The organism is Streptomyces calvus (assembly GCF_006782915.1).
Taxonomy (GTDB): domain Bacteria; phylum Actinomycetota; class Actinomycetes; order Streptomycetales; family Streptomycetaceae; genus Streptomyces; species Streptomyces calvus.
On sequence record NZ_VCNP01000045.1, the window covers coordinates 115,344 to 173,014 of the forward strand.

The window sequence follows — 57,671 nt, forward strand, 5'->3', positions numbered from 1 at the left end:
AGGTTCCGCATGAGCACGCTCACCGAGCGGAACGAACCCGCCGAACCGGCCGGAACCACCGGAACCGGGACCTCCGGGACCGGGGGAAGCGCCGGGCCCGGCGCCGGACCCGCCGAGGTCGCCGACGGCTACCGCGCCGGCCGCACGCTGCCGCTGCGCGTCGAACTGGTCCGCCAGCTCAAGCGCCGCCGCACCCTCGTCATGGGCGCGATCCTCGCCGTCCTGCCGTTCGTCCTGGTGGTCGCCTTCGCCATCGGCGGCGAGCCGGACGGCCGCGGCAACCGGATCAACCTGATGGACACGGCCACCGCGTCCGGCGCCAACTTCGCCGCCGTCAACCTGTTCGTCTCCGCCGGCTTCCTGCTGGTCATCCCCGTCGCCCTGTTCTGCGGTGACACGGTCGCCTCCGAGGCCGGCTGGTCCTCCCTGCGCTATCTGCTCGCCGCGCCGGTGCCCCGGATGCGGCTGCTGTGGTCCAAGCTGGTCGTCGGCCTCGGACTCAGCCTCGCCGCGATGGTGCTGCTGCCGGTCGTGGCGCTCGCCGTCGGCACGGCCGCCTACGGCTGGGGCCCGCTGCGGATCCCCACCGGCGGCGCCCTGGACCCCGGCACGGCGGCGCAGCGACTGGTGATCGTGGTGGCGTACCTCTTCGTGTCGCAACTGGTCACCGCCGGGCTCGCGTTCTGGCTGTCCACCCGCACCGACGCGCCGTTGGGCGCGGTCGGCGGCGCCGTCGGACTGACCATCGTCGGCAATGTGCTGGACGCCGTCACCGCCCTCGGCGACTGGCGTCACTTCCTGCCCGCGCACTGGCAGTTCGCCTGGGCGGACGCCGTCCAGACCACTCCGGAGTGGTCCGGCATGATCCAGGGCGCGGCGGTGTCCGTGACGTACGCGCTCGTGCTGTTCGCGCTGGCCTTCCGGGGGTTCGTGCGCAAGGACGTGGTGTCCTGACGCCCCGCCCGGGGCGTCCTCCCACCCCGGCCCGCGCGCGCCTGCCGCGCGGGCCAACCGGGTGAACCTGCGCAACCGATTCCCACGAGTCGGGTTGATGAGGACGTAGGCCACTCTCCACGCCGGGGCCGGCCACTCCCATTCTTCAAGCAGGAAGACAACCACATTGCGACAGACCCTGAGCAGGGGAGTGTTCGCGGCGGCAGCCGCCACGGGCATTCTGTCCCTGTACGGAACCCCCGCCCTCGCCGACTCGTTCGCGGGGGGCGGTGCCGAGGATTCTCCCGGTGTGCTGTCCGGGAACAACGTCCAGGTGCCGGTCCACGTGCCGGTCAACGCCTGCGGCAACACCGTCACCGTGGTCGGCGCGCTCACCGGCGCGCACGACAACACCTGCGTCAACGCCTCCAAGTCCGAGCACGGCGGGGCCGGGCACGGCGGGTCCGAGCACGGCAGGTCCGTGCACGGCGGGTCCGGTGGCGCGCACGCGGAGGGCGGAACGAAGGGCTCACCGGGTGTGGGCGCCGGGAACAACGTGCAGGCACCGGTCCACGTGCCGGTGAACGTGTGCGGCAACAGCATCAGCGGGGTCGCGCTGTTCCAAAAGGTGTCCGGCAACGTCTGCGCCAACGTCTCGGACCACGGTGCGCACAAGGCCGGTGACCACTCGTCCGACTCCTCCTACGGTGACTCCCACGGCGGCTCCGGTGGCGCGTACGCGGACGACGGCGCGAAGGGCTCGCCGGGTGTGGGCGCCGGGAACAACGTGCAGGCACCGGTCCACGTGCCGGTGAACGTGTGCGGCAACACCATCGGCCTGATCACCGCGCTCAACGCCGCCTACGGCAACACCTGCGTCAACGAGACCGGTTACGGCGAGGACGACGCGCCCGGTTACGGCGGCGAGGACGGGCCCGGTTACGGCGAGGAGGACGTGCCCGAGAAGCAGACGCCCGAGCCGCCGGTCAAGGTCAAGACGCCTCCGGCGCCGGGCGCCGAGGAGCCGCCGGCCGAGGCGGAGCCCGGCAACCCGCCGCACCTGGCCGAGACCGGCAGCGCGGGCGTGCTCGCCGCTTCGGCGGCCGGCGCCGTGATGATCACGGGCGGGGCGATGCTGTACCGCCGCGGCCGTCTCGCCGCCCGCCGGTAGAGCGCCGCGGGGGCCGGGCCCGCCCCACCCGGCACCCGCACCCACCGCATACACACCTCGTCCCCCGGACCGACCCTCATGGGCCGGTCCGGGGGACGAGGTGTTGTACGCCACCGGTCGGCGGCCCGCCGGCCGACGCCTCACCACCGACTCGACGGCCCGGCGACCTCAGGCCTCACCGACTTCACCGGTTCACGCCTCGGCGACCGCACCGGCTGACCGGCTCACCGACGAGGCCGCTCACCGAACTCACCGAACTCACCGAACTCACCGAACACACTGAACACACCGGCTCACTGGCTCACCGCCTCGGCGACCGCACTGGCTCACCGGCTCGCCGATGAGGCCGCTCACCGAACTCACCGAACTCACCGAACACACCGAACGCACTGAACACACCGGCTCACTGGCTCACCGCCTCGGCGACCGCACCGGCTGACCGGCTCACCGCCTCGGCGGCTCAGCGGCTCACCGGCGCCGGCGCCCCGCTGCGGCTGCTCCCTCCCGGGCCGACCGGCACCGGCACCGTCCCGTGCACCGGCGTCCCCCTGAGCCGTCGGCGCACCCCCTGGACCAGCGTCGACGCCGTGAACGTGGCGCCGTGCACGAAGCGCATCGCCGGGCCGAAGCCGGACGCCGTCACCAGGCCCGCCAGGAACAGCCCGGGGTGCGAGGACTCGAAGCCGCGGTCCACCGCCGGCGAGCCGTCGGGCAGCGCCGCAAGCGTGCCGCGCAGCTCCGCGGAGAGCAGCCCGAGCCGGTCCCGGTGCGCCTTGAACCCCGTGGCCGCGATGACGTGTTCGGTCTCCAGTGCGCGCCGCGCGCCGGTCCGGTCGGTCAGGTCGAGGCGCAGCCCGCCCGGTACCGCGGCGGCCGCCGTGACCTCGAGACCCGGCAGCAGGTCCACCGCCCGCTCCACCCGCTCCCGCACCCACCAGGCGCCCGCCGGGCCCAGCGCCGTGGCCGCGATGCGCGACCGGGTCGCCTCCGGCAGCCGCCGGAACAGGCCGGGACGCTCGGAGTAGAACCAGTTCCGCCAGCCGGGGCCGAGCCCGCTGTGCGGTGAGCGGACCGACTGCCACCAGGGACGCTCCCACGGCGGCGGCACGTCGTTCCACCGCAGCCGCTCCGCCCGCGCCAGCACCCGTACCCGCGTGCCCTGTTCGGCGAGGAGCGCCGCGGTCTCCAGGGCGGCCTGGCCGCCGCCGATCACCGTGACGTCCTTGCCCTGGAAGCGGCCCAGGTCGTTGTGGTGGCTGCTGTGCGTGACGAGCGCCGGGTGCAGGCCGCGCAGCGCCGGCGGCACCTCGATGAACGGCATCACCCCGACCGCCAGCGCCACCGTCCGCGCGTACAGCGCCTCACCGTCCTCGGTCACCACGGTGAAGCCGCCGGGCCCCGACGACACCCGCGTCACCGTGCGCTCGTCCACCTCCGGCACGGCGTTGCGGGCGAACCACAGGCCGTAGGAGGCGAACGCCTCCACCGGGATCGGGTGCGCGTGACGCGCCGTCAGGCCCTGTTCGGTGCAGTACGCGTCGAGGCGCCAGCGTCCGGCAGGGTCGGACAGGTTGGACGCCCACGGCTCGGACTTCAGGAACATGCCGCCGGGCATGTTGTCCCGCCAGGACGCCATGGGCCGGCCGAACACCCGCAGGGTCAGTCCGGCGGCCGCGGCGTGGGAGGCGATCGACAGACCGTACGGACCGGCGCCCACCACCAGGAGGTCGTACATCATCAACTGCTCGCTTTCTCGTTGTCGGTCAGCAAGGGCGTGGCCGCCCGGGGAGCCGGTACGGGAACCGCCGGGACCAGCCGCTGCCGCAGCCGGCCGGACACATGGCGGGCCCACAGCGCCCACATCACCCATCCGGGAACACGGTCGTCACCGGCGTACCAGGCCAGTTCGCGTCCGCCGGGTGCCGTGCGCAGCGCGGCGAACGGCGCGTAGTTCTCCACCACGAACGACCGCCCGGCCACCGGCTCACCCTCCGGCAGCGGACGCCCGGTCAGATCCAGGTGCAGCGCGCGTACGACGTCCAGTCCCGCGCTGTCCGCGAAGAGCCGGAACTGGGCGCCGGGGCGGGGGTTGAAGTCGAGGAGGTGGTAGCGGCCCGTGCTGCCGCTGCGGCGGAAGTCCAGGTCGAGGACGCCGCGGTAGCCCAGCGCGCCGACGAGCCGTCCGGCGAGCGCGCACACCTCGGGGTTGGGGGTCCAGTGGCCGACCGCGGTCAGTCCCGCGCCGCGCGGCCAGGCCAGCTGCTTGCGGCCCGGGCCGCCCGCGCGGACGGTGCCCGAGCGGTCGGCGTAGCCGTGGAAGAACCAGTCCAGGTCCGCTCCCGGCGCCAGATACGCCTGGAGCAGCAGCGGACTGCCCGCCTCCGCGGTCCGCAGGTACAGCTCCCGGGCCTGCCGCGGGGAGTGCACCAGCTGTGTGCTGCGCAGACCGCTGCCGGGCGGCAGCAGCCAGGGCCGGCTCCACTTCGCCACCACGGGCAGGCCCAGGCGCAGCGCGTCGTCGGCGGCCCGCTGCGGGCTGTCCGGGATCAGCGTCGTCGGGTGTGGGAGGCCGGCGGAGGCGCACACGGCGGCCAGTTCGGCCTTGTCGGCGACGCGTTCCGGCAGCCCGGCCGGGACGTCGGGCAGCAGATAGGACGGGGTGAGCTCCGCGCGCAGCCGTCCCGCGGCGATCGCGGTCGCGTCGTCCATCGGGACCAGTACCGCCGGCCGTCCCACGCGGGCGGCCACCTCGCGCAGCGCCGCGAGGATCTCCGCGTCGGACGCCCCCGGGCGCGGCGGGGGATGCAGGCGGCGCACATAGCGCGAGCGGCGGACGGGACTGTTGTCGGCGTCGGCGACGACGTGCACCTCCACCCCGGCCCGGCCGAGCGACCGTACGGCCCCGAGCGTTCCGTGGTGAAAGGGATTCCGGTCGATCCGCAGCAGTACGGCGGGGACGCGGGTGTCGAGCTGCGACACGCGTTCTCACTTCCTTCCGGCGTTCGGCTCACCCGCACGGGGGAGCCCGGCACTCGAAAGCCGCAGTGACATTGGCACCGCCGGATCTCCTGTGCCTGACTTCATATGACTGTCCGTCAATAGCGAGGACTTCGGGCAAGAGGCGGACGAGAGCGAGAAGAGGAGCAGCCGATGGCCGCACAGCACAGACGGGTCCGGGCCCGCGGGACGGCCGTGGGGGTGGTCGCGGCCTTCGTGTCGGCCGCTCTGGCGGCCGGTCCGGCGGCGGGGGCGGTGCGCGCCGACGACTCCGCCCCGGCGGTGCCGTCCCCACCGCGGCCCACGGCCGCGCCCACCGCCCCCGCCGCACCGTCGGTCCCGACGCCGTCCGTCCCGACGCCGTCGGTCACCGTGCCGTCGATCAAGCCGCCGTCCGTCACCGTCCCGTCCGTCCCGGTGCCGGGACGCGGAGTCCCGGCCTTCGGCGCGTTCCTCGCCTCCGACGGCCGGGGCGTGGCCCGGATGGAGCAGCTCAGCCGCTGGCTCGGCGACGCCGAACTCCGCGTCGGGCACACCTACCTGCCCGGCAACCACTGGAGCGACATCGAGGGCGACATCGGGTTCCTGGAGTCGTGGGCGCAGTGGCGCAACGCCCGCAAGGACCGGATGCTCGTCCTCAACGTCCCCATGCAGGAGCGCAACGAGGCCGGAGTCTCCGACGACGAGGTCCGCCGACTGCTGCGGCGGGGGGCGTCCGGGGAGTTCGACCACCACTTCCGCGCCCTCGCCGAGCGGCTGGTCGAGCTGAAGGTGCCGGACACCGTCCTGGTCCTCGGCTGGGAGATGAACGGCGTCACCTACACCCACCGGTGCGGCCCCGACCCCGAGTCCTGGAAGAAGTACTGGAACCGGATCGTCACCACCATGCGCGCGGTGCCCGGCCAGAAGTTCCGCTTCGACTTCACGCCGAGCCGCGGCCGGGACGCCGTTCCCTGGACGGAGTGCTACCCGGGCGACGACACGGTCGACATCATCGGCATGGACTCCTACGACCAGCCGGCCGGCCGCTCCTTCGACGAACAGGTCTCGGAGCCGTACGGGCTGCAGGCGCACGTCGACTTCGCCAGGGCCCACGGAAAGCCGATCTCCTACCCCGAGTGGGGCCTGTTCCGCAACGGCGACAACCCCGAGTACATGCGGCGCATGCTCGCCTGGATGGACAAGCACCGCCCGCTGTACAACACGGTGACCGACTACTGCCCGCACGGCGTGTGGCAGTGCGGAGCCAACCCGGAGTCCTCCCGCGTCTACCGCTCCGTCCTGTCCGGCCGCACCCACGACGCGGACCCGCAGACCACCCCGGAGCCGACGCCGGAGACCACCCCGGACGCAACGCCCGTACCGGCCACGCCCGCCGAGCCGACGCCCCCGCAGAACTGCTCGCCGCTGGACCTCGGCCCGGTGGTGGAACACTGGCTTGGCGGACGGCTCTGCCTGCGCATCGACTGGTGGTCGCGCACCCGCTAGCGGCACCGCCGCCCCGGCCGCCGTCACCGCTGCACGTCGGCGGCGGCGGCCGGACCAGGCACCGAGGCGGCCGGCACCGGGTCCTCGTCCCGGCCCGGCCGTCCGGGCCGCACGAGCAGGGCCAGACCGCCCAGCAGCCCGCCGGCACCGGCCCCCACCAGCGCGGTCGTCGTCGACGAGGCGGACGCCGGTTCGCCCGGCTTCACCGCACGCGAGAACTGCACCAGCCGCACCTGTGTGCTGCCCCGGGTGTCCTCCGCGTGCCGGGTCAGCGCGCGGGTCACGGCGTTCGCCATGTCGACGGCCAGCTCCGGATCCGTGGAGGTGGCGGTGACGGAGACCATCGGCGCGTCCGGCGAGGTCGCCGTGCGCACGCTGTCCCGCAGCGTGCGCACCGGCACACCGGCCCACACCTGCGCGTCGCCGAGCACCGCGAGCTGCGTGGCGACCCGGCCGTACGCCTGCGCGAAACCGCGCGCCGCCTCCGGGGTGGCGTTCTCGGCCGGTACGGCGACGACGTAACTGGTGGCCGCGTACTGCGCGGGCGTGAGCAGGCCGTACGCGCCGCCGCACAGACCGCCGGCGAGCGTGCCTGCCACCAGCGCGGACCAGGCCGGCAGCGTGCGGACGCGGTCCAGCGTCGTACGCAGCCGACGGGTCGGGGTGTCGGTCATGACGGGCTTGCTCCCTGAAGACGTCGAGGTGCGGGGGACGATGACGAGCCGGTGACGGCTGCCGCGTACACGTCCATGAGGCGGGCCGTGCTGCGGGTGATGCTGTAGTGGTGGGCGGCCTCGCCGGCCGTGCGCGGTCGCGGGCCGGCCGCGCGGACCTCGGCGATCGCGCGCGCGTACGCCGCAGGGCCGCCGCGCACCCGCCGGGCGCCGGCCGCGGCCGCCGGCGGCAGGTCCTCGATCGCCGGGCAGGAGGCGTAGAGCACGGGCAGGCCGGACGCCAGCGCCTCCACGGCCGCCAGGCCGAAGGCCTCCTCGGCGGACGGGGAGGCGAACAGGTCCATCGCCGCGGTGAGCGAGGGCAGGTCGGGGCCGGGGGAGCCGTCGGGGACGCAGGGGCGTTCACCGGTGAACAGGACCCGCCCGGCGACGCCGGCCTCGTGGGCCGTGCGGCGCAGCAGGTGCTCCTCGGGCCCGCCGCCCACCAGCAGCAGCCAGTGGTCCGGCGGAAGCAGGGCGAGCGCCCGGACCAGGACGTCGAACCGCTTGCCCCGGGCGAGCCGGCCGACCCCGCCGACGACGAACGCCTCCTGCGGCAGACCGAGCCGCCGGCGGGTGCGCTCCCGGCGCCCGGCGTCGAAGCGGAAGCGGTCGATGTCGATGCCGTTGGGGACGACCTCGATGCGCGGCGCGGGCACGCCCCAGCGCTTCAGCCGCTCGGCGACCGTCGGGGAGACGGCGACGGTCGCCGAGCCGAGCCGCTCGCTCGCCAGGTACAGCGCCCGCACCCCCGGCGTCAGCCTGCGACCCTCCATCTGGGTGTCGCCAAGGGAGTGTTCGGTGGCGACGACCGCGCGGACCCCGGCGGCCCGGGCGGCGAGCCGGCCGTACACGCAGGCCCGGTACAGGTGCGTGTGCACCAGGTCGTAGCGGCCGGTACGGATGAGCCGCACCAGCCGGGGCAGCACGGCCAGGTCGCGGTTGCCGCCCATGCCGAGGTGCACCACGCGGACACCGTCGGCATCGAGCCCCGCGGCGACCGCGCCGGGGTTGGTGAGCGTCACCACGTCGCAGTCGACGGGCAGATGACGCAGCAGCAGCCGCAACTGCTGCTCCGCCCCGCCGACGCCGAGACCGGTGATGATGTGCAGCGCCCTCATCTCAGACCCCCTCCACGGGTCGCCGGCGCAGCCGGTGCAGCCGGAGCTTGAGGTGCAGGCGCCACGCCGTGTCGTTCTGGCCGACGTGCGCGCGCGGCAGGGCGTGCGGGCCGGTCAGCGGGCCCGGGTCGATGGCGCACGCGTAGCCGTAGCCGGCCTTGCGCACGGCCTCGACGGCGCGCGCGTCGACCGTGCCGTACGGGTAGCAGAAGCCGTCGACCGGGGCGCCGGTCAGTTCGGTGAGCCGGGCGCGGCTCTCGGCGACCTCGGCGGTGAGGGCGGCGTCGTCGGCGCGGGTGAGGTCGACGTGGGTGAGTCCGTGCGAGCCGATCTCGATGCCCTCGGCGGCGGCCCGCCGGATGCCGTCGGCGGTCAGCAGCGGCTTGCGCGGACCGAGCGGGTCCCAGGCGTTGTCGCCGCCGAGCCGCCCCGGCAGGACGAAGAGGGTGGCGCCGCAGTCGTACCGCCGCAGCAGTGGCAGCGCGCCGGTGAGGAAGTCGGTGTACCCGTCGTCGAAGGTGAGGCCGACCAGGCCCCGGCCCTCGCCCCGGGCGCGGGCGGCGAGCAGAGCGGCCACGGACACGCCGCGCAGCCCGCGCCGGCGCAGCCAGGCCAGCTGCCGCCCGAGCCGCTCCGGTGTGACCGTGATGCGGTACGGGTCGTCCGAGCAGTCGCCCACCGAGTGGTACATCGCCACCCACGGGACGGGCCCCGGGCGGGGCGCGGGGAGCCTGCCGGTGCCGACGGAATCAACGGAAGCGGCCATGTGTGAGCCTTCGTGTGACGGCGCGTACGGAGCGCGCGGCGGATGCGGGGCCCCGGCCGCCGACGACGGACAGGGCGAACGGGGCGAAGACGGCGGTGACGGCCAGGCAGCCGGCCGCCAGGCCTGCCGCCGGGGAGGCGAACCGGCTCGCGGCGAGGAGTCCGGCGGTCACGGCGAGCGCCGAGGCGAGCACGGGCCGGGCCAGCTCGGCCAGGACCCGGCGGGCGCCGACCGTCACGCCGGGACGGTCGCCGGAGCGGGCCGCGCGCAGGCCGGTCAGCAGCAGGGCGGCGGTGACGGTGATGCCGAAGGCGTTGGCGGCGGCGATCCCCGCCACGCCCCAGCGGCCCACGGTGAGCGCGCCGATCACGGATGTGGCGACGATGCCCGCCGCCATCACACCGACCGGGTACCAGCGGGGCCGGCCCGCCGAGAAGTAGCAGCGGACCAGCGCGCCCACCAGCGTCTGGCCCAGCAGGCCGAGCGCGTACACGCGCATCACGCCCGCCGTCGCCGCGGTGTCGGCGGCGGTGAACGCGCCGCGCTGGAAGAGCAGTTCGATCATCTGCGGGGCGCAGGCGACCACCGCGGACATGCCGGACAGCACCACGCAGGAGGCCAGCACCAGGTCCCGCTCCACCCGGGTGCGGGCCCGCTCGGTGTCGCCGTCCGCGAGCGCCCGCGCCACCACGGGGAAGGTGACGGTGCACACCATCAGCGACAGCGTCATCGGGATCTGCGCGACCTTCTGCGCGTAGTTCAGGTGCGAGATGGCCCCGGCGGGCAGCGAGGAGGCCAGGAAGCGTTCGACGAGGACCTGCGACTGGCGGCACAGCGCGAACAGCAGCACGGCGGCGATCAGCGCGAGCCGCATCGGCCGCTCCTCCGCCGCGGGTCCGGCCACGGCGGGCTCCGGGGCGGTGCGGGAGGCCAGTTGCCGCCACAGCGACGGCAGTTGCACCAGCACCATCAGGCAGCCGCCCACCGCGACCCCGACCGCCGCCGACCGCACTCCCCACTCCCCGCCGAGCAGGAACATCGCCGCGATGATCCCGGCGTTGTAGGCGACGTAGATCGCCGCCGGCGCGAGGAAGCGGCGGTGCGCCCGCAGGGCGGCACTGCAGTACCCGGCCAGCCCGAAGGCCAGCAGGCTGACCGCGGTGAGCCGGGTGCAGTCCACCGCCAGGCGGGGATCGGGCAGGCCCGGCGCCAGGGCCCGGACCAGGTAGGGGGCCGCGGCGGCGGCCAGCGCGGCGACCGCGGCGAGCGCCAGGCACAGCCGCGGCAGGGTCGCCGCGACCAGTTCGCGCACCGGGTCGCCGGCGGCGCCCCGGGCACGGCGGGCCAGCGCCAGGCTGAACGCCGGGATCAGCGCGATCGCCAGCCCGTCCTCGATGAGCAGCGTGGCCGCGATCTCCGGCACGGTCCAGGCGACGAGGAAGGCGTCGGTGTCGCTGCCGGCCCCGAACAGCCGGGCCAGCGACTGGTCGCGGACCAGCCCGAGCAGCGACCCGGCGATCGACAGGGACGCCGTGACCAGCGCGGCCCGGGCGAGGAACCTCCGCGACACCGGCCCCGGATCACCGCCGCGGGCCGGCTCCGGTGTCCCGGCGTCCGCCGTGTCCCCGGTGCGGGGAGCGGCCACCTGGGGTCCGTCCGTGCGGGGGCCGGGCGCCGGTGAGGGCAGCACCGTCATCGCGTCACCGCCTCCTCCACCCGGCCGGGCGCGCCGGCCCGGTCCGCGGTGTCCGCCGGCTCGTCACGGGCCAGCGCCCACCAGGCCACCAGGCCCAGCGCCAGCCCGGTGAGCACGGTCGAGGGGCCGCCGATGTCGCCGTACACGAAGTCGGTCAGCTGCCACAGCAGCAGGCCGCAGGCGACGAGCGCGCAGTCGAACCCGGGCCCGTGCCGACGCACCCGGGCCAGCGCCCGCACCGCGCACACCAGCAGCGCCAGCCAGCTCCCGGCGAGCGAGAGCAGCCCGACCAGGCCCTGCTCGCTCAGCACCAGCAGGTACATGCTGTGCGGCGACAGCAGCGGCTGCCGGTGGTACGTCTCACCGGCGCCGCCGATGTCGCTGCCCGACGACAGCGCCAGGGCCGCGTGGGCGTCGCGGTGTTCGGGGAAGTTCTTCAGGCCGACGCCGGTCAGCGGGCGTTCGTGCCACATGCCGACGGCCGCCGCCCACAGGGCGTACCGGTCGACGACGGACTGGTCCGGGGCGTCGGTGACCGCCGCGATGGAGCCGATCCGCTGCTCCAGCATCGCCGTACCGACGCCGAAGCCGCCCATCAGGACCACCGCCGCGGCGGCCACGACCGCCACCGCCTTCAGCGCGCGCCGCAGCCCCGCCAGCGCCAACTGCACCGTGCAGGTCAGGGCGGTCGCGATCCAGGCGCCGCGGCTGAAGGAGAGCGCCAGCGGCAGCGCCAGCACCAGCGCGCAGCCCGCGGCGACGGCCCGCTGCCGCACCGGGCCCCGGCCCAGCGCGATGCCGGCCGCGCACACCAGGCCGAGCGACACGGCCGTCGCCATGCCCATCACGTCCTGCGCGCCGAACGTGCCCACCGCCCGCACGGTCTCGCCCCGGTAGGAGGCGCCGGTGCCGGTGACGTACTGGTGCACGCCGACCGCGCCCTGCCACAGCCCGAGCCCGACGAACGACCAGGCCAGCACCCGGAAGTCGGCGCGGCCGCGCAGCAGCACCAGCACCGCGGCCGGGACGAGCACGAACACCTGGAGGTAGCGGCCGAGACCGCCGAGCCCCGTCGCCGGCGTGGCCGCGCCCATGGCGGCGAGCGCGAGCCCCGCCACCGGCAGCCCGAGCACCACGGCCGCCACCGGCGTCAGCGGCCTGCGCCGCTCCCGCAGCAGCCGCACCACGCAGTACCCCACCACCAGCGCGGACACCACGTCGGCCGGCCCCGCGCCGTCTCCCGGCAGCGGCAGGGCCAGCAGCGCGGGCACCGCCACCAGCGGCAGGACCGGCACGAGTGCGGCGGCCCGGCGCGGCAGCGGTACGAGGACGTGGCTCACGTGGCGTCAGCTCCCCGTCGGACGGACCAGCGTGGCCGCGGTGCGCAGCAGGATGCAGACGTCCCGCCACAGCGACCAGTCGTCGATGTAGGCGTTGTCGAACCGGCAGCGGTCCTCGATCGAGGTGTCCCCGCGCAGCCCGTGCACCTGGGCCAGCCCGGTGATGCCGGTGCGCATGCGGTGCCGGGTCGCGTAGCCGGGGTAGGTGCGGCTGAACTGAGCGACGAAGTAGGGCCGTTCGGGACGCGGGCCGACCAGGCTCATGTCGCCGCGGAGCACGTTCCACAGCTGGAGCAGCTCGTCCAGGGAGGTGCGCCGCAGCATGCGGCAGAACCGGCGCATCTCCTGCTCGTTGGCCACGCTCCACCGGGTCGCCGACTCGTGCTCGTCGACCGGCCGGTGGGTGCGGAACTTCAGCAGCGTGAACGGCCTGCCGTCGACGCCGATCCGCTCCTGCCGGAACACCACGCCCGGCCCGTCGCTGATCCGCAGCGCCAGCGCGCACCCCAGCAGCAGCGGACCGGCCAGCAGCAGCAGCGTCCCCGACACCACGATGTCGAGCAGCCGCTTGCCGAAGCCGCCGCCGCGCACCGGGGCGAGCTCCAGCCGCCGGCAGGCGAACCCGGCCAGCCGCTCCCGCGCCGGATACGGCGCCGGGCCGGGGTCGACCTCCCAGACGGCGCAGCCGGAACCGGCCAGGGTCCGCAGCAGCGCGTCGTGTTCGGTCCGCGCCGAGGGGTCGACGACGAGCACCGCCCGCACCGCGTTCTGGATGACCGCCCGCTCGACCTCCTCGTCCGTGCGCAGCACGGGAACGCCCTCGCCGCCGTCCGGCTGCCCGGCGACGATCCCCACCGGACGCACCCCGGACCGCGGATGCCGCAGCACCGCGGCGGCCACCCGCTGCGCGGTCGCCACCGGCCCGACGACGAGCGCGGGGTGCGGCCGGCGCAGCAGCACCGCACGCCGCCTCCCGTGCACCGCCGCGCGCAGGGCGCAGCACACCGCCGCCTGCACGGCGCACCCGGCCAGCACGGCGCCGGCGGACAGCGCCGACTCCGGCCGGTACGCCGCCCACAGCGCGGCCGTCGCCAGCCAGGCCACCGCGATCCGCCCGCACACGGCGGGCAGTTCGTCCAGCAGGGCCGGCACGTGCGGGCGGAGGCCGCGCGGGCGCAGCAGCAGCGACGCACCGGCCAGCAGGGCGACGAGCGGGGTGTGGAAGCGGTCGCCGGTGAGCAGGGGGACGGCCGCCGCGACGGCGACGGCGTCCGCGAGGAGCAGCGGCGCCCGCGCGGGCGGCCGGGGCAGCGCGGCGGGCAGCCGGGGCCCGGGGCCGGCGCCGCGCGACGACATGACGGAGACGGGCGGGATCCCGTGGTCCTGTGGCGGTACGCCGGGGGACGGCACGGTGCGTTCAGCGGTCACGAGTGGATGGACTCCCTGTGCTCGAAGGGCTCGACGCGCCGCGTCGTGCGGTCGGCCCCGGCGCCCCCGGCCGCCCGGTGGGGGCACGCTCTCGTCGTGTCGGGCCGGCTGCCGAGCACGTCGCGGTAGACGTCGGCGACGGCCTGCGCGGTGTGCCGCACGTCGTGCAGGGACAGCACGTGCCGGCGGCCCCGCTCGCCGAGCGCCGCGCGCAGCGGCGGGTCGAGCAGCAGCGCGCCGACGGCCCCGGCCAGCGCGTCCGGGTCCTCCGGCGGCACCAGGCACTCGGCGGTCAGCGCGGACGGCAGGCTCTCGCGCGCGCCGTCGACGTCCGTGACCACCACCGGCCGGCCGCAGGCCATCGCCTCCAGCGGCGCCAGCGCCATGCCCTCCCAGCGGGACGGCAGGACGACCACGTCGGCCGCCTGGTACCAGCGGGAGACGTCCGTGACGGCCCCGGCGAACAGCACGGACGGCGGGGCGGCGGCGCGCAGCCGGTCGCGTTCCGGGCCGTCGCCGACCAGGACGAGACGGGCGTCGGGCACCCGGCGGGCCACGGACCGCCAGGCCCGCAGCAGCACGTCCTGCCCCTTCTGCCGGCACAGCCGGCCCACGCACACGGCGAGCGGCGCCTGTGCGGGCAGCCCGGCCAGCGGCGGCAGCACGGCCCGTACGGTGTCGGCGGTGGCCGGACGGAAACGCTCCGGGTCGACGCCGTTGGGGACGACGGCCCACCGGCCGGCGATGCCGGCGCGCACGCCGGTGGCCCGTTCGGCCTCGCTCACGCACACCACGCGCGAGGCCCAGCGTGCCGCCCACCGCTCCCAGCGCAGCGCGAGGGCCGCGGTGCCGCCGCCCACCGCCTCGAACGACCAGGCGTGCGGCTGGAACACGGTGGGGATGCGCCCGCGCACCGCCAGCCGCCCGGCGAGCCCGGCCTTCGCGCTGTGCGCGTGCACCAGGTCGGGACGCACCTCGTCGATGAGGCGGGCCAGTTGCCGTACCTCCCGGGCCAGTGAGGGGCCCGGCGAGCGCGTCGCCCGCCAGGGCCGCACGTGCGCGCCGAGGGAGCGGAGCCGGGCGGCGAGCGGGCTGTCGGGGCAGACGGCGGTGACGTCCAGGCCGTCCGCCAGCTGTGCCCCGACCAGGTCCGTCACGACGCGGGCCACCCCGCCGTCGACCGGCTGGGTGAGGTGCAGGACCCGCGGCCGGGGGCCGCGGGACGACAGGTCCGTGGACACGGTTCCCTCACGTGCGCTGATGCCCGGAACGGGGGAGTTCGTACTCACTGCCGGGCGTCGACGGAGGCGAAGAGCACACCGGCCCACGCCGCGTCCCGCTGGGAGGTGAGCCGGAAGGTGGCCCGGTCACCGGCGTGCGGCAGTCCACCCGCGAGGTCGAACACGTCGGAGTCGTAGCCGAGGGTGTTGGCGTACGCCGGCACGCGCGCCGGCGCGGTCCGTCCGGGGTCGGTGATGGTGGAGTTCAGGACGTCGTCGACGGGGTTGGCCCGGTCGGCGAAGGCGGTGGCGGGGGAGTCGCCGGCGGTGAGGAGGAGCGAGTCGCCGGTGGTGCCGCGGTCGCCGTTGTACGCCACCAGCCCGACCCGGCCGCCCGCACCGGCCGCGAACGGCAGGTCCTGCAGCGGGAACTCGGCGCCCGCGCGGGAGCCCAGCGGCGCGAAGCCGTCCCAGACCGACAGGTGCCGCAGCGGCTCCGCCGCGTTCTCGTACGCCACCACCAGCGTCCAGCCGCCCCAGGCACCGGCAGCCGACTTGCCGCCGGCCACGTTGACCTGGGCCACCGTGTACAGGCCGGCTCCGCTGTCGCGGACCAGCGACGTCACGTCCGCCGAGGCCTGGAAGGCGTCCGCGCCGTCCGCGACCCGGTGTCCGACCACCGTGTCCGCGAGCAGCTCCTTGTAGTCGCCGCCCGGTTCGGCGACGAGCACCCGCCCGTTGTCCTGGGACGGCTTCTGCTCGCCGACGAGCAGGTTGCCGCCCCAGTACAGGCGCGCGTACGTCACCCGGGCGCCGTCGGGCAGCCGGACCTCGGCGCGGGAGGAGTTGTAGGTGTTGGGGTCCTTGTCGACGTCGATGTAGCCCATGTCGAAGTCGCCGTTCACGCCGTGCCCGCCGGTCTGCACGTCCCGGCACGCGGACCGGGAGCCGCGGCAGGTGGCGGAGGCGTTGGCGGCGCGGACGATGCCGCCGTGCTGCACTGCCCGGTACCGCTGGGTGAAGGCGAGGCCTTCGGCCTCCGGCGCGGGCGCGAGGGGCGCGGCGACCGCGGGGCCGCAGGGTACGCAGGTCGCGGCGAGGGTGAGGGCGCCCACCGTCGCACGGCGAAGCAGCTGACCCAGGGAATGGCGCATGACCGTCGGAGCCTTTCGGAAGGGGGGAGGCGGCGGCAGGCAACGGGGACGAGTGCGATGCGTCCGCCCGTGAGTGTGCTTCGGAGGTTCGCAACTCTAGCCACCAAACGGACAAATTCACCGAAATTCGGTGAACGGTGCCAAGTGTGTTGAAATCGTGAAGTCGCGTGGCGTCGTGCCAAGGCACGGAAACCGGTGTGCCGACACCACGGGTGCCGCCCCATCAGGCAGGACGGGCAACGGGGTGAGCGCAGGGTCCGCGAACGGCCCATGATCGGTTGCGGGACCTCACGGGCGCTTCCACGGTGGGCTCAGGATCCGACGTTCACCGAAAGGAACACCCATGCGTGCTCTGCCTGCCCGGCGCATCGCACTCGGCGCGTGCTGCGCCGCCCTCCTGGTCGGGATCACCGGCCCCACCGCCATGGCTGCCGACGCGGCCCGCGAGCACACCCGCGTGGTCTCCTCCGACACCCTGCTCGCGCAGGTCGGGAACCTCGACGCGCACGAGCACGAACTCACCCCCGTCGTCGACCTGCTGAAGGCGGTACTCGAGGCGGACGGCGGCCAGCTTCCTCCGGACGAGGCCAGGCGACTCGGCGAGGCCGCGAAGGAAGCGCTGGCGGACGCGGTCGCGAAGAGCCAGGCCACGGCCGCGCGGACCACCGTCCCGTCCGCGCCGCCGGCCCCGGTGACGGACCCGCTCCCCGTCGAAACCGACACGGACACCGACACGGACACCGACACCGACACGGATGCCGACACCGAGGCCGAGGCCGTCCCGGCGGAAACGCTCCCGGCGCCCCAGACCCTCCCGGCCGACGCCGAGCCCCAGCTCGTCGGTGACCTGCTGGGCGCTCTGCGCGAGGCCGTGGACAGCCTCCTGGACCTGCTCCTGTCCGCCGACGAGCAGGCCGCCGCCCAGACGCCCTCCGCGTCCGACAGCCTGCTGACCCACGTCGGCAACCTCGTCGACGCGCTGGTCGGCACCGAGCCGCAGGTGTCGGTCCAGCCCGCTCCCGCCACCACGACGTCGCAGACCCAGGTGCCGCTGCTCCAAGGCATCACGCTCCCCACGCTCGCCTCCGTCACCTCGCTGCTCCTCCCGCCCTCCTGACCACCCGGGCGCGCAGCGGCACGAGGACGGACACGAGGAACTGGCGCGGGGAGCTGGCACGAGGAACTGATATGAGTCCTCATACGAGGGCTCATATGAGGACTCCTCCATCTTCGGTGAACCCGGTTTCCGCCCGCGTCATGGCTCGTTGGGCACGGCGACACCCTCCCCCTCCGGCTCCTCGCGTTGCCGAAGAAAGGAACACGATGAAGTCCCTGAAGGCCGCCGCCGTCATCGCCGGGTCGCTGATCGCCACCGGTGCCGCCGCCCCCGCGTACGCCAGCAGCTCCGCCGACCCGATGCACGGCTTCAACGACAGCGTGAGGCCGGTCCAGGACGTGTCGGCCTTCGACACCCGGCTGCCGACGGACGCGCTCGCCATCGAAAGGGACAACCCGGTGCTCAATGCCGTCGTGGACGCCATGACCGCGCTGAACGACTCCGGTTCGGAGCGCCGCACGATCACCCGGCAGAGCTGACACCACGCCCCTGAGCGACAGGACGGCCCTCGGTGCATTCCGAGGGCCGTCCTTCTGCGTGTCCGGACGCACTCCGTGCGCACCGCACGAGCGCGCCGCTGATCACCGTCCTGGCCGCGTCGCGGTGACCGCGCGCCTCGTTCGGCGGTTACGGCTACGACAACCGCACGGACGAGGGAGTTGCACCATGGTCGTCAGCACTGGCGGGGCACCGGTGGGTGCCGGGGAGGACGGAGCACCGGGCCCGGTGCCGCCCGAACCGGGCGGCGGGACACGACGGCAGGTGATCCGCGCCCTGCGTGCCGGCGTGCTCGCCGCCGGCCTCGCTCCGGCGCTCGCCGCGTTCCGCTTTCCGCGCCCCGGGCCGCCACCGACGCACCACGCCCCGGACGGCACCGCCTTCGACCTGAGCCACCGGGGCCACCGCATCCGCGGCGTCCGGACCGCCGCGCCGGGCGCGGCCGACGAGGGCCGGTGGCACGTCACCGTGGACGGCCGCCCTCTGCACCTGATGCGCCGCGCCGACGGCAGCTGGCTCAGCATGGTCGACCACTACTGCTCCTACCCGACACCGCTCGCGGCCGCCCGCGCCGCCGTGGACGCACTCGCCCCCGGTGACCGGCTGCGCGACGAGGAGGCCCCGGCACACCACGGCACGGGACGGCGGCACGAGCACCGGGGAGGCCGGCATGGCGTACGTGCGTAAGGACGCCGCCACGCTCACGGCCACCGAGAAGCGCCGGTTCGTCAACGCGGTGCTGGAGGTCAAACGCCGGGGCGAGTACGACGAGTTCGTGCGCACGCACCTCGCGTACTACTCCTCCGACGGCGAGCGCGGACTGCGCACCGCGCACATGGCGCCCTCCTTCCTGCCCTGGCACCGCAGGTTCCTGCTCGACCTGGAGAACGCCCTGCGCCGCGTGGACTCCTCGGTGACCCTGCCGTACTGGGACTGGACGCGCGATCGCACGAGCCGTTCCGCGCCGTGGACGGACGACTTGATGGGCGGCAACGGGCGTTCCTCCGACCACCGCGTGACGACCGGCCCGTTCGCCCACGCGGCGGGCAACTGGCCCCTCACCGTGGGCGTGACCGACGCGGAGTACCTCACCAGGGACCTCGGCCGCCGCCGCGCCCCGATCGACCTCCCCGCGAAGAGCGATCTGGAGTGGGCGCTCAAGGACCCGGCCTACGACACGGCGCCCTGGGACTCCACGGTCACCCGGGGTTTCCGCAACAAGCTGGAGGGCTGGGGCACCGGCCGGGGCAGCGCCTCCTGGCGCAACCACAACCGGGTGCACCGCTGGGTCGGCGGGGTCATGCTGTCCGCCGCCTCCGTCAACGACCCCGTCTTCTGGCTGCACCACGCCTTCGTGGACCTGTTGTGGTCCCGCTGGCAGCGCCGGCACGGCGGCGCCCGCTACCTGCCCGCGTCGCCGCCGGGCTCCGGCGACGCGCAGCGGGGCCGCGTCGTGGCACGCCACGAGACGCTGCCGCCGTGGGACGTGACGCCGGCCGAGCTGGAGGACGTCAGCGGGATCTACCGGTACGCGTGAGGCGGCATGGCGGGCCCTGTCGCCACGACGCACGGGGCGTTGGTCCATCCGATTCGTGGCCAGACGCGCACCTACCTGCGGTTTCTCAAGGAATTTACGCAGATGGGCGTTTCGATCCGCCGAAACCGGCTCACGTCGCCTAGAGTTGCCACTGTCAGTGACCGGTCCGCTACGGACTGTGTCCCTTGCAAGAAACGGAGAGGTAATGCGCAAGTTCCAGAAGGCTGCCGTCGTGGTGGCCATGCTCGGTTCGGTCGGTACCCTCGGCGCCGGCACCGCGGTTGCCAACGACGGCCCGTCCAACGAGTTCAAGGTCTCGGGCGGCGGCTGCACCGTCGAGGGCGACTCGGTCAGCGTCCTCAGCAACATCGGGATCCTGAACGGCGGCATCGTGTCCGGCATCCTGCACTTCGGTGAGGACCCGGACGGCACCACGAGCCTGGACCAGGGCCACGAGGTCGACTGCTCCACCCGCGGGTTCACCGGCTGAATTCGAGCCGAAGACTGAGGACAGGCCCCGGGGCGCAAGCCCCGGGGCCTCTCCCCAAAACACTCCTCACGAACCCGAGCGTTGCTCTCGCGCCACCTCCTGAGGTGGCGCACACCCGGTTGCCACTTGGTTCGAGATGCGCAGCGCCTGGGGGGAACTACCGCAAAAAGGAAATAAGCGGATGCAGAACTTGAAGAAGATCGCAGTTGTGGCGAGCATGCTGGGAAGCTCCGTTCTGATGGGGCTCGGCACCGCCCAGGCCAATGAGCCGGCCCCCCTCCCCGCCTGCGACGAGCAGGCCAGCGACGGCCACTGCGGGCAGAAGCGTGAGTACCGCTACACCACCGAGGACGGCCAGCACGTCCACGTCGTGGTCGAGCGCGAGGCGTGCGCGATCCGGGGCGCCAGCACCGTGGACTGCTCCCTCCACCACCCCTGACGGGCCCCGCGGCGATGACGCCCACGCGAAGCGGCCGTGCCCCCCTTGAGCTGCGCATGGCCCCCGCCGCGACGCGGTGAGCAGTGACCGTACGAACGGCAGATGGCCGGACCCGATTCCCGGGTCCGGCCATTCGGTGTTGTGCGACGGGCCCGGACCGGTTCGGACCCGAGAACACGGGTGTGCCGCGGAACGCGTGCAGACGTGTGAGCCGCCCGCTCGACGCGGGCGGCTCACACGTACCCGATGCGGCGTCGGCACCTCACCCGGCCGAGAGGCCCAGTGACTCCACGGCGTTGCAGTACGGAAGGCCCTCGATGGAGGCGTCGGTGAAGAACCGGCCGATCAGGTCCGAGGATTCCTCCCTGCGCTCGACCGTGACCAGGTGGTCGGTCTCCTTGACCGTGGTGAACAGCGCCGCGGGCATGGCCTCGGCCAGCTCGCGGCCCATCTGCGGAGTGCACAGGGTGTCGTACTCCCCCGTGAACACCAGGGAGGGGACGGCGGGGATCGGCAGGGGCCGGTAACAGCCGTGCGTCACCAGCCTCGTGTTGTGCTCGACCGCCTTCTTGATCTCGTCCGGCGTCTGGTTCATGAACTGCTGGTGGAGCAGGCGCGCCACGGCCGCGTGCCGGCGGACCTTGCCGGCGCCCGGGTTCGACATGAACAGCTGCACCAGACCGTCGGCGGCCCCTCCGATGTCACCCCGCTCGAGCGCATGCGTCAGGCGCGGTACGGCATCGGTGTAGATCCCGGGGAGCCGAATCGCCGCACCCGCGAAGACGATGCGCCTGACGAGCCCCGGATGCAGCTGTGCGAAGCGGAGGCCCACGACCTCACCGAAGCAGCCGCCGAACAGGTTCACCTGCGGCAGGCCGAGCTCCGTCACCATGTGCGCGACCGCTTCGGCGAGGAAATCGATGCCGTACCGGGCGGGCAGGAAGTCCGAGCTGCCGTACCCGGGAAGGTCCACGGTGATCAGCGTGCACAGCGGCGTCAGCCACTTCTCGTGCCCCTGCCAGGAGTACCGGTTCTGTGACGAGCCTCCGAGCAGCAGCAACGGCTCCGTCCGCGGAGCGCTCCGATGCACGATCCGGCACGTGTACGCGAAGCCCTCGAAAACCAGCCGTCGCTCTTCCACCTGCTCCGGAACTGGCGGAACAGGCCCGGAGCACCCGGCGGTCGGTGGGTCCTGGGCGACGACGGCAGTGCGCATGAGCGGCTCCGGAGGGGCGGAACGACGGCGAACCGTTCCATGATTACCAGGAACCACACGGTTCAGACGTAATCACTCAATTGTGGGCGATCCGACTCCGCGGTAGGGACAGGGGGATGCGGGCGCACATCCACGGACGCCACCGCACACCGTCCCGTCCGTCGCACGTACGGGCGCATCGGCGGCAAGGCCCGGCGCGGCGGGCCCTCGATGCGCTACAACGAGGCAGAGCCAAGTGGCCTGACGGGGACGGGAGATGAGGGCTGACGTGACGGTGTATCTGGCCGAGGACGATCCGCGTTGGGCCGAGCACTCCGACGGTGAGGGGCACCACGACGCGCCTCAGTGGCGCCCGGAGGACGTGGAACGCGCCGCGGTGTTCCTGGCCGGCATCGCGCCGCAGGCCCGGCAGGTGCTCGAGTACCTGCTCCGCAGCCCCGGCCGGACGGTCCACTGCACGGAACTGGTGGACGAGGTCCTGGGCGGGCAGGGGGCCGGCGACCCGGCGCGGCGTGTGGCGGGCGTGCTGTCCGGCATGAGCAAGGAGCGCGCGCACAGCGGGCGGCGCTATCCGTTCCACTGGTGGGAGGCCCCCGAGGGCGGCACCGGCGCGACCTACGCGGTCCGCCCCTCGGTGGCGGCGGTCTTCCTGGCCGCCCGGCTCACCGACGACTGACCGGCCTACGGTCGGACGATTTTCCTGCCTGCGCCTTGCGGAGCCCCGTAAGGCGCCACACGGCGGGGACAGTTGGTGGGACCGCGGTACCGCGCTGCCGCACATCGCCTGGCGATCCCGCCCCGCGAAGACCGGACACGTCACGACCGGCTCTGTGTCAGTATGTGCGCGTTACGGCGGGGGAGGGGTGTCGTGTCCGGTCAGCCTGCGGCGTTCATGAGCTACGTCCGGTTCAACGATCAGCATGACGACGGTCTGCTCAGTCAGTTCAGGGAACGGCTCGGTGCCGAGGTGCGGGCGCAGACGGGCGAGGAGTTCGCGATCTTCCAGGATCGCAACGATGTCGCCTGGGGCCAGAACTGGCAGCAGCGCATCGACGAAGCGCTGGATGCGGTGACGCTGTTGCTGGTCATCGTCACGCCGAGTCTGTTCCGCAGCCCCGCCTGCCGGTCGGAGGTGGCACGGTTCCTGGAGCGGGAGCAGGAGCTGGGCCGTACGGACCTGATCCTGCCGGTGTACTACATCAGCGCACAGGAGCTGGACGATCCGGAGCTGCGCGCATCCGACGAGATGGCCCGGGTGCTGCACTCGCGCCAGTACGCCGACTGGCGCGAGCTGCGGTTCGAGCCGTTCACCTCGCCAGTGGTCCGCAAGGCCACCGCGCAGCTGGCGTCACGCATGCGGGACACGTTCTGGAAGCCGCCCTCCGCCCTCCGGATGCCCACCGCCCGCCGCACGGATGCCCATGAAGAAGAGCCCAGGGCTGCGGAACGGATGGGCGAGGGGGCCAGGAGGAGCACGGCCAAGTCCGAACCGCCGACCCATGTCGTCGACCCCTACCACCGGGGAGACTTCACGACCATCGGCACGGCGATCAAGGCGGCGCAACCAGGCGACCGGATCCTGGTCCGGCCGGGCCTCTACGAGGAGGGCCTGGTGATCGACAAACCGCTGGAGGTGCTCGGTGACGGCCCGGCCGCCGACATCCAGATCCGCGCCGTCGACGCCGACGCTCTGCTGTTCCAAGCCAGCATCGGCCGGGTCACCAACCTGACCCTGTGCCAGACGGGGGAGGACTGGTTCGGCGTGGACATCACCCAGGGGCGGCTGGAGCTCGAAGGCTGCGACATCAGCAGTCGGGGGCTCTCGTGCGTCGCCATCCGCAACGGAGCCGATCCGCGCCTGCGCCGCAACCGGATCCACGACGGCAAGGAGTCCGGCGTCTACGTCTACGCCAGCGGTCTGGGGACGCTGGAGGACAACGAGATCACCTGCAACACCGGGGTGGGCGTGGTGATCAGCGAGGGCGGCAACCCCACTCTGCGCCGCAACCAGATTCACGACAACAAGGAGTCCGGCGTCCTCGTCTACGACAGCGGTCTGGGGACGCTGGAGGACAACGACATCACCGGCAACACCCTGCAGGGCGTGGCGATCAGCGAGGGCGGCAACCCCACTCTGCGCCGCAACCGGATCCACGACAACAAGCAGGCCGGCGTCTTCGTCCATGACAGTGGTCTGGGGACGCTGGAGGACAACGACATCACCGACAACAGCAAGGCTGGTGTGGTGATCGCGACGAGCGGCAAGTCGAACGTCCGCGCCAACCGGATCAAGGGCAACGGGTATGAGGCGATATGGATATATGAGGGGGGTGGTGGTGTGGTCGAGCACAATGATCTGAGAGGCAACGCCATGGGCGCGTGGGACCTCGCAGCGGACTGCAAGGACAATGTGTTCCGCGCCCATAACAAGGAGTGAAGGCGACGCGCGGCCTGTGCGGCGCGCTTCTCGCGGCGCCGCGGCTGCCGTCCTGCGCCTGGACCTGTGCGGGCGACGCCTCGCCGGCGCCTTGCCGCCCTGTCCCGGCCCGCGGGCCTGTTGCCTGTCAGCTGTCGCAGCCGGTGCCGTCGCCGTCACGGTCCAGATGGGAGCCGTACCCGGGTTCGCCGCGGTGCACGGGTGCGGCACCGGCGGCGCGGGCGGCGTCGCAGTTCCGGTAGTAGACGCTGCCGCCGCCGCTGCTGTCGTCATCGCCGCCGCCGTACCCGCCGCCGGATCCGCTGACGGGTTCTTCGGTGACGGTCTTCGTCACCTCCACCTCCACCTCGACGGTCTCGGTGACGGTGGGGGCGGGCTCGGGCTCGGTGGTGGGGGTCGCCGTGACGGTCGCGGTGACCGTCGCGGACGGGGCCGCCTTGGCCGCGGCAGGCTTCGCATCGTTCTGCGGCTGGGAGTCGCCGGAGCCGGCTCCGACACCTATGAGGAACGCGAAGGCGAGCGCAGGCAGCACGTACCGCTTGCGCGCCCACTTGGGGGCGGGGCGGCCAGGGGCAGGGGGTGCGGGCGTGAAGGGGTTGGTCATTGACTTCCCGTCAGATGGGTGCGGATGGGCTGACGGTAGCGGTCGAGTGAAGGAAATGTGAAACCGTAACATCTGTTTTGATCATGGAATGGTTGTGGTGATTCCACCCCTCGGGTGACATGCCTGCAGTTCAGGCCGGAAGGGGGTGGGGGCCGGCGTCGCCGGGACGTGCCGAAAATCGTGTTGCGCGGGGTGCCCGCGCGCCGGCCTGGCGGAGGAGTGGGGTGCTCCGGGCGGCGGCCGGGAGACCTGCGGTCCGGCGAGTGACGCGGTCGTTGCCGCCGGTGCTGCCGTCGGAGATACCGAAACGCCCTGGAGAGGAGACCCCCTCTGGGGTGTTCTTGCTGGCAGGAGGTGGCGCCCCCGGCAGGACTCGAACCTGCGGCCAAGCGCTTAGAAGGCGCCTGCTCTATCCACTGAGCTACGGGGGCCGGGTGTGGTGGCCTCTGTCGTGGTGCCCGGGACCGGGCTGTTCCACGACCGTGCCGGAGACAAGGATAGGGCTCCCGCATCCTTGTCCCTGCGTGCCTCGCCTCCGTGGCTCTATGTGGAGGTTCGGTGAAGCGGTCCTGATAATCGCAGGCAGGTACGAATCGTGCACCGCTTTTGGCCTCTCGCGCATCGGGTGTTGTGTACTCGTTATGCCTGGACTGTGCCCGTGTCTCAGTCATCCCTTCCGTCCGATGTGTTCTGTCGGCGCGCAGACATGCTCATATGCTTCAGAATTCCCCTAAAATTGGGCATTCTTCGCATGTGGTGACCTTGGACGTACGGCCTCAGCTGCTCGACGCACTCTCCGCCCTGCGCGACCGTGTCGCCGCCGCACGCTTTCCGCTGCCTCTCGCGGGTGCCGCACGCGCGCGTGCCAACCGCGACGAACTGCTCGCCCAGCTCGACGACTATCTGGTGCCCCGGCTGAAGGACCCCGAGGCGCCCCTGTTGGCCGTCGTCGGAGGCTCCACCGGAGCCGGGAAGTCCACCCTGGTGAACTCCCTGGTGGGCCGGCGGGTCAGTGAGGCCGGTGTGCTGCGGCCGACGACACGGACGCCGGTGCTCGTCTGCCATCCGGAGGACCACCACTGGTTCAGCGGAATGCGGGTGCTGCCCGACCTCACGCGCGTATGGGTGCCGCACCACCAGGACCCGGCGGACGACCTGCTGCTGCCGGGCGAGAACCCCGCGCGGGTGCTGCGCATCGAGACCGCCGACACCCTGCCGCCCGGCCTCGCCCTCCTCGACGCACCCGACATCGACTCCCTGGTGTCCGACAACCGGGTCCTCGCCGCCGAACTCATCAGCGCCGCGGACATCTGGGTCATGGTCACCACCGCCGCCCGGTACGCCGACGCCGTGCCCTGGCACATGCTGCGCACCGCCAAGGAGTACGACGTCACCCTGGTGACCGTCCTGGACCGCGTGCCCCACCAGGTCGTCTCCGAGGTGTCACGGCAGTACGGGGCCCTGCTGACCAAGGCCGGACTCGGCCACGTACCGCGCTTCACCGTGCCGGAGCTGCCCGAGTCGGCGTGGGGCGGCGGGCTGCTGCCCGCCACCGCCGTGGCCGCGCTGCGGACCTGGCTCGTCCACCAGACGCTGGATCCCGCCGCCCGGCAGCACGTGATGTCCCGCACCGCCCACGGCGTCCTCGACTCCCTCAACGCCCGCATGCCGGAACTGGCCGGTGCCGCCGCCGCCCAGTACGCCGCCGCCCTGCGGCTCACCACCGCCGTCGAAGGGGCCTACGACAGCGAACACGCGCGGGTGCGCGGCCGGCTCCAGGCGGGCGCCGTGCTCGCCGGGGACGCGCTCAAACGGTGGCGCGCCTTCCCCCTGGACTGCACCCCGGGCGAACTCCTCGACACCCTCGTGGAGAGCCTCGGCGCGCTGCTGCTGTGCGCCGTGGCCGCCGCCGACGAACGCGTCGACGACGCCTGGCGGCGCGAACCCGCCTCGCAGGCCCCCGAGCTCACCCGGCCCGACCCGGCACCGGAGAGCCCCGAGCACCGCATCGGGCTGGCCGTACGGCGCTGGCGGCGCGAACTCGAGGAGTACGCCGAGGACGAGGTGCGCGAACTGGAACGCGGCGCCGCACCGGACGCCGAACTGGTGGCCGCGCTGGTCGCCACGGCCCTGCTGGGCGGCCGGCGGGCCCGCACCGCCGGTGAGGGGCTCGCCGAGCGGATCGGCGCGCACGGCGCGCTGCGGCTGCGGGACCGCGGCGGCCGGCTGCTCCTGGACGTCGTGGACCGGGTCATGCACGCCGAACGCGAGCGCCGGCTCGCCCCGCTCGACGCCCTCGAGGTGCACGCGGAGCCCCAGGCGGAACTCATCGCCGCGTTGTCCGTACTGCAGAAGGAGAGGTGACCGGTGACCGCCGTCACTGACCAGGACCACACCGAGCACCCCGAGAACTCCCCGGACCGAACCGACCCCGATGCCGGCGACGCCTCCGCACGCGCCGACGCCGGCGAGCCCTGGGACGACGGGCTGATCGCGCGGCGCGTCAACGGCACCGCAGGGGAGGAGCAGCGCGCGGCCACCGAGCCCCGGGCCTCCACACCGCAGACGGTGACCCCCCTCGTGTACGACCCGCAGCTGGGGTCGCGGCTCGACGCGCTGCGCGAGCTGGTGGGGCTCTCCCGGGCCCGCCTCGACAGCCGGACCCTGGCGGGCGCGGGCCGGGTCCTCGACGAGTCCGCCGCGCGGCGCAGGCTCTCCGGGCAGCACACCGTGGTCGCCATCGCGGGCGCCACCGGAAGCGGCAAGTCGCAGCTGTTCAACGCGCTGGCCGGGGTGCCCATCTCGGAGACCGGCGTACGGCGGCCGACGACCGCGGCGCCCATCGCGTGCAGCTGGAGCGACGGCGCGGCCGCCCTCATCGAACGCCTCGGCATCCCGCCTAGGCTCAGACGGCGGCCCCTGCAGGCCACGACCGACGCGGACGAGCGGCTGCGCGGGCTGGTCCTGGTCGACCTGCCCGACCACGACTCGGCGGCCGTGCAGCACCGGGAGCAGGTGGACCGCGTGCTGGGGCTGGTCGACGCCGTCATCTGGGTCGTCGACCCCGAGAAGTACGCCGACGCCATGCTGCACGAGCGCTACCTGCGGCCCATGGCGGCCCACGCGGAGGTCACGTTCGTCGTCCTCAACCAGGTCGACCGGCTGCCCGGTGAGGCCGCCGAGCAGGTCCTGGACGATCTGCGGCGGCTGCTCGACGAGGACGGCATCGTCCTCGGCGAGTACGGCGAACCCGGCGCGACCGTGCTCGCGCTGTCCGCGCTCACCGGCGACGGCGTCGGTGAACTGCGCGAGGCGCTCGGCCGGTTCGTCGCCGAGCGCGGCGCACCGGCCCGACGGATCTCCGCGGACGTGGACATCGCGGCGGCCCGGCTGTGGCCCGTGTACGCCACCCGGCGGCGCACCGGGCTGAGCGAGGAGGCACGCGAGGAGTTCTCGGACCGGCTCGCGGACGCCGTGGGCGCGACGGCGGCCGGCGAGGCGGCCGAACGCGCGTGGCTGCGCAACGCCAACCGCGCCTGCGGCACGCCCTGGCTGCGGCTGTGGCGCTGGTGCCGGGAGCGGAACGAGCCGTCCACCGGCCGGGTCGCGCTGCGCGGACAGCCGGACGAGGAGGCCACGGCCCGGCAGCGCGTCGAGCAGGCGGTGCGCACGGTGGCCGAGCGGGCCTCGGCCGGGCTGCCCGCGCCGTGGGCGCAGGCGGTGCGGGAGGCGGCCGTGCGCGGCTCCCAGGGGCTGCCGGAGGCACTGGACGAACTGGCCGTACGCGCGGGGCTGCCGCCGGGCCGGCCGCCGCGGCCCGGGTGGTGGCCCGTGGCGGTGCTCGCCCAGGCGTCGATGACGATCCTTCAGTTCGTGGGCGGACTGTGGCTGCTGGGGCAGATCATCGGGGTCATGGCGCCGAACCTCGGGGTGCCGGTGCTGCTGATGTCGATCGGCATCGTGGGCGGCCCGCTCATCGAGTGGAGCTGCCGCATGGCGGCGCGCGGGCCCGCCCGGAGGTACGGACTGGAGGCGGAGAGACGGCTGCGGGAGGCGGCCTCGGGCTGCGGCCGGGCACGCGTACTGGACCCGGTGGCGGCGGAACTGCTGCGGTACCGGGAGGTGCGCGAGCAGTACGGGCGGGTCGTGGGCGTGGGAAGCGGCGGCAGGTGACGCGCCGGCACACGGCGGACGGACTCGTTCGGGTGGCGGGGTTGTCCACAGGCCGGCGCTGATCCACAGTCCGCGGCGGGCCCGGCCCGGCGGAGGCAGTCTGGCTGCACGGCGATCGCGGGACGGCCCGCGGTCACCGCGCCAGACGGCAGCCGTACGGGACGGGCCCGTACGCGTGTCCGCCCGGCGCCGGCGTGAGGGCCGGCGGGCCGGGTGAGGGAGGGAAGCGCGATGAACGAGACGATGGTGTGCGTGGTGGGGAACGTGGCGACGCAGCCGGTGTACCGGGAGACGGCGTCGGGCCCGGCGGCGCGGTTCCGGGTGGCGGTCACCTCCCGCTACTGGGACCGGGAGAAGAGCGCCTGGGCGGACGGGCACACCAACTTCTTCACGGTGTGGGCCAACCGCCAGCTCGCCACCAACGCGGCGGCGTCGCTGTCGGTGGGCGATCCGGTGATCGTCCAGGGCAGGCTGAAGGTGCGCACGGAGACGCGCGAGGGGCAGCAGGGCCGGACGTCGGCGGACATCGACGCGGTCGCGCTCGGCCACGACCTCGCGCGCGGTACGACCGCCTTCCGCCGGGCGCAGCGGCCGGAGCAGGCAACCGGGCAGGACGGGCGGCCGGAGCCCGACTGGGAGACACCGGCGGCCGGTTCACCGGCCGCGCGGCAGGAGGCAGTACAACAGCCGCCGGAACCCGCCATGGTGACGTGATGTCAGCGGTCCGGCCTCGGGCGCCGGGCGTGACCGAAGCGAGGCTTATCGGCAGATGCATGCCGAACCATCCCCGATGGATTTGTCGATAAGCCCTGCTCACGGGCGCCTCGGCGATAACGATTCCGAGTCGGATCACTCCCGCGACGCGATCACCGGCGAGCGCGCCGCACCGCCTCTTTAGGATTCCGGGCATGGCTCCCGGTGCTCCGGGGGCCGGTGATTCTGCTGGTGGGACCGCCCCCCACGTCAACGGGTCCTACTCGGAAGGGATTTCGGTGTTTGCTTCGTTCTCCGCGTGGTCCGCGCGCGGACGTGGGTCGGCCCGCCTCACCGCGGGGACGCTGGCGTCCGGACTCCTCGCCACGGCCGTGATCGCCGGTGCCGGGACGGCCGCCGCCGACGGCGAGGAGACGCCGCAGGGCCACAGCGGAGCCGCCGCGACCATAGGCGGGCTCAAGACGTACGGCGCCGCCGTGATCCACGGCGCCGGCGGCGACCAGGAGGTGTCGGCGGGCCTGTTCGAGATGTCCGTCGAGGGCGGCGGCATGCTCCAGACGTACTGCGTCGACATCCACACGCCCACCCAGAAGGACGCCAAGTACCGCGAGACCGCCTGGAGCGGCACCTCGCTGGGCACCAACAAGGACGCCGGCCGGATCCGCTGGATCCTGCAGAACAGCTACCCGCAGGTGAACGATCTCGCGGCGCTCGCGAAGAAGGCCGGAGTGCGCGGCCAGCTCACCGAGCAGGACGCGGCGGCGGGCACGCAGGTCGCCATCTGGCGCCACTCCGACGACGTGGACGTGGAGGCCCTCGACCCGCAGGCCGAGCAGCTCGCCGACTATCTGCAGAAGAACGCCCGCAACCAGCCCGAGCCCCAGGCGTCCCTGACCCTGGACCCGCCCGCGGTCTCCGGCCGCCCGGGCGAGCGGATCGGCCCGGTGACCGTCCGCACGGACGCGCCCGGAGTGACGGTCGTGCCGCCCGCGGACGCCGCCACCAGCGGGGTGCGGATCGTGGACAAGGACGGCGAGCCCGTCACCACGGCGACCGACGGCGGCCAGGTCTTCTTCGAGGTGCCCGAGGACGCGGCCGCCGACACCGCGGAACTCACCGTGCAGGCCTCGACCACCGTGCCCGTCGGCCGTGCCTTCGTCTCCGACAGCCGCAGCCAGACGCAGATCCTCGCAGGTTCCAGCGAGTCCACCGTCTCCGCGACGGCGAGTGCCACCTGGGCGCTGGAGGGCGCGATACCCGCGCTGTCCGCCCGCGAGAACTGCGCCGAGGGCGGCGTCGACGTCACCGTGGCCAACCAGGACGACGAGCCGTTCACCTTCGAACTGGCCGGAGCGGAGCACACCGTCGCGGCCCGGGCGTCCACCACGGTGACGGTCCCGCTGGACGAGGACCAGCCGTACGACTTCACGGTCGAGGGGCCCGGAGGCTTCGAGCAGCGGTTCAGCGGCATGCTCGACTGCCGCACCCGCGCCTCCGAGATCGGCACCACCACCCACCCCCTCGGCGGACCGAGCCCCGCCCCGGTCGGCGGCGCGGCCACCGACACCAACCTCGCCGAGACGGGCGCCGCGAACCTCACCCCGTGGATCGCCGGCACCGCCATCGCCCTGGTCGTCCTCGGCGGCGCGGGCCTGGTCGTCACCCGCCGCAGGAACACTCCGTCCGGCGGCTGAGCAGGGTTCCCTCGCTCGATGCCCGCTCCGGCGCCTCGCTGCTGCGGTGGCCCTGCGAACGGCCTCGGGGTGGCAGCCGATGAGCACGCTGCCCCGACACGGCCCCGTCCGGCGCTCCACATACCGCAGGCCCTCCGCCAAGGTGCCGGAGCGGCGCACCTCCGACGGCCGGCGTGGCGGGCTGCGTAGGATCACCACCCGAGGGGTGATGGCATGGGCATGAGGAACTCTCGGTGGTGCGCGGCGACCGCGGTGGCGTTGCTGCTGACCGGCTGTGGTGGCGGCACGGAGGACGACAGCGGGAACGGCAAGGCGGTGCCGCTCACGAAGGAACAGGTGCGCAAGGCGCTGCCGGACGGCGAGGCCATGGCGGGCTGGAAGCAGTCCGCCCGGCCGATGGCCGTCGAGATGAACGAGTTGTACCGGGGGCTGGACTGCCCCATCAAGGACAACGCGGGCTGCGAGAACGCCCGCTTCCACGGCGCCTCCACCTTCCGGCACGATGCCGACGCCGCCAACGTCACCTTCCTGATCATCGCCTACGACAGCGAACCGGCTGCCCGGAAGGCGTACGACGTGCTCTGGGACGGCTACTACGGCGGGCGTGCGGGACAGCGGGCGAAGACGTTCGCGCTCGGCCCGATCGGTGACGAGCGCAACGCCCGGTTCGGTACGTCCGGCTTCCAGGGCGAGCCCGGAGCCGTGGCCCAGATCCGGGTCGGCACGACGCTGCTGTGGACCCTGGCGGCCTCGCCGCGCAAGGGCGGCATCGACGAGGACGGTGTCCGGGACCTGGCCAAACTGCTCGCGGAACGGTCCCGGCAGGCCCAGAACGGCGACCAGCCGTCCGCCGCACTCGGCGACTGACCGGGCGGTGACGCCGGGACCCGCAACTCGATGGTGCCCGTGCCGGAGACCGTACGCACGTCCTGGACGGTGGTGCCGGGCGTGGTACGCCTGGGGCCGCCCGGCGTCGCTGCCGCTGCGGTGACCGTACGAGTTACTGGCGGACGGCAGGCCCGTGCAGCCGTCGACGTAAGCTGCGACCTCGGGCCGGGCCGTCCCCGGCCTGCCCGATGCCGACCGACAGTGACAGGCGAGGACCGGGTGGCATTCCCGGGCGGCAGGACCCGCCACCGGGACCGGACAGCCTTCAGATGGCGCCGCAGCAGACCGGCGAGGTGGTTGACGGTGCGCGTGGACAGTGGCAGACGGCACTGGTGGACAAGCGGGCAGGCGTGCTCTTCGGCTCTCTTCACACGGTGCCCAACGGCCTCCGGAGGCACCGTGGTTACGTTCGCGCTGCACCATTCCGGGCCGCTCTTGACGGGCTCGCCCCGAGCACCGATTCCAGTCAGCAGGTCCGTGGGGTGTCGCCGTCCTGATCGGCCGGGTAAAGCAGTTCGACGACACGTTCCTCGTACCGGACCCGGGCCGGGGAGAAGTCGTACGGCATCTTGCCGATGGCCTCCATCGGGCTCATCCTCGCCTCGCCTTCCTCCTCGCCGGCGTGCTCGTCCTCCTGGTCCAGGAGGACTTCGAGGGCCTCGTCCAGGCCGGATCTGTCGATGGCGGCTCCCAAGGCGGTCTCATGAGCACACCGCTGGGCGGCCAGGTCCTCGATGCGGGGGTCGTCGGGGGACATGGTGTCGTCCAGGGCCGCCTCGGCCTCGGCCAGGCGGTCCTCCTCGGCCCGCAACTCGGGGTGGGTGGCCAGGACGATGAACCGGTTGGCCTGCACGGCGGCGCCCAGGGAGCCGAAGATGCGCTCCGTGACCAGAAGGGTGTCGAGATCGGCCGGGCGCAGGGACCCGGGCGGCAGATCGTGCAGGCGGCCACTGACCAGCGGTGAGAGCAGGCCCAAGGGGCTGCCCACCTCGCGGAGGCGGTGCACGGCGGCCAACTGGGCCTCGATGGCGGCCGCCTTGGAGACGAGGGACTCCTCCAGCCGGGCCAGGGACTGCTCGATGCCGGTGGCGCCCTCGAAGCCGGCCCGGATGTCGTCCAGGGGGATACCCGCATCAGCCATCCTGCGGATCCACAGCAGGCGGATCATGTCGTCGTATACGTAGCGGCGGCGGCCGTCGCTGCCGCGTTCTGGTTCGGCGAGGAGCCCGATCGAGTGGTAGTGGCGGATGGCGCGGGGTGTGGTCCCGGCGAACGCGGCGGCATCGCCAATCTTGACCCGTCGGGGAAACGCAGGAAGGGGCATGCGCGGGAACCTCTCAATGTCGTGCTCGCCGCCTACTGGAGCACATGCCGCTACGGCACATGCAAGCCCCGCTGCCGTAGGCGCGCCCCGCGCTCCCGCACCATCAAGGGTCGTACGGATCGCTGCACGGGCAAGAAGACGTCCCGGACAAGCAGACTTGGGAACAGAGCAGGGGTGGGGAGTGCAGTCGATGAGTGCCATCAGGGCGGCAGCGTCCCTGGTCGCAGGCGAGTGGTGAACCGGCCGTCGCGCACTTTCAGTGGCTGCCAGTGACTCGTCCTGTCGAGAGGCAGGCGCAGGACGGCCGTCGGTTCGTCAGCCGGTGCGGAGGAAGCGAGGCCGGGCGTCGGCCATGACGGCCGTAAGCGGCGGCGGTGCCTGCCCTCAGGAGGAGCACGACCGGTGCTCGTCGGTCCAAACGGAGGTGCCGGGCTCGGTCGCGACGGCGGCCCGACCCCGTGCAATGTTGCCATCCGGTGATCGTCTCCGGGCCGTCCCTGGGCCGTGCGGGGGTGCCCGAGGTCGACCGACAGTGACAGGTGAGGCTCGGGCGGCATCCAGGAAAGGCCAGGTCAAGGGCCCCGCACGGAACGCGTTTCCTCCCAGGGGTGGCGGTGCGGCAAGATGGGGTGTATCTGCCCACTGCCAGATTTCAAGCTGCCGGACGGTTTCTCTTGGCTGAGTTCATTTACACCATGCGCAAGGCGCGCAAAGCGCACGGCGACAAGGTGATCCTCGACGACGTCACCCTGAGCTTCCTGCCGGGGGCGAAGATCGGTGTCGTCGGTCCGAACGGCGCGGGTAAGTCGACCGTTCTGAAGATCATGGCGGGGCTGGAACAGCCGTCGAACGGTGACGCCTTCCTCACTCCCGGTTACACCGTGGGCATCCTGCTTCAGGAGCCCCCGCTGAACGAGGACAAGACCGTTCTGGAGAACGTCCAGGAGGGTGTCGCCGAGGTCAAGGGCAAGCTCGACCGGTTCAACGAGATCGCCGAGCAGATGGCGACCGAGTACACCGACGAGCTCATGGACGAGATGGGCAAGCTGCAGGAGCAGCTCGACCACGCCAACGCCTGGGACCTCGACGCCCAGCTGGAGCAGGCCATGGACGCGCTGGGCTGCCCGCCCGGCGACTGGCCGGTCGCCAACCTCTCCGGTGGCGAGAAGCGCCGCGTGGCGCTGTGCAAGCTGCTGCTGGAGGCGCCCGACCTGCTGCTGCTCGACGAGCCCACCAACCACCTCGACGCCGAGTCGGTGAACTGGCTGGAGCAGCACCTCGCCAAGTACGAGGGCACCGTCGTGGCCGTGACCCACGACCGGTACTTCCTGGACAACGTCGCCGGCTGGATCTGCGAGGTCGACCGCGGCCGGCTGCACGGCTACGAGGGCAACTACTCCAAGTACCTGGAGACCAAGGCCGCCCGCCTCAAGGTCGAGGGCCAGAAGGACGCCAAGCGGCAGAAGCGGCTCAAGGAAGAACTCGAGTGGGTGCGCTCCAACGCCAAGGGGCGGCAGGCCAAGTCCAAGGCGCGTCTGGCCCGTTACGAGGAGATGGCCGCCGAGGCCGACAAGATGCGGAAGCTGGACTTCGAGGAGATCCAGATCCCGCCGGGCCCGCGCCTGGGCAACGTGGTCGTCGAGGTCAACAACCTCACCAAGGGCTTCGGCGAGAAGCTCCTCATCGACGACCTGTCGTTCACGCTGCCGCGCAACGGCATCGTCGGCATCATCGGACCGAACGGCGCGGGCAAGACCACGCTGTTCAAGATGATCCAGGGCATCGAGGAGCCGGACTCCGGTTCCATCAAGGTCGGCGACACCGTCAAGATCTCCTACGTCGACCAGAGCCGCGAGAACATCGACCCGAAGAAGACGCTGTGGGCCGTCGTCTCCGACGAGCTGGACTACATCAACGTCGGCCAGGTCGAGATGCCGTCGCGGGCGTACGTCTCCGCGTTCGGCTTCAAGGGCCCGGACCAGCAGAAGCCCGCGGGCGTGCTCTCCGGCGGTGAGCGCAACCGCCTCAACCTCGCGCTCACCCTCAAGCAGGGCGGCAACCTGCTGCTCCTCGACGAGCCGACCAACGACCTCGACGTCGAGACGCTCTCCAGCCTGGAGAACGCGCTGCTGGAGTTCCCCGGCTGTGCCGTGGTCGTCTCCCACGACCGGTGGTTCCTGGACCGGGTCGCCACGCACATCCTCGCCTACGAGGGTGACTCCAAGTGGTTCTGGTTCGAGGGCAACTTCGAGTCGTACGAGAAGAACAAGATCGAGCGGCTCGGTCCGGACGCCGCGCGTCCGCACCGCGCCACCTACAAGAAGCTGACCCGGGGCTGATCTCTTGCGGCACATCTACCGCTGCCCGCTGCGCTGGGCGGACATGGACGCGTACGGCCACGTCAACAACGTGGTGTTCCTCCGCTACCTGGAGGAAGCCCGTATCGACTTCCTGTTCCGCCCGGAGAAGGACTTCAAGCAGGGGTCCGTGGTGGCGCGGCACGAGATCGACTACAAGCGGCAGCTCGTCCACCGGCACACGCCCGTGGACATCGAGCTGTGGATCACGGAGATCAGGGCGGCGTCCTTCACCATCGCCTACGAGGTGAAGGACGGCGACGACCAGATCTACGTGCGTGCCTCGACGGTCATCGTGCCGTTCGACTTCGAGGCGCAGCGTCCGCGCCGGATCACCGACGAGGAGCGCGAGTTCCTCGAGGAGTACAGGGACGACGCCGACGCCGAAGCCGATGCCGCCGAGGAGGAGGCCGTCGCCGCATGACGGTGCTGCACCTCGCCGACGAGGGGGAGGCCGCGGACCTCGCGGCCTTCCTCTCCCGGCTGCTGCACTACGACCGTTCGGCCGCGGTGCGGTTGCAGGCGGCCGGTACGGCGCTCGCCGTGTTCGGCCGGCCGCCGTCCTTCGAGGTGCTGGCGATCCGCGCCGTGCGCCTGGCCAAGCCCTACGAGAACGGACTCGACGTCACGCTGGACGTGACCGTGTCCGCGGGTGAGCTGCTGGAGTCGGTGGACGAGTCCGCCGCCACGGCCATCGTGCCGGGCGCGGTGACCGGGCCGCCGTGGGCCGGAGTGCTGCCGCCGCGGGGCGGCTGGCGGGCCGAACCGGGACTGCCGGCGTCCGAGGAACTGCGGGCGCTGGTCGCCGCGTCGGTCGCGGAGTTCCGGTCGCGTACCGGCGAGTTGGCGCCGGAGCGGCGTACCCGGGCCGAGCTGGACCGGATCGGGCGGGAGATCTGGTCCCGTACGGTCGCGGAGACCGGGCTTCCGGTGCGGGCGGTGCACGCCGCCCAGTCGTTGGGGTTCCTGCGGGGCGAGGAGCAGGGGCTGTTCTCCTCGGGCGGGTGGCTCCGGCTGCGCACCCCGTACGGGTCGGTCGCGGTGCGGCGGGCCGGGCTCGGGGCGCTGGGTCTCAGCGTGCGCTGAGACCGCGCGACGCCGTCCCCGGCTCCGGCGGCTCGTCGGCTGCGTCAGCCGTGTTCGCTGTCGTCCGGGCGGACGGCGATGTGGTCGGGTTCCAGTTCCAGCGCCACGCGGTCACGCATGCCCAGGGCCCGCGTGTACTCGGCGGGCAACTGGAGACGGCCGGCGCGGTCGAGCATCGCGTACTCGCGGGCGACCACGGTCTCGTGGCCGGTGGCGGCGTCGACCTCGCTGCGGCGCAGCACCTCGGTGGAGGTGCGGCCGTCGCGGATGGCGACCGTGCGGCGCACCTCGCTCGCCACCGCCTGTTCGTGCGTCACGATCACGACGGTGGTGCCGAGCCGTTCGTTGGCGGTGCGGAACGCGGCGAAGATCTGTTCCGCGGTGTGGGAGTCGAGTTCGCCGGTCGGTTCGTCGGCGAGCAGCACCGCCGGGTCGCCCGCCAGCGCCACGGCGATGGCGACGCGCTGCTGCTGGCCGCCGGACATCTCGTGCGGGCGGCGGTCGCGGCAGTCGGCGACCTCCAGCAACTCCAGCAGTTCCAGGGCGCGTTCGGCGCGAGCGCGGCGCGCGGTCCGCGACCGGCCGCGGCTGCCGGCGAGTTGCATCGGCAGCGCCACGTTCTGCGCCGAGGTCAGATACGGCAGCAGGTTGCGGGAGGTCTGCTGCCAGACGAAGCCGACGACCTCACGGCGGTAGGCGAGCCGGTCCCTGGCGGTCATCGTGAGCAGATCACGGCCGGCCACGCGGGCCGCGCCGGCCGTCGGGGTGTCCAGGCCGGCCAGGATGTTCATCAGCGTCGACTTGCCGCTGCCGGAAGCACCCACCAGGGCCATCAGCTCGCCCTCGCTCACCAGCAGGTCCAGCCCCTGGAGTGCCTGCACCTCCACACCGTCCGCGGTGAACACCCGGACCAGGCGGTCGCAGGTGATGAGGGCGTCATGGCCGTAGGCCGGGCGGTCGCGGTCGGCGGTGACGCGGCCGGCCAGCTCGGCCAGCGTGGGGTGCGCGGTCACGGGGTGCCTCCTGACGGGAGTGGACGGCGAGGTGCGGGCGCGGTCACCGGACGTCCCCCGCCCGTAGTTCCCGCACCGAGCCGCGGCGCCCCGTCCACCACGCCTGCGCGGCCGCGACACCGACGGTCAGGACCACCACCGCCAGCGCGGGCACCAGCAGCGACACCGGGTCGGTACGCAGTTCCGCCGGGCCCGCCGGGGAGGCGGCCGTGGCGACGGCGAGGGTCGTCAGGTCGACGCCGGGCGCGAGCAGCCGGACGGCCGCCCAGGCCGTGAGGGTGCCGCCGGCCGCCGCGAGCAGCGCCTGCGGCAGGGACTCCAGGACGAGCAGCCGGCGGCCCTGCGCACGGGTGAGGCCCATGGTGCGCAGCCGGGCCAGCAGCGCGGCGCGTTCCGGCGCGGCACGCAGCAGGGTCAGCAGCAGCGCGAGGACGGCGTACCCGGCGCCCGCCGCCACCGCCGCGGCGTAGACGCGCTCGGCGCCGGACTGCAGGGGCGAGTCGACGTAGGCCGCGAACGCCTCCGCGCGCAGCCGGACCCGGGCGTCGTCGCCCGCCGCCGCGCGCAGCCCGTGCGCGTCAGGGCGGTCGCCGGTCACCAGCAGGGAGGTCGGCCGGGCGGCCGCGGCGGGCAGCCCCGCCCGGTCCACGACCAGGAACTCCTCCCCGACGAGCACGGGCGTGCGCTCCCGCGCCCCGACGATCCGCACGGTGACGTGGCTGCCGTCGCCAAGGCGCACCGGGAACGGCCGGGTGCCGTAGCGCTCGGCGACGGCGGGGGAGGCCAGCGCGGGCAGGGGCGCGGCGGCGGAACCGCCGGGGGCGGTGGTATCTCCGGGGACGGCGAGGACGTCCGCGTCGAAGGTGCCGATGCCGGTGTGCCGGGCGAGGGCCGCGTAGCCGTCCGGGTCGACACCGGCCAGCGGGACGGTCGGCCTGCCGTCCTGCGGATGGGCGGAGGAGTCGACGCTCACCGCGGTCACGTCCCGTACGCCGGGCACGCGGCGGACCCGGTCGGTCAGCCCGGACGGCAGTCCGCCCGGCGCGTCGACGCGGGCGTCCGCGCCGACGGCCAGGACGGCCGCGCGGTCCCGGGCGTCGGCCACACCGGTGAGGACGGAACCGCCGAAGGCGGCGGTGGTCAGTGCGGTCAGCAGCGCGAGCAGCGGCAGTACCGCGGACGCGGAGGTGCGGCCCGCGCGGGCCAGCGACAGCGGGCCGACGACGCCGCGCAGTCGTCCGGCCGGACGGGCCAGCGCGCGCAGCGGCAGCGGGTACAGGCGCACCAGCACCAGGGCGGCGATCACGCCGACCAGGACCGGGGCCAGGGACACCAGCGGGTCGCCGGACGGATCCGGCCCGTCCGAGGTGCCGCGGGTGCGCAGCGCCACGATCGCGCCCACCGCCACGGTGAGCAGGGTGAGTTCGGCGACCGTGCGGCGCCGGGACGGGCGGGCCGCGGCGACGTCGCCGCGCGCGGCGTGCACGCGCACCGAGCGGTGCGCGGCGACCGCCCGCAGCGGCAGCGCCGCGCAGGCGAGCAGCGCGGTCGCCGCCGCGGCGGCCACGGCGTACAGCGGCCGGGCCCCGGGGAGCGCCGACCGGGCGGCGGCCAGTCCGAGGGCGGCGGCCGGTACGGCGACCACCGCGGTCTCCGCCAGCAGCCGGCCGGCCAGTCCGCGCAGCGAGGCGCCGCGGGCGCGCAGCAGGACGAGTTCGGCGCGGCGCCGGTCGGCGGCGAGCGAGCCCGCCATGAGCAGCACGACCGCCGCGACCGTGCCGGTGCCGGACGCGGCGACGGCGACCAGCGGGCCGATGGCCGAACGCAGCCGCTCGTGATCGGCGAACACCTCGTCGAGCGCGGTGTCCGCCTCCACGTCCGGGGACGCGGCCGCCCGCACCCGCTGCAGCAGCGGGCCCGCCTCCAGGGAGGCGACCGCCGACGTCAGCCGGGCCGGCTCGTGGCCGTGCACCGCGGACACCTTCGGCGCCAGCGTCCAGTACCGCTCGGGCGTACCGGGCGTGCCCAGCATCGCGGGCGCCGCGTCCGGGGGCAGCAGCAGCGCGCCGACCCAGAACACGCTGCGCTGCGGGTCGCCGGGGACGTTGGCGAGGCTGGGGCTGCGCAGCACCGGCGTGGCCGACCAGTACGCCTCCCGGGGTGCGCGGGGTTCGACGATGCCGGTGACGCGCACCGCGAGCGGGGCGCGTTCCACACCGGGCACGTGCAGGACGGAACCCACCTCGATGTTCAGCTTCCGGGCGGTCTCGGCGCTGACGGCGGCCTCGACGGCCCGCGTCGCCGCGGTGGTGCCGGCCCGGGGCCGTGGCAGCCGGCCCGCGCGCAGCCGGGAGTGGTCGGCGAGAGCGTTCGGCGCGACCAGGAGGAACTGCGGAGGCACCTCGTCCGGCCGGGACAGCCACGGGTCCGGGACCTCCAGCCGCCGGGTGGTGCGCACGCCGTAGGAGGACTGCTCCGGGTCGAGCGGCAGCATGCGGCCGGCCAGCGCGAGGATCTTCGCGTGGGCGGCGCGCACCGCGGCGTGCCGCAGCTGCGTCTCCCGCTCTCCGGGCGGCGGCGCGAAGTCGGCCCGGGAGGTGTACAGCTGGACGGTGGTGCGGCCGGGCCCGGCCGCCTCCAGGGCGCGGCGCAGCCCCGCGTCGTCGTACCGGTCGACCGCCAGCGGCAGCGCGGCGGCCAGGAACGCGGTCACCGCGACCAGCAGCGCCAGCGCCGCCGCCGCGGTGGGAGCGGCCCGCAGCCGTGTACGCACCCACGGCGCCACCGCACGCACCCGCCTCACCGCCGGCACGGCCACGTCACTCACCGCCCCGTTCCCGCAGGGACGTCACCGGGTCGGCCCTGCGCAGCGCCAGCACCGCGGTGACCAGCAGCGGTGCGGCGGACACGGCGGCCAGGAGGACGGCCACCCGCAGCGGCGGCAGTTCCACCAGGACCTCCGGCACCGGACGGCCGGCCTCCCCGGTCAGCATGATCAGCGGGATCACCGACCGGGCCAGCACCGTGCCCAGCAGGACGCCCACCGCCAGCGCAAGACCGACCAGCACCCCGTGCTCGACCAGCACCACCCGGGCCAGCCGCCGCCGGGAGGCGCCCAGCGCGCGCAGCACCGCGAACTCGGCCGACCGTTCGCGCAGCGAGCCCGCCGCGCCCACCGCGAACCCGACCGCCGTCAGCGCCGCCGCCGCGAGGGCCGCCGCGCCGAACACCGCCCCGGGCCCGGCGCCGAACGGGTCGTCGCGCAGCTGCCTCGCGATCTCGTCGCGCACCACCACCCGCGCCGGGTCGACGTCGGGCCGGTCGCGCAGCGCACCGGCCACCCGGGCCGACGCGCCCGGCGCGGTCGCCAGCCACCACTCGCCCGGCGCCACGCTCGTGCCCTGCCGCTGCTGCAGCACCCGGTTGACGGACCGCAGGTCGACCAGCAGCGCCCCGCCGTCGTCCGCGCCGCCGGTCGGCGTGGACGGCAGCTCCCGCACCGCCCGCACGATCCGCAGCGGCACGGTGGCGTCACCGATCCGCACGTCCACCCGCTGCCCGGGACGGGCGCCCGCGGAGTCGAGGTACCGGTCGGTGGCCACGGCGTTCACCTCGGGCACCGCCCGCTGCGGCACCTGGAGGCCGACGGTGAGGGAGGCGGCCCGCCAGGCCATGTCGGCGGGCACGTACCCGGTGCCGTACGTGAAGGTCGCGGGGTCGGACGCGGCGCGGCGGGGCGGGCTCGGGTCGGTGGTGCCGTCCGGCGCGGACACCGCCGCGTCGGCGCGCACGGACGGCTTCCACGTCGCCGGCAGCCGCAGCGCGCGCTCCCGCCCGCCGGTGTCCGTGGCGGTCAGCGCGGCCAGGGTGAGACGGTGCCGCTCGGCCTTCCCGACCGGCTGGTACAGGTCGAGGCGGAGCCCGGTCAGGGTCAGCGCGCCGACCGGCGCCTCGGCGGCCGCCGCCAGGTCGAGCACCAGCGTGTGCGGCCGCCCGTCGGCGCGGAGCGCCCCGAGGTCCAGCCCGTACGGCGTGCCGTAGGAGTCCACCAGCGTCGCGGTGACGTCGACCGACGACGCCGGGTCCGCGCCGCCGAGGCGGGCGGTGAGTGCCAGGCGCGCGGTGCCCGCCGGCACCCGGACACCCGCGGTGGTGCCCTCCGGCGACAGGCCCCGCACCCACGCGTCCACCGGCTCCGCCGCCAGGTCGGAGCGCATCAGCACGGTGTCCGCCGCGTGCGCGGTGTCCAGCGCGAGCACGGTCGCCGTCCGCCCGCCCGACAGCGGCACGGTGGTACGCACGGCAGGCGCGGCCCGGCGGACACCGGGCACCGCCGCGTACGCCTGCGTACGGCCGAACTCGTCCTCGCCCGCGGCCACGACCCGCACCGGCGCACCCGCCCGGAAGTCCGCCTGGTCGTCCTGCGAACGCTCCCACGAGGAGCCCTGCCCGATCGCCAGCACGCCCAGCGCCACGGCGAGCACCAGCAGCAGCACCGGCCCCGCCCCGCGCATCGGACGGCGGCCGAGCTGCCAGCCGGCCAGCGCCCCCGGCAGTCCGCGGCTGCGCGCCGCCCGCCGCTCGGCCGGCCGCGCCACCAGTGGCAGCAGCCGCAGCGTCAGCACCGTGCCGGCGAGCAGCGCCAGCGCCGGCGCCACCACGAGCAGCGGGTCGACACCGAGATCGCGGCCGGCCGTACCGGCGGGCCGTCCGCTCAGCCGCCAGTACGCGACCGCGGCCACCACCAGCAGCCCCACGTCCGCGCCCGCGCGCACCACGCCCGGCAGCGGCCGCGCCCGGCCCGCCGTGAACGACGAGGCCAGCGCGGGGACGGTGACGGCGAGCGCACAGCCCACCGCCACACCCGCCGCCACCAGCCACACCGTGCCGCGCCCGGCGACCGCGCCGACGGACGCGTCCAGCCGCAGCCCGATCCGGGCCGGCGCGCCCTGCCCGGCCAGCAGACGGAGGAGCGGCCCCGCCAGCAGCACCGCGCACACCGCCGCGGGCACGGCCAGCAGCAGCGCCTCCAGCGCGGCCGGCCACGCCACCTGGCGGCGGGAGGCGCCGCGGGCCCGCAACAGCCGTGTCTCGGCGGCCCGTTCGGCGCTCAGCAGCCGGGCCACCAGCAGCAGCGCGCAGCCGGCGAGGAGGGCCAGCTGGAGCGCGATGATCAGCAGGGTGGAGCGGGAGACGAGCAGGGAGCGCTCGACCCGGTCCAGCACCGCGGGAAGCTCACTCGCGGCGCTCGCCGTGCCGTTCAGCGCCTCCGCCCTGGGCAGGGCGGTGGTGCCGGTGCGCATCGCCTCGCGCAGCGCGTCGATCCGCCCGGTGCCGAGCGTGGAGAAGTCGGCCGACGCCAGCCAGCCCGAGCCGCCCGCGCTGACCCGGTTCCCGGTGAACACGGACGGGTCGGCGAGCAGCGGACCGTACGTGGTGAAGTGCACCTCGACGATCCCGCGGCCGTCGAGGTCGTCCAGCCGCCAGTAGGGCGCGGCGGTGTCCACGGGCCGGTACACGCCGGTGAGCCGCACCGTGGCGGGCGGCCCGTCGAGCCGGTCGTCCAGGACGAACCGGTCGCCCGGCCCTACGCCGAGGCGGCGGGCGGCGGTCTCCGGGAGGGCGGCCTCGATCACCGTCCCGCCGGCCGCGCGGGGCAGCCGGCCTCCGGTGATCCGCACCTGCGTCCGGTCGAGGGCCGCGAAGTGCGTGAGGTCGGGTTCGTCGGTCTCCGCGCGGTCCCTGGCCGGGCGCAGCGAGGCGGGCAGGGCGTACGGGCCGGAGCGGGTGAGGGTGCGCAGCGTCACCGGCAGCCCGTCGAACGCCTCGCGCGCCCCGTCGCGTACGGCGGCGTCGGCGGCGGCGCGACCGTCGGCGGGGACGTCGGCGCGGACGGCGAGCGTGGTGTCGCCGGCGGCACGCGGGTCGCCCAGGGCGTGCCGCAGGGCCGCGTCGCCGATCGCGGTGGAGTAGGCGGTGAGGGTGGCCAGGACCGCCGTGGTCAGCAGGATCGTGAGCAGGGCCGCCGCGAGCAGCGGCCGGTGCGCCCGCGCGCGGGCGAGCACGAACCTCGCCGACCCCCCTGCGGCAGCCACCCCAACCCCCCGTGGTTGTCCGGACCTCCGGGTGATGTTGTCAGAGGCGGTGTCGCACGGGTAAGCGCCGTGAATACGGGCTTGACCGGATTGTGATCGAAATGTGGCTACGTATTACCGGAATGCGACCGGAGTGGGCAGCGTCAGTCCGCGGTGTTGATCATCGAGGCCGCCGCGTACGTCAGGTACTTCCACAGCGTCTGCTCGTGCTCCTCGGACAGACCGAGCTCGTCGACCGCGTCCCGCATGTGCTTCAGCCACGCGTCGTGCGCCGCCCGGTCCACCTTGAACGGGACGTGCCGCATCCGCAGCCGCGGATGACCGCGGTTGTCGCTGTACGTGGTCGGACCGCCCCAGTACTGCATGAGGAACAGCGCGAGCCGCTCCTCGGCCGGGCCCAGGTCCTCCTCGGGATACATGGGCCGCAGCAGCGGATCGCCGGCCACTCCCTCGTAGAAACGGTGGACGAGCCGGCGGAAGGTCTCCTCCCCGCCGACCTGCTCGTAGAAGGTTTGCTCCTGAAGCGTGCCGCGCCGAATCTCTGTCACGCCGTCCATGGTCTCAGACACCCGGACATAGGACTCAAGGCCTAGGACCGGCCTACTGTGGGAGCCATGGACGGGCAGCACCGTGATCACGGTGACGTCGTCGCCGCCTCGGCGCGGGCGGCGCTCGTGCGGGAGATCGACGCGAGCGGCGCGTTCGACGCCGACCCGGTGTGGCGGGAGGCGTTCGCCGCCGTGCCGCGCCACCTGTTCGTACCGGCCTACTACGCCGGCGTCGTCGGCGGCTACGAACGCCGGTCGGCCGACGACCCGGATCCGGCGGCGCGCGAACGGTGGCTGCGCGGCGCCTACGAGGACACCCCGCTGGCCATCCGGCTGAGCGACGGCGAACTGCTCTCCTCCAGCAGCCAGCCCTCCCTGATGGCGCTGATGCTGGCCGGACTGGACGTCCGGGACGGCCACGACGTCCTGGAGATCGGCACCGGCAGCGGCTACAACGCCGCCCTGCTCGCCCACCGGCTCGGCGACGACGACCTGGTCACCACGGTGGACCTGGATCCGGAGCTGACCGCGTCGGCCCGCCGGCACCTCGACGCCGCCGGACACCACCCGGTCGTCGTCACCGGCGACGGCGCGCGCGGGGTGCCCGAACGCGCGCCCTTCGACCGGATCATCGCGACCTGCGCGCTGCCGTCGCTGCCGCGCGCCTGGCTCGCCCAGTGCCGCCCGGGCGCGCGGATCGTAGCCCCGTTCGCCACCGGTCTGGTCGCGCTCACGGTGCGCGACGCCGGGCGCGCCGAGGGGCGCTTCCTGCACACGCCCGCCTACTTCGTGCCGCTGCGCGGCGCCGGCCGGTCCCGGCAGGAGCAGCCCGACCTGGACGGACTGCCGGCCGCGGCGCGGGGCAGCGACCTGTTCCGCTTCCTGCTGGCGCTGACCGCCGGCGTCCTGGAACCACGGGAGGCGTACGAGGTGTGGGAGCGCGAGGGCAGGCCGCGGCGCGAACGCTACGGCCTGACCGCCGACGGCGAGGGCGACCGCGCCTGGCTGGACGACCCGCGCGGGCCGTACGTCTGGCCAGTGCCCTCCTGACGTCCCCGCCGGACGGTTTCCTCAGCCCCGGCGGATCGTGATCGTCGTCCAGGCGCCCACGTGGACCCGGTCGCCGTCCTGCAGCGGCACCGGGACGAACGGCTGGATCGGCTCGTCCGAGCCGTTGACCGTCGTGCCGTTCGTCGAGTTCTGGTCGACGACCGCCCAGGTGCCGTCCGGCTGCTGCACCAGCACCGCGTGCTGGTGCGAGACGCCCGGGTCCTCCGGCGGAGTCGACAGATCGATGTCCGGGGTGTCGCCGGTGGAGTGGCGGCGCCGGCCGATGGTGATCTGGTTGCCGGTGAGCGTGCGCTGCTGCTCCGGCGAGTACGCGGGCAGGTTCAGGCCCGCGGCCTCGGGGCCGGAGCGCTGCATCATCGCCATGAAGTACTCGCGGTCCGGGCCGATCGTCGCGGTCCAGGTGGCCGGGCCCTGCGGCGGCCGGTGCTGCTGCGGGAAGCCGGCGGGGCCGGGCGGCGCCTGGGTGCCGCCGGGCTGCGGGTAGCCGTAACCGCCGTGCGCACCGGGGCCGTTCGGACCACCGGGACCACCGGGGCCGCCGGGACCACCGGGGCCGCCGGGGCCACCGGCGCCACCGGGGCCGCCGGTCGGCGGGGAGATCACCCAGTCGTCGTCACCGCCGCCGAAGGCGGGCCCGCCCTGCTGCGGGCGGCCGGTGTCCTGCGGGAACGCGGGCGGGGCGGGCGGTCCGGGCTGGAACGCCTGCGGAGCACCGGGACCGCCGGGACCACCCGGGCCACCGTGACCGCCGGGGCCGTTCGGGCCACCGTGACCGCCGGGGCCACCGTGACCGGGGCCGCCGGGGCCGGGACCACCGTGGCCGGGCGGGCCGGGCGGTGGCGGTACCGGGCGCGAGGGATCGCCGCCGAATCCGGGCGGGCCCGGCGGGATCGGCTCGGCGGGCCGGTTCATCTGCGAGGGGCGCGAGCTCTGGTAGTCGTACGCGTCACCGCCGCCGTACGACGGGCCGGGCGGCGGCGGGAAAGGCCCACCGGGCCGCTGACCCGCACCGGGACCCTGACCCGGGCCCTGACCAGGACCCTGACCGGGTCCGGGGGCCGGCGGGCGCGGGGCGGCCGGGGTGTACGACGTCGCCGTGTTCGTCAGGAAGTTCCACCGGCACTCCTCGCAGAACGGCGCACCGCCCTCACGCGGCGTACGGCACTGCGGGCACAGCTCCGGCGGACGGCCACCGGGGCCGCCGAAACCACCGGGGCCTCCCGGGCCGCCGGGGCCGCCGGGTCCGGGCGGCGGCGGGAAGCCGTAGCCGCCGCCGGGCGCGGGAGGCGGGGGAGGAGGAGGTGGGGGCACGGCACCCGCCATGCGGTGACCGCACACCTCGCACCAGTCGTCGGAACCCGACTGGTGTCCGTTCGGGCAGGTCGGCATGTCGGCGCTTCCCCCTCTCCTTGGCCGGCCGCTTCCGGCCGGATTTCTCCAACCCCGAGGGGCCGGGCTCGATTACTTCCGGGTCACTTCTTTACACGAACCGTCTTGGTGGACCGAGTCTCGAGCGTCATCTCGTCGGCCTCCTCGACCTTCGCCTTCAGTCGCACAGTACCCGTCGCGGCATCGACCACGTCCACCACCTTCGCAAGCAGTTTCGCAGTATCCGCGTTGCCGGAGGCGCTCGCGAGCTGAACCGCACGGCCCAGTTTGGCCGTTGCTCCGTCGATGTCGCCCACTTTGCGCAGATCGAGCCCCTCTTGGATGACTTGGGACAGTTCCGCTTGCCCGGTGTAGTGGGCGACCTGAGGGTTGATCGACGTCGAGGCGACCAGGTCGTCGGTCCACACGGCGCGGACCAGACCCTGCGCGCCGAGGTTCTGCACACTGCCGTCGGGCTGCGGGACGACCAGGGAGAGCCGGGCCGCGAGCATCTCCTGTCCGATGCCGGCGGGCGGGACCTCCACGCACAGGTGGTAGTCACGGGACTCGTCGCCCCAGGAACCCAGCGGGTAGTCGCCGGCGCGCGGGCCGGCCTCGGTGCGGCGCCGGGTCAGGTCCTCCACCGTCGGCGCGACCTGCTTGACGAACCGCACCGTCGTCCCGACCGGCGTCCACAGCCGCAGCGAGACGTCCGCGACCTCCTTGCCCATCGCCGTCTCCATCATCCGCGTGAAGTCGGCGGCGAGACCGGCCGGGTCGGCGACGATGTCGGCGGAGCCGAGCAACGCCGAGGCGACGGCTGTGACTTCTTTCACTTCCCAGTCGGTGCCCACGCCGCGGGCGTCACAGGTGAAGCGTCCCGCGCAGGCGTCCAGGGCGGCCCGGAGGTCCTGCGGCGACTCGTGCTCGTTGCGGCCGTCGGTGAGCAGGATGCCGTGGCGGATCGCCACGTCCGCCGGGGCCAGCAGCCGGTCGGCCAGCCGCAGCCAGGTGCCGATCGCCGTGCCGCCGCCCGCGGTCAGCTTGCGCAGCGCCTGCTTGGCCTGCTCCCGGGTGCCCGCGTCGGCGACCGCGAGGGTCCCGCCGCCCGGAAACACCTCCCGGGCCACGTGCGTGCCGCCGACCACCGCGAAGCGCACGCCGTCGCGCAGCGCGTCGATCGCGGCGGCCGTCGCGTCACGGGCGTTGCGCATCTTGGTCGGCGGGTAGTCCATCGAGCCCGAGCAGTCGACCATCAGCACCACGGCCGCCGACGGTCCCTGTCCGGGCGAGTACAGGTGGGGCGCCGTCACCGCGCTGCCGACGGTGCCGCCGCCGGTCGCGGTCACCGTGACGACGGCGTCGACCTCGCGGCCCTCCTCCGGCAGGTACTCGTTCTGGTACACGTCGACCGAGAACTGCGGCACATTCGATTTCGTGGAATTGGCCATGCCTGCTTCGATCCCCCTAGGTGCCCCGGCGGCGCGGGGCGACGACGGATGACGGACCGGTCCCCTCCGGTCCGTTGAGGCTCCCCCGTGAGGGGCGTCCCGTACGCGGCCTCAGGCCGATCCTGCCCCTTACGGGACGGCCGGGAACGGCACGAGGGCCACTGTTACGTTGTCGTGGCCCCCGCCGTCGAGGGCATGACCGACCAGGACGCGGGCGCCGTGCAGCGGTCGTACGGCGGCGTCGGCGGGGACGACACCGGCCATCTCCTCGGCCGATTCCGCGTAGTTCCACAGGCCGTCGGTGCAGACCACGACCACTCCGGCACGGTCCGGCTTGTAGGACGCGGTGTGCGGTTCCAGGTCGTAGGCGTCGGCGCCGAGCCAGCCGGTGATCGCGTGCGCGCGCCGGTCGGCGTACGCCTCGGCCTCGCCCATCAGTCCGGCGGCGACCATCTGCGCGGCCCACGAGTCGTCCTCGGTGAGCCGGGCCGGCGGGGTGGAGCGGTCGACCGGGATCCAGTAGGCGCGGCTGTCGCCGACCCAGCCGACGACCAGCAGGCCCTCGGTGACCACGGTGCCGACGATGGTGCAGGCCGGGGCGTTCTGCTGCGGGGCGTGCTCACGGTCCGCACCCGGCTCGTCGGCCAGCGCGTTGACCGCGTCGGCGGCGGCGACGATCGCGTCGTGCATCGCCTGCTGCGGGTGCGTGCCGCGCGGCAGGGCGGCGAGCAGCGACTCGTTCGCCGCGCGGGAGGCGGCCAGGGACGCCTCGTCGGGCCGGGTCGCGGAGGAGACGCCGTCGCAGACGACCGCGACCGAGGCGGGCGAGCCGTCGGGCAGCGCGGTGGTGCCGACGGCGAAGGCGTCCTCGTTGCGGTGGTGGCGCAGGCCGCGGTCGCTGACCGCGGCGATCGGGCCGGATTCCTGTTCCATGTGGTCCCGTTCGCGCGGCTGGGCGTGGCCGCAGTTCTCGCAGTAGCCGTCGTCGTCGACCCGGCCCGCGCGGCAGGCCACGCACACCGCGGCGGCACCGGCGGCCCGCACGGGCTCGGCGGCCACCCGCGGGTCCGGCGCCTGCAGCGGGTACTCGTCGGGCTGCGTGACGGAGGCGGAAGGCGCGGGCGCGGGCGCAGGGGCGGGTGAGGGTTCGGGAGCGTGGGTCGGGGGCGTGGGGGCGTCCGGCCGGTGCTCGGGGCGCCGGTCGAACCGCACACCGGGCGAGGGGACGGCCGGGGGTGCCGTCGGCGGGGGCGGCGGTGGGGCCGCGCCCGGGACCGGAGGCACGGGCGCGCCCGCGGCCGGGGGCGCGGCGGGGGCGCCGGCACCGGAGGGCGCGGGCCACGCGGGCGGCGCCGACGGGGGCCGGGGGTGGGCACGGTCGGCCGCCGCCTGCGACGGCACCGAGCCGTTCATGGCGATCGTCGGCTCGCCCGCCGGGCGCGCGGGCACGACGGACAGGTCGTATCCGCACGCACCGCAGAAACGATCACCCGACTCGAGGGGTTCCTCGCAGCTCGGGCACTTCGACAGAGCGGCCTGCTGGGGCATCTGGGACATCAACTACACCCACGTCCGGGGGCGGTAACGATTGGCACGTTCCACCAGGTCGATCCTCTCCTCGCCGCTTCGCGCCAGCCGGGCCAGCGTGCGGTACGAACGCTCCAGACCGAAGCGCAGACCCCGCTCGTCCAGGCCGCTGCCGAGCAGCGTCCGTCCTCCGGCGGCATCGGGGTCCCCCCTGCTCGAACCGAGGTGAGAGCCTGGGGGAGGGACGGAACCCTGGCCCCCGGAGAGTACCCAGTCCAGCCCGCAGCCGAGGACTTCGACCGCCAACGACTCGCGGCGCGCCGGATCCAGACCGTACGCCTCCAGCGCCTCGACCTGGGCCGCGGCCGCGCACAGATCGTCCAGGAACGGTACGTCCGCGGCGGCCGGCGCACGCCCGCGCAGCCGGGCCCGGACGGCCGCCACCCGCGCCGCCGTGCAGTGCACGGACGACTCCGGCACCGCCTCCAGCGTGCGCACCGCGCCGCGCCGGTCACCGGCCGCCAACTGCACCCGGGCCAGCCCGAACGCGGAGCTCACATGGCTCGGGTCCGTCGACCACACCAGGCGGTAGTACTCGGCGGCGTTGTCCAACTGGCCCAGCACCTCCGCGCACAGACCGAGCGCCAGCTTCGGCGCGATCTCCCCGGGGAAGGCGTCGTAGATCGCGTCGAAGGCGAGCGCGGCGCCCTCGTGGTCCCCGGTGGCGAGCGACGCCACGCCCCGGTGCCAGACCACCCGCCAGTCGTCGGGGTCCTGTGCCTCCAGGGCGTCCAACTCGTGCAGCGCGGCGGCCCGATCGCCGGTCTCCAGCCGCGCCCGGACCAGCCGCAGCCGGGTCTCGGTCGACGGGGCGGGCACGGCGGCCAGCGCGGTGACCAGCTCACCCGGCGCGGACGCCGCCAGGCCCGCGAGGAGACCGGCGTGCGGGTCGGCGGGGTGCACGTGCGGCACGGGCAGCGCGAGCGCGGCGGCGGCACAGTCGACGGGCTCGACCGGCGCGCCGGGCCCGGCCGGGAGGGCGGTACCGGACGGCAGGGGCTGCCGTGCCCGCCTGCGGGGGCGCGGGTCGCGGGCGCCCAGCCGGGAGACGTCGCCGCTCAGCGACGGGAACAACTCGGTGTCCGTCACCCGCAGTTCCGGCCCGAACAGCGTGGACAGCGCGGGCCGCGCCCGGCCCGACTGCAGGGAGACGACCTCGCGCAGCACGCCCGTCAGCTGCTCCGCCATCTCCTGCGCGGAGGCGAACCTGCGCGCCGGATCGGGGTCGGTGGCGCGCACCAGCAGCCGGTAGAACGACTCGTACTGCCGGAAGACCCCGATGGTGTCAGGGTCGGGCAGCGAGTCCGCGTACACGCCGGTGTAGCCCTGGAAGTCGAACGTGAGGACGGCGAGCGTCCGGGCGACGGTGTACAGGTCCGACGCCACCGACGGGCCGACGTCGGCGACCTCCGGCGCCTGGTAGCCGACCGTGCCGTAGATGGCCGACTCCTCGTCGTCCATCCTGCGCACCGCGCCCATGTCGATCAGCTTCAGCTGGTCCTCGGTCTGGATCGCGTTGTCGACCTTGAAGTCGCAGTACAGCAGGTTGCGGCTGTGCAGGTGGCCGAGCGCCTCCAGCGCCTCCACGCCGTACGCGCACGCCTGTTCCACCGGCAGCGGATCCCGTCTGCCGTCCGGTGCGCGCCGGCCGTTGGCGATCTCCTTCAGCGACTTGCCGCCGACGTACTCCATGACGATGTAGCCGTCGAGGGAGCCGGTGCGCTGGTCCAGGTGCTCCACGAAGTTGTAGATGCGCACGATGTTGGCGTGCTCGATCTCCGCGAGGAAGCGCCGCTCGGAGATCGCCGCCGCCATCGCGTCCTGGTCGCCGGTGTCCAGCAGGCCCTTGAGGACCACCCAGCGGTCCGAGACGGCCCGGTCCACGGCGAGGTAGATCCACCCCAGGCCGCCGTGCGCCAGGCACCCCACCACCTCGTACTGGCCGTGCACGACGTCACCGGTGCGCAGCTTCGGCACGAACGAGTACGGGTGGCCGCACTTGGTGCAGAAGCCCTCCGTGCGCCCCGGCCGGCCGCTGCGGGCCCGGCCCACCGGCGCCCCGCAGTCCGAACGGGAGCAGAACCGCTTCCGCTCCGGCACCTCGGGGTGGTCCAGCACCATCGCGCGCGGATCGGGACGCGGGATCAGCGGCACCTCCACCAGCCCGGCGCCCAGACGGCCCCGGCCGGAGGACGCCCCGCCGCCGGAGCCGCGCACCGACACCGATCGGCTCGTCGCCCGTCCCGACAGCGACCGGGACAGCCGCCCGGACACCGAACGCCGGGACCGCGACGACTGCGACGACCGGGACGCATGCGACGACTGCGAGGGTCGTGACGACGGTGACGGCGTTCCGGAACCGCGGCCGCCGGGGCGGGAACCGTGCGAGCCGGCGCCGCACGGGCCCTTCGGGTCGCGGCCGCCGGCCGTGATGCCGGTCGGGGTCGAGCCGACCATGCCGGTCGGTGACACCACCGGCGCCAGCCCGCAGGTGTCGCAGTACAGTTCGCCGCCGCCGACGTCCTCGTAGGCGCCGCCGCAGCCGGGGCGTTGACACGTGCCGGGACCGCTCATGACGCCGCCTCCGCCCGCTCGCTCATGCGCCCTGCCCCCTGCCCTCGCCGGGCAGGCCCTGGCCCGGCACCCGCGGCGACACGCCCAGCGACTCCATGACCGACCACTGGTAGCGCAGCACCGCCTGCTCGGCGGCGCGCAGGTCGCAGGGCGCGCTCCACAGCATGCGGCGCGCCTTCTCGTAGCGCTCCACCAGCTCCGGATCCTCGGCGCAGCCGTGCCGGGCCGCCTTCGCCTTGTACGCGTCGAGCCGGCCGCGCAGCTCGGCGCGGACCGCGAGCGGCGCCGTCACCGCGGTCAACGACTCGCGGGCGCGCAGCAGTTCGTCCTCCGCCTTCTGCTCCAGGGACTCCAGCAGCGGCGACAGACGGTGCCACTGGGCGTGCCTGCGGTACTCGGCGGCCGTCGACAGCTGTTCCTGCAGCGCCGTCGGCGGGCCGCTGACCACCGGCACCTCCGTCGCCGCGATCTTCGCCAGTACCTCGCCGCGCGCGGTGCGTGCCTCGGCGAGCGTGCGGTCGGCGCGCGACAGCAGGTCGCGCAGCCTGACGATGCGCTTCTCGGCGTCCTGACGCACCGTCAGCACGGCGTCGATCTCCCGGCGCACGTCCTCCAGGGCGCGCGCCTCACGGTCGTAGACCGTGGTGTCCGGCCGTCCGCCGCCCGGGGCCGAACTGCCCTCCGCCGGCTTCCAGAACGCCAGCGGGTCCGACACCACCTGCTCGCGCAGCCTCGTCAGGGTGCGGGTGATCCGCTCCAGGTCGTCGCCGGCCGGGTGCTCGCCCGGCCGCACGCCCACGGAGTGCGCGAGCCGGCTGGTGCGCTGGAGTTCGGCCGCCAGTAGATCGATCCGCGCGGGCAGCGCCGACCACACCGCGTCCGCGGCGACGACCATGTCCAGCGAGGCCGCGTACAGCTCGTTCATGCGGTTCACGAGCGCGGCCAGCGAGTAGCGTTCGCTGAGCCTGCCGGAGGCGGCGTCGGGCGTCTGCGCGTGCGCGGCCGCCGTGGCGCTTCCGGGCACGGTCACCGCCTCGCCGCGCAGCAGCTCCGTCAGCTCCACCAGGTCCTCGCGGCTGGACCAGCGGCGGCGGGCCCTGATGTCCCGGGCGGTGCGGATCGCGTCCGTGTACGCGTCGAAGTACGCCCACAGCAGCGTGATCGAGGCTTCCGTGGCCGACCAGCGCTGCTCGGTGAGGCCGGTGAGCCGGGCGCCCTCCAGCAGTCTTCGGCCCGCGTGGTCCTGCAGGGCGAGGAGCGAGGTCTCGATCGCCTCGTGCTCCGCGCCGAGCCGCGCCAGCGCACGGTCCACCTCGTCCCGGTCCATCACCGGCCCGGTGGGATCCGTGTCGGCCATCGATCACCTCTCGCTGGGGAGTTGGAGGATTCGCAGAAGAGTCGGCAAGCGGGGAGGGGGCGTCGGGGTCAGTTCCTGCGCAGGTACTCCGGGGCCGGGGGTTCGGAACGGGCCGGGTCCTGGCCCATGGTGGCCGACAGCCACTTCCGGTACGAGGCCTGCCAGCCGTCACCGGTGTCCGCGCGGAAGTCCACCAGGATCCGGTTGACCCGGCGGACCAGATCGTCCGCGTCCTTCTTCATCGCCACGCCGTAGTACTCGGTCGTGAAGGCCTCGCCCTTGAGCTGGACCGTCGGATCCTGCGCGGCCTGGCCGGCCGCGAGCGCGCCGTCGGTCACCACCGCGTCCACCTCGCCGAGTTGCAGCCGGACCAGGCAGTCCAGCTGGTTCGGGACGGTCGTGCGGATGTCGGCGGTCGCCGGGAGACGGCCGGCCTTCCGGTCGGCCTCCAGCTGCGCGTACGCCGTCGAGCCCGTCGCCGTGCAGATCCTCCGCTCCGCGAGCGTCTCGTCGTAGCCCTCGACCGGTGAGGACTTCGGGGCCAGGACCTGCTGGCCGGTCCTGAAGTACGGCGCGGAGAACGCGACATCGCGCACCCGTGCGCAGTTGATCGTCATCGTGCGGACGACCATGTCGACGCGGCCGTCCTGGATCGCCGGGATGCGCTGGTCGGTCGGGATCGCCTTGAACTGCACGGCGTCCGCGTCACCGAGGATGTCCTCGGCGATCCGGTGCACCAGGTCGATGTCGAAACCCTCGAGCGTGCCGCTCTCCCCGCTGTTGGGGTCCCGGTAGCCCCAGCCGTAGCTGTTCTGGTCGATGCCCACGATCAGCTTGCGCTTCTCGCCCAGGCGGTTCTTGATCGCGTCGATCGTGGGACCGTCGGCGGAGGACGGGGGCAGGGTCTGCTTCTCCGGCTCCGCGCACTCCTCGGCCGCCTCCTCGGCGGGATGGGGGAGGGTCTGCGCGGCGGGGGACGTGGCGCCCGCGCCGGTGCGGGACGTGGCCGCCGTGCAGGTCAGCAGCAGGGCGAAGGTCAGGGCCAGTACGCAGGCGGTGGCCATGGCACCCACTCCGCCCCAGCCCCGCAGCCCGGCCCGTACGCGTCGTGCCGTCATCCTCGTCGCCTCCCTCGCCCTCCGCGTGCGCCCGTTCACCGGTACTCCGACAGCCTGCGGCCGATGCCCAGGACGGCGGCGGCCGCGCCCAGCACGGCGAGGACGGCCGCGCCGAGCGGCAGGCCCGCCAGCGCGTCCCGGCCGTCGCGCGCCGCCCGCTCGAACTCGCCCTTCTCGTGCGCCAGCGCGGTGGCCAGGTCCGCGTCGACGTTGTCGAAGCACTCGCCGGTCGCGCCCTCGGCGCCGATCACCATGTCCAGTGCCTGGTGGTAGTTGCCGTTCTCGTCCTGCTCCCGGGCGGCCGCGTGACGCTTCTTCCACTCGGTCGTGTTGGCCACCGCCGACGTGACCGGCCGCGCCCCGGTGTCGTCGTCCGCGAGGTCCTTCGCGCGGGCCAGGCCCTCGGCGAGCGCGTCCATGTCGCGGCCGAAGTCGTGGTCGTAGGCGTCGAACGTCTCGTCGCCGACCTTCGTCGTCTCGGCGCCCCGGGACACCAGCGTCAGGTTCTCGTTGCCGCGGGCCTTGAGGGAGGCGATGCGGGCGTCGTGCAGCGCGTCGAGCGAGCGGACACCGTGGTCGTAGGAGTCGTGCAGGCCGGCGCGGGCGACGGTGTGGCCGACGGCCAGCCACAGCAGGACCACGGTGGTGGCCGCCGTGGCCGCGACCAGGCCGTGGTTGAGGACCCGGTGGGTGCGGAGGTAGTCGCGGCGCTGGGCCAGGGCGAGGGCGGCGAGCGCGACGACGCCGAGGGCCAGGGCGGCCCACGGGTAGGGGGTGGCGTCCGCGTAGTCGGAGCGCAGGCGCTGGTTCTCCTTGGTGTAGAGGTCCTGCGCGGCCGGGAGCATCTCCTGCTGCATCTTCTCGTTCGCGTACCGCAGGTAGGCGCCGCCGACGGGAAAACCCTGGCGGTTGTACGTACGGGCGCGTTCCACCAGGCCCTTGTACTCGGGGAGCAGGCGGTTGAGTTCGGTGACGGTCGCCGCGGACGGGGAGTCGGGTGCGGAGTTGGCGGCGGCGTTGACGAGTTTCGCGGCGGCGGTGCGGATGCCCTTCTCGTACCGGTCCCGGGAGGCGGCGGTCTCCTGGCCGCCGGCGAGGAAGCCGCTGGACGCGGCGGTGTTGGCGTCCGCGAGGGAGCGGTAGATGTCGGCGGCGTCGGAGGTGAGGGGCTGGCTGCCGGTGAGGACGTCGTCGGCGGCCGCGGCGCGGTCGGTCATCTGCCAGGCGGTGACGGCGCCGAAGGCGAGGACGAGGGCGGCGAGGAGCGCGCCGATGATGCGCAGCCGGCCGGGTTCCGTGGTGGCGGCCCTGCGCAGGCGGTCCGCGCCCTCGGCGAACGCGGTGCGGCGCGGCTGCGGGGACGGGGCGGGGGCCGCGGGTGCGGGGGTGCGCTGGGGCGGCAGGGAGGGGAGGGCGGGCACGGCGGGGCCCGGCGGGGCCGGGCTGTTCGGCGTGTGTGTCATGTGACCTCCCCCGTGGTCATCCCTTCGCGGCAAGTATTGCCGCCGGGGCTGCCCTGTGCACCGGGCTTGGCACGATCTTGATCCGATTGCGGCGAGAATGCCGGGAATTTCGAATGCGCATCCCGTCATGCCGCGTTCGACTGCGCCCCCCCCGGGGTCCGCCTGCTGCCGCCGTGTTGTCCTCGTCGCCCTCGTCGCCCTCGTCGCCCTAGTTGTGCTGTCCGGACAGGTTGGTGACGCGGCTGGCGGGTGTCTGGCCGTCGATGCCGGTGTGGGGTCGGTGGTAGTTGTACCAGTCCAGCCAGTCGGGAAACGTGGCCTGGCGTTCGCGGTCTGAGGTGTAGGGCCGCTGGTAGGCCCACTCCTCGAGCAGGGTGCGGTGGAAGCGTTCGACTTTGCCGTTGGTCTGCGGCCGCCAGGGCCTCGTCCAGCGGGGGCTGATGCCCAGCTCGTGGCAGGTCTGGCGCCAGGTGTTCTTGGTGTAGGCCCAGGCGTTGTCGGTCAGCACGCGCTCGACGGTGACGCCTTGCTGGGCGAACCAGGCAGTTGCCCGTCGCAGGAAGGCTGCGCAGGTGGCGGCCTTCTCATCGGGCAGGTCCTCGGTGTAGGCGAGGCGGGTGTGGTCGTCCAGGGCGGTGTGCAGGTAGGCGTATCCGGTGCCGTTGCGGCGGTCCTGGTTGGCCCGGCCGGCTGCCCGGCCGAGGACCTTGTGGCCGCCGCCGTCGGGGATGCGGCCGAGCTTCTTGACGTCGATGTGGACCAGTTCGCCGGGCCGGGCACGCTCGTAGCGGCGGACGGGTTCGCCGGTGGCCCGGTCGCAGGCGGCGAGCGCGGGCAGGCCGTGCCGGACGAGGACGCGGTGGGCGGTGGAAGCGGCGATGCCGCAACGGGCGGCCAGCCGCACCGGACCGATCCGGTGTTCGCGTCGCAGCCGCACCACCTGCTGTTCGACCGGGGCGGGCGTCTGGCGCGGGCTGTGGTGGGGGCGGCTGGAGCGGTCGAGCATCCCGGCCGGGCCCAGTTGCCGGTAGCGGCCCGCCCAGCGTGCGGCGGTGGTGTGGCTGACCTGGAAGCGTTCCGCGGCCCGCCGCAGCGGCCAGCCTTCGTCCACGACACACCGGGCCAGGCGAAGCCGTCCGGTCGGAGTCAGCGGGGCGTTACGGTGGGACACGAGGGCCTCCTGCGGTCGGGCGTAGATGTCGCAATCCACACCGAACCCAGAAGGCCCTCACCTGTTCAAGCACCCAGCACGCGTGTCACCAACGTCCCGGGACAGCACACCTAGTTGTTTCTCGTTGTCCTCGTACTGTCGTCGTGCCGTGCCCTTGTGAGGAACACGCGGTGGATGTCTGTTCGGTTCCCGTGAGGGTGCGTGGTGGGTGCGGTGGGTGCCCGGGGCGGTGGGTGGGTCGGGGGCGGGCCGAC

The 57,671-nt window shown here is 74.0% G+C and carries 46 protein-coding genes, 1 tRNA gene and 1 pseudogene (1 of these 48 only partly in view); 21 read left to right on the plus strand and 27 right to left on the minus strand.

Annotated features, from left to right (window positions below; genetic code table 11):
* The 3 genes from FGW31_RS22445 to FGW31_RS36120 all read left to right on the plus strand — a co-directional run.
* Window positions 1-13, plus strand: the 3' portion of a protein-coding gene (locus FGW31_RS22445; protein ID WP_142195268.1) for an alpha/beta fold hydrolase. It extends 2,636 nt beyond the left edge of the window; only the last 13 of its 2,649 coding nucleotides appear in the window; the start codon falls outside the window, past its left edge; its stop codon occupies window positions 11-13.
* Window positions 10-954, plus strand: coding sequence for an ABC transporter permease (locus FGW31_RS22450; RefSeq protein ID WP_142195269.1), 945 nt, complete (start codon window positions 10-12; stop codon window positions 952-954). Before FGW31_RS22445 ends, FGW31_RS22450 begins: the two co-directional genes overlap by 4 nt.
* Window positions 955-1,120: 166 nt before the next feature.
* The gene (locus FGW31_RS36120) at window positions 1,121-2,104 is read left to right on the plus strand and encodes a chaplin (protein ID WP_142195270.1); all 984 of its coding nucleotides are present in this window, start codon (window positions 1,121-1,123) and stop codon (window positions 2,102-2,104) included.
* A gap of 460 nt (window positions 2,105-2,564) precedes the next feature.
* Here the strand turns inward: FGW31_RS36120 and FGW31_RS22460 are convergent, their stop codons facing one another.
* Both FGW31_RS22460 and FGW31_RS22465 read right to left on the minus strand, forming a co-directional pair.
* Window positions 2,565-3,839 carry an NAD(P)-binding domain-containing protein gene (locus FGW31_RS22460; RefSeq protein WP_142195321.1) on the minus strand — a complete coding sequence of 425 codons (1,275 nt, stop codon included), beginning with the start codon at window positions 3,837-3,839 and terminating at the stop codon, window positions 2,565-2,567.
* 2 nt (window positions 3,840-3,841) lie between these two features.
* A complete protein-coding gene (locus FGW31_RS22465) occupies window positions 3,842-5,083 on the minus strand; it encodes a carboxylate--amine ligase (protein ID WP_142195271.1) in 1,242 nt (413 codons plus the stop codon).
* Between the two features lie 171 nt (window positions 5,084-5,254).
* Here FGW31_RS22465 and FGW31_RS22470 point away from each other — a divergent pair, with 171 nt between their 5' ends.
* The gene (locus FGW31_RS22470; protein ID WP_142195272.1) at window positions 5,255-6,589 is read left to right on the plus strand and encodes a glycoside hydrolase family 26 protein; all 1,335 of its coding nucleotides are present in this window, start codon (window positions 5,255-5,257) and stop codon (window positions 6,587-6,589) included.
* A gap of 23 nt (window positions 6,590-6,612) precedes the next feature.
* Here FGW31_RS22470 and FGW31_RS22475 read toward each other — a convergent pair whose 3' ends face one another.
* Genes FGW31_RS22475 through FGW31_RS22510 form a run of 8 tightly spaced genes read right to left on the minus strand, consistent with a single transcriptional unit; the run spans window position 6,613 to window position 16,027 of the window.
* Window positions 6,613-7,263: a YveK family protein gene (locus FGW31_RS22475; RefSeq protein ID WP_142195273.1), complete on the minus strand. Its 651-nt coding sequence runs from the start codon at window positions 7,261-7,263 to the stop codon at window positions 6,613-6,615.
* The gene (locus tag FGW31_RS22480; protein ID WP_142195274.1) at window positions 7,260-8,423 is read right to left on the minus strand and encodes a glycosyltransferase; all 1,164 of its coding nucleotides are present in this window, start codon (window positions 8,421-8,423) and stop codon (window positions 7,260-7,262) included. The genes FGW31_RS22475 and FGW31_RS22480 overlap by 4 nt, the downstream gene beginning before the upstream one ends.
* A gap of 1 nt (window position 8,424) precedes the next feature.
* Window positions 8,425-9,189 (minus strand): polysaccharide deacetylase family protein, encoded by a 765-nt coding sequence (locus FGW31_RS22485; protein ID WP_142195275.1) that lies wholly within the window; start codon window positions 9,187-9,189, stop codon window positions 8,425-8,427.
* Window positions 9,173-10,885 (minus strand): murein biosynthesis integral membrane protein MurJ, encoded by a 1,713-nt coding sequence (murJ, locus tag FGW31_RS22490; RefSeq protein WP_142195276.1) that lies wholly within the window; start codon window positions 10,883-10,885, stop codon window positions 9,173-9,175. Before murJ ends, FGW31_RS22485 begins: the two co-directional genes overlap by 17 nt.
* Window positions 10,882-12,225, minus strand: coding sequence for an O-antigen ligase family protein (locus FGW31_RS22495; RefSeq protein ID WP_142195277.1), 1,344 nt, complete (start codon window positions 12,223-12,225; stop codon window positions 10,882-10,884). Before FGW31_RS22495 ends, murJ begins: the two co-directional genes overlap by 4 nt.
* Window positions 12,226-12,231: 6 nt before the next feature.
* Window positions 12,232-13,653 (minus strand): exopolysaccharide biosynthesis polyprenyl glycosylphosphotransferase, encoded by a 1,422-nt coding sequence (locus FGW31_RS22500; RefSeq protein WP_142195278.1) that lies wholly within the window; start codon window positions 13,651-13,653, stop codon window positions 12,232-12,234.
* Window positions 13,650-14,894 carry a glycosyltransferase family 4 protein gene (locus FGW31_RS22505; RefSeq protein WP_182674732.1) on the minus strand — a complete coding sequence of 415 codons (1,245 nt, stop codon included), beginning with the start codon at window positions 14,892-14,894 and terminating at the stop codon, window positions 13,650-13,652. The genes FGW31_RS22500 and FGW31_RS22505 overlap by 4 nt, the downstream gene beginning before the upstream one ends.
* A 44-nt stretch (window positions 14,895-14,938) precedes the next feature.
* The gene (locus FGW31_RS22510; protein ID WP_142195280.1) at window positions 14,939-16,027 is read right to left on the minus strand and encodes a DUF3344 domain-containing protein; all 1,089 of its coding nucleotides are present in this window, start codon (window positions 16,025-16,027) and stop codon (window positions 14,939-14,941) included.
* Window positions 16,028-16,370: 343 nt separating this feature from the next.
* Between FGW31_RS22510 and FGW31_RS22515 the strand changes: the two genes are divergently transcribed.
* From FGW31_RS22515 to FGW31_RS22540, 6 genes are all read left to right on the plus strand, one after another.
* The gene (locus FGW31_RS22515) at window positions 16,371-17,144 is read left to right on the plus strand and encodes a hypothetical protein (RefSeq protein ID WP_142195281.1); all 774 of its coding nucleotides are present in this window, start codon (window positions 16,371-16,373) and stop codon (window positions 17,142-17,144) included.
* A 206-nt stretch (window positions 17,145-17,350) separates the two neighbouring features.
* Window positions 17,351-17,623, plus strand: coding sequence for a hypothetical protein (locus tag FGW31_RS22520; protein WP_142195282.1), 273 nt, complete (start codon window positions 17,351-17,353; stop codon window positions 17,621-17,623).
* A gap of 187 nt (window positions 17,624-17,810) precedes the next feature.
* On the plus strand, window positions 17,811-18,329 hold the full coding sequence (locus FGW31_RS22525) for a tyrosinase family oxidase copper chaperone (RefSeq protein ID WP_142195283.1): 519 nt from the start codon (window positions 17,811-17,813) through the stop codon (window positions 18,327-18,329).
* Entirely contained in the window at window positions 18,313-19,179 is an 867-nt protein-coding gene (locus tag FGW31_RS22530; RefSeq protein ID WP_142195284.1) for a tyrosinase family protein, read from the plus strand. Before FGW31_RS22525 ends, FGW31_RS22530 begins: the two co-directional genes overlap by 17 nt.
* A 205-nt stretch (window positions 19,180-19,384) precedes the next feature.
* The gene (locus FGW31_RS22535) at window positions 19,385-19,669 is read left to right on the plus strand and encodes a hypothetical protein (RefSeq protein ID WP_142195285.1); all 285 of its coding nucleotides are present in this window, start codon (window positions 19,385-19,387) and stop codon (window positions 19,667-19,669) included.
* Between the two features lie 181 nt (window positions 19,670-19,850).
* On the plus strand, window positions 19,851-20,108 hold the full coding sequence (locus tag FGW31_RS22540; RefSeq protein ID WP_142195286.1) for a hypothetical protein: 258 nt from the start codon (window positions 19,851-19,853) through the stop codon (window positions 20,106-20,108).
* A gap of 262 nt (window positions 20,109-20,370) precedes the next feature.
* Here the strand turns inward: FGW31_RS22540 and FGW31_RS22545 are convergent, their stop codons facing one another.
* Entirely contained in the window at window positions 20,371-21,168 is a 798-nt protein-coding gene (locus FGW31_RS22545; protein WP_233452552.1) for an alpha/beta fold hydrolase, read from the minus strand.
* 424 nt (window positions 21,169-21,592) lie between these two features.
* On the opposite strand from FGW31_RS22545, the gene FGW31_RS22550 reads away from it, so the two are divergent.
* On the plus strand, window positions 21,593-22,000 hold the full coding sequence (locus tag FGW31_RS22550; RefSeq protein WP_233452553.1) for a DUF6416 domain-containing protein: 408 nt from the start codon (window positions 21,593-21,595) through the stop codon (window positions 21,998-22,000).
* Between the two features lie 192 nt (window positions 22,001-22,192).
* Complete coding sequence (locus FGW31_RS22555) at window positions 22,193-23,761, plus strand: right-handed parallel beta-helix repeat-containing protein (protein ID WP_182674730.1); 1,569 nt, start codon at window positions 22,193-22,195, stop codon at window positions 23,759-23,761.
* Between the two features lie 127 nt (window positions 23,762-23,888).
* Here FGW31_RS22555 and FGW31_RS22560 read toward each other — a convergent pair whose 3' ends face one another.
* Window positions 23,889-24,365: an excalibur calcium-binding domain-containing protein gene (locus FGW31_RS22560; RefSeq protein WP_142195289.1), complete on the minus strand. Its 477-nt coding sequence runs from the start codon at window positions 24,363-24,365 to the stop codon at window positions 23,889-23,891.
* Between the two features lie 355 nt (window positions 24,366-24,720).
* Window positions 24,721-24,796 (minus strand) — tRNA-Arg (locus tag FGW31_RS22565).
* A gap of 322 nt (window positions 24,797-25,118) precedes the next feature.
* Between FGW31_RS22565 and FGW31_RS22570 the strand changes: the two genes are divergently transcribed.
* The 5 genes from FGW31_RS22570 to FGW31_RS22590 all read left to right on the plus strand — a co-directional run bounded on the left by FGW31_RS22570 (window position 25,119) and on the right by FGW31_RS22590 (window position 31,813).
* Window positions 25,119-26,729 carry a dynamin family protein gene (locus tag FGW31_RS22570; protein WP_142195290.1) on the plus strand — a complete coding sequence of 537 codons (1,611 nt, stop codon included), beginning with the start codon at window positions 25,119-25,121 and terminating at the stop codon, window positions 26,727-26,729.
* A gap of 3 nt (window positions 26,730-26,732) precedes the next feature.
* On the plus strand, window positions 26,733-28,538 hold the full coding sequence (locus FGW31_RS22575) for a YfjP family GTPase (RefSeq protein WP_142195291.1): 1,806 nt from the start codon (window positions 26,733-26,735) through the stop codon (window positions 28,536-28,538).
* 231 nt (window positions 28,539-28,769) lie between these two features.
* On the plus strand, window positions 28,770-29,252 hold the full coding sequence (locus FGW31_RS22580) for a single-stranded DNA-binding protein (RefSeq protein ID WP_142195292.1): 483 nt from the start codon (window positions 28,770-28,772) through the stop codon (window positions 29,250-29,252).
* Window positions 29,253-29,530: 278 nt separating this feature from the next.
* On the plus strand, window positions 29,531-30,946 hold the full coding sequence (locus FGW31_RS22585; RefSeq protein ID WP_142195293.1) for a Cys-Gln thioester bond-forming surface protein: 1,416 nt from the start codon (window positions 29,531-29,533) through the stop codon (window positions 30,944-30,946).
* 219 nt (window positions 30,947-31,165) lie between these two features.
* On the plus strand, window positions 31,166-31,813 hold the full coding sequence (locus FGW31_RS22590) for a hypothetical protein (RefSeq protein ID WP_233452554.1): 648 nt from the start codon (window positions 31,166-31,168) through the stop codon (window positions 31,811-31,813).
* A 248-nt stretch (window positions 31,814-32,061) separates the two neighbouring features.
* On the opposite strand, the pseudogene FGW31_RS22595 reads toward FGW31_RS22590, so the two are convergent.
* A pseudogene (locus FGW31_RS22595) lies at window positions 32,062-32,157 on the minus strand (IS5/IS1182 family transposase); the annotation flags it as partial.
* A gap of 143 nt (window positions 32,158-32,300) precedes the next feature.
* Window positions 32,301-33,158: a MerR family transcriptional regulator gene (locus FGW31_RS22600; protein ID WP_142195295.1), complete on the minus strand. Its 858-nt coding sequence runs from the start codon at window positions 33,156-33,158 to the stop codon at window positions 32,301-32,303.
* Between the two features lie 674 nt (window positions 33,159-33,832).
* Between FGW31_RS22600 and ettA the strand changes: the two genes are divergently transcribed.
* Genes ettA through FGW31_RS22615 form a run of 3 tightly spaced genes read left to right on the plus strand, consistent with a single transcriptional unit; the run spans window position 33,833 to window position 36,601 of the window.
* On the plus strand, window positions 33,833-35,497 hold the full coding sequence (gene ettA, locus FGW31_RS22605; protein WP_142195296.1) for an energy-dependent translational throttle protein EttA: 1,665 nt from the start codon (window positions 33,833-33,835) through the stop codon (window positions 35,495-35,497).
* Between the two features lie 4 nt (window positions 35,498-35,501).
* Window positions 35,502-35,939: an acyl-CoA thioesterase gene (locus FGW31_RS22610; RefSeq protein ID WP_142195297.1), complete on the plus strand. Its 438-nt coding sequence runs from the start codon at window positions 35,502-35,504 to the stop codon at window positions 35,937-35,939.
* Window positions 35,936-36,601 carry a hypothetical protein gene (locus tag FGW31_RS22615; RefSeq protein ID WP_142195298.1) on the plus strand — a complete coding sequence of 222 codons (666 nt, stop codon included), beginning with the start codon at window positions 35,936-35,938 and terminating at the stop codon, window positions 36,599-36,601. Before FGW31_RS22610 ends, FGW31_RS22615 begins: the two co-directional genes overlap by 4 nt.
* Window positions 36,602-36,645: 44 nt before the next feature.
* Here FGW31_RS22615 and FGW31_RS22620 read toward each other — a convergent pair whose 3' ends face one another.
* The 4 genes from FGW31_RS22620 to FGW31_RS22635 all read right to left on the minus strand — a co-directional run bounded on the left by FGW31_RS22620 (window position 36,646) and on the right by FGW31_RS22635 (window position 44,266).
* Complete coding sequence (locus FGW31_RS22620) at window positions 36,646-37,614, minus strand: ABC transporter ATP-binding protein (RefSeq protein ID WP_142195299.1); 969 nt, start codon at window positions 37,612-37,614, stop codon at window positions 36,646-36,648.
* A gap of 43 nt (window positions 37,615-37,657) precedes the next feature.
* Window positions 37,658-40,441 carry an ABC transporter permease gene (locus tag FGW31_RS22625; RefSeq protein ID WP_233452555.1) on the minus strand — a complete coding sequence of 928 codons (2,784 nt, stop codon included), beginning with the start codon at window positions 40,439-40,441 and terminating at the stop codon, window positions 37,658-37,660.
* The gene (locus FGW31_RS22630; RefSeq protein ID WP_233452556.1) at window positions 40,434-43,709 is read right to left on the minus strand and encodes an ABC transporter permease; all 3,276 of its coding nucleotides are present in this window, start codon (window positions 43,707-43,709) and stop codon (window positions 40,434-40,436) included. Before FGW31_RS22630 ends, FGW31_RS22625 begins: the two co-directional genes overlap by 8 nt.
* Before the next feature lie 143 nt (window positions 43,710-43,852).
* Window positions 43,853-44,266, minus strand: a complete 414-nt coding sequence (locus tag FGW31_RS22635) for a globin (RefSeq protein ID WP_142195300.1) — start codon at window positions 44,264-44,266, stop codon at window positions 43,853-43,855.
* Window positions 44,267-44,323: 57 nt separating this feature from the next.
* Between FGW31_RS22635 and FGW31_RS22640 the strand changes: the two genes are divergently transcribed.
* Window positions 44,324-45,307, plus strand: a complete 984-nt coding sequence (locus FGW31_RS22640; RefSeq protein WP_142195301.1) for a methyltransferase domain-containing protein — start codon at window positions 44,324-44,326, stop codon at window positions 45,305-45,307.
* 21 nt (window positions 45,308-45,328) lie between these two features.
* Here the strand turns inward: FGW31_RS22640 and FGW31_RS22645 are convergent, their stop codons facing one another.
* From FGW31_RS22645 to FGW31_RS22680, 8 genes are all read right to left on the minus strand, one after another.
* On the minus strand, window positions 45,329-46,717 hold the full coding sequence (locus FGW31_RS22645; RefSeq protein WP_142195302.1) for an FHA domain-containing protein: 1,389 nt from the start codon (window positions 46,715-46,717) through the stop codon (window positions 45,329-45,331).
* A gap of 83 nt (window positions 46,718-46,800) precedes the next feature.
* Window positions 46,801-48,147 (minus strand): vWA domain-containing protein, encoded by a 1,347-nt coding sequence (locus FGW31_RS22650; protein WP_142195303.1) that lies wholly within the window; start codon window positions 48,145-48,147, stop codon window positions 46,801-46,803.
* Window positions 48,148-48,276: 129 nt separating this feature from the next.
* Entirely contained in the window at window positions 48,277-49,704 is a 1,428-nt protein-coding gene (locus FGW31_RS22655) for a PP2C family serine/threonine-protein phosphatase (protein ID WP_142195304.1), read from the minus strand.
* 3 nt (window positions 49,705-49,707) lie between these two features.
* Window positions 49,708-52,308 (minus strand): serine/threonine-protein kinase, encoded by a 2,601-nt coding sequence (locus tag FGW31_RS22660; protein WP_142195305.1) that lies wholly within the window; start codon window positions 52,306-52,308, stop codon window positions 49,708-49,710.
* A 22-nt stretch (window positions 52,309-52,330) separates the two neighbouring features.
* Window positions 52,331-53,665, minus strand: coding sequence for a hypothetical protein (locus FGW31_RS22665; RefSeq protein ID WP_142195306.1), 1,335 nt, complete (start codon window positions 53,663-53,665; stop codon window positions 52,331-52,333).
* 68 nt (window positions 53,666-53,733) lie between these two features.
* The gene (locus tag FGW31_RS22670) at window positions 53,734-54,783 is read right to left on the minus strand and encodes a glutamate ABC transporter substrate-binding protein (RefSeq protein WP_182674728.1); all 1,050 of its coding nucleotides are present in this window, start codon (window positions 54,781-54,783) and stop codon (window positions 53,734-53,736) included.
* Between the two features lie 35 nt (window positions 54,784-54,818).
* Entirely contained in the window at window positions 54,819-56,246 is a 1,428-nt protein-coding gene (locus tag FGW31_RS22675; RefSeq protein WP_182674726.1) for a hypothetical protein, read from the minus strand.
* A gap of 208 nt (window positions 56,247-56,454) precedes the next feature.
* Window positions 56,455-57,417 carry an IS481 family transposase gene (locus FGW31_RS22680; protein ID WP_142195307.1) on the minus strand — a complete coding sequence of 321 codons (963 nt, stop codon included), beginning with the start codon at window positions 57,415-57,417 and terminating at the stop codon, window positions 56,455-56,457.
* Between the last annotated feature and the right edge of the window lie 254 nt (window positions 57,418-57,671).

Bases quoted from the DNA above. Each gene is read 5' to 3' on its own strand.
- FGW31_RS22450 (WP_142195269.1), top strand. From the start codon at position 10: ATGAGCACGCTCACCGAGCGGAACGAACCCGCCGAACCGGCCGGAACC.
- FGW31_RS22525 (WP_142195283.1), top strand. From the start codon at position 17,811: ATGGTCGTCAGCACTGGCGGGGCACCGGTGGGTGCCGGGGAGGACGGA.
- FGW31_RS22580 (WP_142195292.1), top strand. From the start codon at position 28,770: ATGAACGAGACGATGGTGTGCGTGGTGGGGAACGTGGCGACGCAGCCG.
- FGW31_RS22510 (WP_142195280.1), bottom strand. From the start codon at position 16,027: ATGCGCCATTCCCTGGGTCAGCTGCTTCGCCGTGCGACGGTGGGCGCC.
- FGW31_RS22660 (WP_142195305.1), bottom strand. From the start codon at position 52,308: ATGAGCGGTCCCGGCACGTGTCAACGCCCCGGCTGCGGCGGCGCCTAC.
- FGW31_RS22670 (WP_182674728.1), bottom strand. From the start codon at position 54,783: ATGACGGCACGACGCGTACGGGCCGGGCTGCGGGGCTGGGGCGGAGTG.
- FGW31_RS22635 (WP_142195300.1), bottom strand. From the start codon at position 44,266: ATGGACGGCGTGACAGAGATTCGGCGCGGCACGCTTCAGGAGCAAACC.
- FGW31_RS22560 (WP_142195289.1), bottom strand. From the start codon at position 24,365: ATGACCAACCCCTTCACGCCCGCACCCCCTGCCCCTGGCCGCCCCGCC.
- murJ (WP_142195276.1), bottom strand. From the start codon at position 10,885: ATGACGGTGCTGCCCTCACCGGCGCCCGGCCCCCGCACGGACGGACCC.
- FGW31_RS22590 (WP_233452554.1), top strand. From the start codon at position 31,166: ATGAGGAACTCTCGGTGGTGCGCGGCGACCGCGGTGGCGTTGCTGCTG.
- FGW31_RS22675 (WP_182674726.1), bottom strand. From the start codon at position 56,246: ATGACACACACGCCGAACAGCCCGGCCCCGCCGGGCCCCGCCGTGCCC.
- FGW31_RS22665 (WP_142195306.1), bottom strand. From the start codon at position 53,665: ATGGCCGACACGGATCCCACCGGGCCGGTGATGGACCGGGACGAGGTG.
- FGW31_RS22485 (WP_142195275.1), bottom strand. From the start codon at position 9,189: ATGGCCGCTTCCGTTGATTCCGTCGGCACCGGCAGGCTCCCCGCGCCC.
- FGW31_RS22530 (WP_142195284.1), top strand. From the start codon at position 18,313: ATGGCGTACGTGCGTAAGGACGCCGCCACGCTCACGGCCACCGAGAAG.
- FGW31_RS22460 (WP_142195321.1), bottom strand. From the start codon at position 3,839: ATGTACGACCTCCTGGTGGTGGGCGCCGGTCCGTACGGTCTGTCGATC.
- FGW31_RS22615 (WP_142195298.1), top strand. From the start codon at position 35,936: ATGACGGTGCTGCACCTCGCCGACGAGGGGGAGGCCGCGGACCTCGCG.
- FGW31_RS22600 (WP_142195295.1), bottom strand. From the start codon at position 33,158: ATGCCCCTTCCTGCGTTTCCCCGACGGGTCAAGATTGGCGATGCCGCC.
- FGW31_RS22515 (WP_142195281.1), top strand. From the start codon at position 16,371: ATGCGTGCTCTGCCTGCCCGGCGCATCGCACTCGGCGCGTGCTGCGCC.
- FGW31_RS22520 (WP_142195282.1), top strand. From the start codon at position 17,351: ATGAAGTCCCTGAAGGCCGCCGCCGTCATCGCCGGGTCGCTGATCGCC.
- FGW31_RS22645 (WP_142195302.1), bottom strand. From the start codon at position 46,717: ATGCCGACCTGCCCGAACGGACACCAGTCGGGTTCCGACGACTGGTGC.
- FGW31_RS22470 (WP_142195272.1), top strand. From the start codon at position 5,255: ATGGCCGCACAGCACAGACGGGTCCGGGCCCGCGGGACGGCCGTGGGG.
- FGW31_RS22475 (WP_142195273.1), bottom strand. From the start codon at position 7,263: ATGACCGACACCCCGACCCGTCGGCTGCGTACGACGCTGGACCGCGTC.
- FGW31_RS22540 (WP_142195286.1), top strand. From the start codon at position 19,851: ATGCAGAACTTGAAGAAGATCGCAGTTGTGGCGAGCATGCTGGGAAGC.
- FGW31_RS22535 (WP_142195285.1), top strand. From the start codon at position 19,385: ATGCGCAAGTTCCAGAAGGCTGCCGTCGTGGTGGCCATGCTCGGTTCG.
- FGW31_RS22650 (WP_142195303.1), bottom strand. From the start codon at position 48,147: ATGGCCAATTCCACGAAATCGAATGTGCCGCAGTTCTCGGTCGACGTG.
- FGW31_RS22655 (WP_142195304.1), bottom strand. From the start codon at position 49,704: ATGTCCCAGATGCCCCAGCAGGCCGCTCTGTCGAAGTGCCCGAGCTGC.
- FGW31_RS22640 (WP_142195301.1), top strand. From the start codon at position 44,324: ATGGACGGGCAGCACCGTGATCACGGTGACGTCGTCGCCGCCTCGGCG.
- FGW31_RS22480 (WP_142195274.1), bottom strand. From the start codon at position 8,423: ATGAGGGCGCTGCACATCATCACCGGTCTCGGCGTCGGCGGGGCGGAG.